Source organism: Amycolatopsis sp. NBC_00438, from assembly GCF_036026695.1.
Taxonomy (GTDB): domain Bacteria; phylum Actinomycetota; class Actinomycetes; order Mycobacteriales; family Pseudonocardiaceae; genus Amycolatopsis.
The window spans coordinates 3,748,174-3,805,844 of record NZ_CP107923.1; the positions used below are offsets into that span (position 1 = coordinate 3,748,174).

42 protein-coding genes and 1 pseudogene (2 of these 43 only partly in view) are annotated in these 57,671 nt (G+C 71.7%); 16 read left to right on the forward strand and 27 right to left on the reverse strand.

Features of this window, described 5'->3' with window-relative positions:
* Positions 1-792 carry the final stretch of a TIM-barrel domain-containing protein gene (locus OG494_RS16670; protein ID WP_328456666.1) on the forward strand. Its footprint begins 2,433 nt before the window's first position, so only the last 792 of its 3,225 coding nucleotides appear in the window; its start codon lies off the left edge, out of view; it ends in the stop codon at positions 790-792.
* Here the strand turns inward: OG494_RS16670 and OG494_RS16675 are convergent.
* From OG494_RS16675 to OG494_RS16720, 9 genes are all read right to left on the reverse strand, one after another.
* Positions 783-1,124, reverse strand: coding sequence for a nuclear transport factor 2 family protein (locus OG494_RS16675; RefSeq protein ID WP_328456668.1), 342 nt, complete (start codon positions 1,122-1,124; stop codon positions 783-785). The genes OG494_RS16670 and OG494_RS16675 overlap by 10 nt on opposite strands.
* Positions 1,125-1,138: 14 nt before the next feature.
* Positions 1,139-1,981, reverse strand: a complete 843-nt coding sequence (locus OG494_RS16680) for an SDR family NAD(P)-dependent oxidoreductase (RefSeq protein ID WP_328456670.1) — start codon at positions 1,979-1,981, stop codon at positions 1,139-1,141.
* A gap of 70 nt (positions 1,982-2,051) precedes the next feature.
* A complete protein-coding gene (locus tag OG494_RS16685; RefSeq protein ID WP_328456672.1) occupies positions 2,052-3,053 on the reverse strand; it encodes a proline racemase family protein in 1,002 nt (333 codons plus the stop codon).
* Positions 3,053-3,964 carry a dihydrodipicolinate synthase family protein gene (locus OG494_RS16690; protein WP_328456674.1) on the reverse strand — a complete coding sequence of 304 codons (912 nt, stop codon included), beginning with the start codon at positions 3,962-3,964 and terminating at the stop codon, positions 3,053-3,055. The genes OG494_RS16685 and OG494_RS16690 overlap by 1 nt, the downstream gene beginning before the upstream one ends.
* The gene (locus tag OG494_RS48370) at positions 3,951-6,077 is read right to left on the reverse strand and encodes an FAD-dependent oxidoreductase (protein ID WP_442874418.1); all 2,127 of its coding nucleotides are present in this window, start codon (positions 6,075-6,077) and stop codon (positions 3,951-3,953) included. Before OG494_RS48370 ends, OG494_RS16690 begins: the two co-directional genes overlap by 14 nt.
* Positions 6,074-6,376: a (2Fe-2S)-binding protein gene (locus OG494_RS16705; RefSeq protein ID WP_328456676.1), complete on the reverse strand. Its 303-nt coding sequence runs from the start codon at positions 6,374-6,376 to the stop codon at positions 6,074-6,076. The genes OG494_RS48370 and OG494_RS16705 overlap by 4 nt, the downstream gene beginning before the upstream one ends.
* Positions 6,373-7,539, reverse strand: coding sequence for an NAD(P)/FAD-dependent oxidoreductase (locus OG494_RS16710; protein ID WP_328456678.1), 1,167 nt, complete (start codon positions 7,537-7,539; stop codon positions 6,373-6,375). Before OG494_RS16710 ends, OG494_RS16705 begins: the two co-directional genes overlap by 4 nt.
* A 50-nt stretch (positions 7,540-7,589) precedes the next feature.
* The gene (locus tag OG494_RS16715) at positions 7,590-8,195 is read right to left on the reverse strand and encodes a helix-turn-helix domain-containing protein (RefSeq protein WP_328456680.1); all 606 of its coding nucleotides are present in this window, start codon (positions 8,193-8,195) and stop codon (positions 7,590-7,592) included.
* A 71-nt stretch (positions 8,196-8,266) separates the two neighbouring features.
* Entirely contained in the window at positions 8,267-9,676 is a 1,410-nt protein-coding gene (locus OG494_RS16720) for an aminopeptidase P family protein (protein ID WP_328456682.1), read from the reverse strand.
* A 95-nt stretch (positions 9,677-9,771) separates the two neighbouring features.
* On the opposite strand from OG494_RS16720, the gene OG494_RS16725 reads away from it, so the two are divergent.
* The gene (locus OG494_RS16725) at positions 9,772-10,755 is read left to right on the forward strand and encodes a LysR family transcriptional regulator (RefSeq protein ID WP_328456684.1); all 984 of its coding nucleotides are present in this window, start codon (positions 9,772-9,774) and stop codon (positions 10,753-10,755) included.
* Between the two features lie 3 nt (positions 10,756-10,758).
* On the opposite strand, the gene OG494_RS16730 is transcribed toward OG494_RS16725, so the two are convergent.
* Complete coding sequence (locus tag OG494_RS16730) at positions 10,759-11,271, reverse strand: bifunctional nuclease family protein (protein ID WP_328456686.1); 513 nt, start codon at positions 11,269-11,271, stop codon at positions 10,759-10,761.
* A gap of 194 nt (positions 11,272-11,465) precedes the next feature.
* Here OG494_RS16730 and OG494_RS16735 point away from each other — a divergent pair, with 194 nt between their 5' ends.
* Together OG494_RS16735 and OG494_RS16740 are read left to right on the forward strand one after the other, a co-directional pair.
* Positions 11,466-11,939 carry an SRPBCC family protein gene (locus OG494_RS16735; RefSeq protein WP_328456688.1) on the forward strand — a complete coding sequence of 158 codons (474 nt, stop codon included), beginning with the start codon at positions 11,466-11,468 and terminating at the stop codon, positions 11,937-11,939.
* Positions 11,940-12,019: 80 nt separating this feature from the next.
* On the forward strand, positions 12,020-13,435 hold the full coding sequence (locus tag OG494_RS16740) for an MFS transporter (protein WP_328456690.1): 1,416 nt from the start codon (positions 12,020-12,022) through the stop codon (positions 13,433-13,435).
* A gap of 15 nt (positions 13,436-13,450) precedes the next feature.
* Here the strand turns inward: OG494_RS16740 and pdxR are convergent, their stop codons facing one another.
* Positions 13,451-14,860: a MocR-like pyridoxine biosynthesis transcription factor PdxR gene (gene pdxR, locus OG494_RS16745; RefSeq protein ID WP_328456692.1), complete on the reverse strand. Its 1,410-nt coding sequence runs from the start codon at positions 14,858-14,860 to the stop codon at positions 13,451-13,453.
* An 81-nt stretch (positions 14,861-14,941) separates the two neighbouring features.
* On the opposite strand from pdxR, the gene OG494_RS16750 reads away from it, so the two are divergent.
* Complete coding sequence (locus tag OG494_RS16750; RefSeq protein ID WP_328456694.1) at positions 14,942-16,297, forward strand: MFS transporter; 1,356 nt, start codon at positions 14,942-14,944, stop codon at positions 16,295-16,297.
* Positions 16,298-16,306: 9 nt separating this feature from the next.
* Here the strand turns inward: OG494_RS16750 and OG494_RS16755 are convergent.
* Together OG494_RS16755 and OG494_RS16760 are read right to left on the reverse strand one after the other, a co-directional pair.
* Positions 16,307-17,053, reverse strand: a pseudogene (locus OG494_RS16755) (IS5 family transposase); the annotation flags it as partial.
* A gap of 136 nt (positions 17,054-17,189) precedes the next feature.
* Positions 17,190-18,659: a helix-turn-helix domain-containing protein gene (locus OG494_RS16760; protein WP_328456696.1), complete on the reverse strand. Its 1,470-nt coding sequence runs from the start codon at positions 18,657-18,659 to the stop codon at positions 17,190-17,192.
* Between the two features lie 174 nt (positions 18,660-18,833).
* On the opposite strand from OG494_RS16760, the gene OG494_RS16765 reads away from it, so the two are divergent.
* Genes OG494_RS16765 through OG494_RS16775 form a run of 3 tightly spaced genes read left to right on the forward strand, consistent with a single transcriptional unit; the run spans position 18,834 to position 21,542 of the window.
* On the forward strand, positions 18,834-19,847 hold the full coding sequence (locus OG494_RS16765; RefSeq protein ID WP_328456698.1) for an amidohydrolase family protein: 1,014 nt from the start codon (positions 18,834-18,836) through the stop codon (positions 19,845-19,847).
* A gap of 1 nt (position 19,848) precedes the next feature.
* Entirely contained in the window at positions 19,849-20,520 is a 672-nt protein-coding gene (locus tag OG494_RS16770; RefSeq protein ID WP_328456700.1) for an iron-sulfur cluster assembly protein, read from the forward strand.
* Positions 20,517-21,542, forward strand: a complete 1,026-nt coding sequence (locus OG494_RS16775; protein ID WP_328456702.1) for an NAD(P)-dependent alcohol dehydrogenase — start codon at positions 20,517-20,519, stop codon at positions 21,540-21,542. Before OG494_RS16770 ends, OG494_RS16775 begins: the two co-directional genes overlap by 4 nt.
* Positions 21,543-21,656: 114 nt before the next feature.
* On the opposite strand, the gene OG494_RS16780 is transcribed toward OG494_RS16775, so the two are convergent.
* The 3 genes from OG494_RS16780 to OG494_RS16790 form a co-directional block, all read right to left on the reverse strand.
* Positions 21,657-22,451: a hypothetical protein gene (locus OG494_RS16780; RefSeq protein WP_442874419.1), complete on the reverse strand. Its 795-nt coding sequence runs from the start codon at positions 22,449-22,451 to the stop codon at positions 21,657-21,659.
* 87 nt (positions 22,452-22,538) lie between these two features.
* Entirely contained in the window at positions 22,539-24,038 is a 1,500-nt protein-coding gene (locus tag OG494_RS16785) for a CehA/McbA family metallohydrolase (protein WP_328456704.1), read from the reverse strand.
* Between the two features lie 98 nt (positions 24,039-24,136).
* On the reverse strand, positions 24,137-24,448 hold the full coding sequence (locus tag OG494_RS16790) for a hypothetical protein (RefSeq protein WP_328456706.1): 312 nt from the start codon (positions 24,446-24,448) through the stop codon (positions 24,137-24,139).
* Between the two features lie 176 nt (positions 24,449-24,624).
* On the opposite strand from OG494_RS16790, the gene OG494_RS16795 reads away from it, so the two are divergent.
* The 3 genes from OG494_RS16795 to OG494_RS16805 all read left to right on the forward strand — a co-directional run bounded on the left by OG494_RS16795 (position 24,625) and on the right by OG494_RS16805 (position 32,109).
* Positions 24,625-24,864, forward strand: coding sequence for a hypothetical protein (locus OG494_RS16795; protein WP_328456708.1), 240 nt, complete (start codon positions 24,625-24,627; stop codon positions 24,862-24,864).
* 263 nt (positions 24,865-25,127) lie between these two features.
* Positions 25,128-30,611, forward strand: coding sequence for an ATP-binding protein (locus OG494_RS16800; RefSeq protein ID WP_328456710.1), 5,484 nt, complete (start codon positions 25,128-25,130; stop codon positions 30,609-30,611).
* Between the two features lie 178 nt (positions 30,612-30,789).
* Positions 30,790-32,109 (forward strand): M14 family zinc carboxypeptidase, encoded by a 1,320-nt coding sequence (locus OG494_RS16805; protein WP_328456712.1) that lies wholly within the window; start codon positions 30,790-30,792, stop codon positions 32,107-32,109.
* Position 32,110: 1 nt separating this feature from the next.
* Here the strand turns inward: OG494_RS16805 and OG494_RS16810 are convergent, their stop codons facing one another.
* From OG494_RS16810 to OG494_RS16820, 3 genes are all read right to left on the reverse strand, one after another.
* The gene (locus OG494_RS16810) at positions 32,111-33,148 is read right to left on the reverse strand and encodes a class I SAM-dependent methyltransferase (RefSeq protein ID WP_328456714.1); all 1,038 of its coding nucleotides are present in this window, start codon (positions 33,146-33,148) and stop codon (positions 32,111-32,113) included.
* A gap of 117 nt (positions 33,149-33,265) precedes the next feature.
* Positions 33,266-34,249, reverse strand: coding sequence for a PadR family transcriptional regulator (locus tag OG494_RS16815; RefSeq protein WP_328456716.1), 984 nt, complete (start codon positions 34,247-34,249; stop codon positions 33,266-33,268).
* Between the two features lie 81 nt (positions 34,250-34,330).
* Positions 34,331-35,209 carry an SDR family oxidoreductase gene (locus OG494_RS16820; protein ID WP_328456718.1) on the reverse strand — a complete coding sequence of 293 codons (879 nt, stop codon included), beginning with the start codon at positions 35,207-35,209 and terminating at the stop codon, positions 34,331-34,333.
* A 130-nt stretch (positions 35,210-35,339) separates the two neighbouring features.
* On the opposite strand from OG494_RS16820, the gene OG494_RS16825 reads away from it, so the two are divergent.
* Positions 35,340-36,215 carry a LysR family transcriptional regulator gene (locus tag OG494_RS16825; RefSeq protein ID WP_328456720.1) on the forward strand — a complete coding sequence of 292 codons (876 nt, stop codon included), beginning with the start codon at positions 35,340-35,342 and terminating at the stop codon, positions 36,213-36,215.
* On the opposite strand, the gene OG494_RS16830 is transcribed toward OG494_RS16825, so the two are convergent.
* Entirely contained in the window at positions 36,199-37,098 is a 900-nt protein-coding gene (locus tag OG494_RS16830) for a LysR family transcriptional regulator (protein WP_328456722.1), read from the reverse strand. The genes OG494_RS16825 and OG494_RS16830 overlap by 17 nt on opposite strands.
* A 70-nt stretch (positions 37,099-37,168) precedes the next feature.
* Between OG494_RS16830 and OG494_RS16835 the strand changes: the two genes are divergently transcribed.
* A complete protein-coding gene (locus OG494_RS16835) occupies positions 37,169-38,143 on the forward strand; it encodes a YeiH family protein (protein WP_328456724.1) in 975 nt (324 codons plus the stop codon).
* 119 nt (positions 38,144-38,262) lie between these two features.
* Positions 38,263-39,744 (forward strand): sialidase family protein, encoded by a 1,482-nt coding sequence (locus OG494_RS16840; protein ID WP_328456726.1) that lies wholly within the window; start codon positions 38,263-38,265, stop codon positions 39,742-39,744.
* 55 nt (positions 39,745-39,799) lie between these two features.
* Here OG494_RS16840 and OG494_RS16845 read toward each other — a convergent pair whose 3' ends face one another.
* The 7 genes from OG494_RS16845 to OG494_RS16875 form a co-directional block, all read right to left on the reverse strand.
* Positions 39,800-40,252: a hypothetical protein gene (locus tag OG494_RS16845; protein ID WP_328456728.1), complete on the reverse strand. Its 453-nt coding sequence runs from the start codon at positions 40,250-40,252 to the stop codon at positions 39,800-39,802.
* A gap of 420 nt (positions 40,253-40,672) precedes the next feature.
* Complete coding sequence (locus tag OG494_RS16850) at positions 40,673-41,419, reverse strand: hypothetical protein (RefSeq protein ID WP_328456730.1); 747 nt, start codon at positions 41,417-41,419, stop codon at positions 40,673-40,675.
* A gap of 26 nt (positions 41,420-41,445) precedes the next feature.
* On the reverse strand, positions 41,446-52,224 hold the full coding sequence (locus OG494_RS16855) for a LamG-like jellyroll fold domain-containing protein (protein WP_328456732.1): 10,779 nt from the start codon (positions 52,222-52,224) through the stop codon (positions 41,446-41,448).
* A gap of 199 nt (positions 52,225-52,423) precedes the next feature.
* Positions 52,424-52,930 (reverse strand): hypothetical protein, encoded by a 507-nt coding sequence (locus OG494_RS16860; RefSeq protein ID WP_328456734.1) that lies wholly within the window; start codon positions 52,928-52,930, stop codon positions 52,424-52,426.
* A 60-nt stretch (positions 52,931-52,990) separates the two neighbouring features.
* On the reverse strand, positions 52,991-54,289 hold the full coding sequence (locus OG494_RS16865) for an MFS transporter (RefSeq protein WP_442874420.1): 1,299 nt from the start codon (positions 54,287-54,289) through the stop codon (positions 52,991-52,993).
* A gap of 88 nt (positions 54,290-54,377) precedes the next feature.
* Complete coding sequence (locus OG494_RS16870) at positions 54,378-54,884, reverse strand: flavodoxin domain-containing protein (protein WP_328456736.1); 507 nt, start codon at positions 54,882-54,884, stop codon at positions 54,378-54,380.
* Between the two features lie 73 nt (positions 54,885-54,957).
* On the reverse strand, positions 54,958-56,058 hold the full coding sequence (locus OG494_RS16875; protein WP_328456738.1) for a nitric oxide synthase oxygenase: 1,101 nt from the start codon (positions 56,056-56,058) through the stop codon (positions 54,958-54,960).
* A gap of 493 nt (positions 56,059-56,551) precedes the next feature.
* Between OG494_RS16875 and OG494_RS16880 the strand changes: the two genes are divergently transcribed.
* Positions 56,552-57,562: a CobW family GTP-binding protein gene (locus OG494_RS16880; protein ID WP_328456740.1), complete on the forward strand. Its 1,011-nt coding sequence runs from the start codon at positions 56,552-56,554 to the stop codon at positions 57,560-57,562.
* A 65-nt stretch (positions 57,563-57,627) separates the two neighbouring features.
* On the forward strand, positions 57,628-57,671 hold the beginning of the coding sequence (locus tag OG494_RS16885) for a hypothetical protein (RefSeq protein WP_328456742.1). It continues 238 nt past the right edge of the window; 44 of the gene's 282 nt are visible here — the first part of the coding sequence; it begins with the start codon at positions 57,628-57,630; the stop codon falls past the right edge of the window.

Here is a 57,671-nt window from a genome sequence, read left to right on the forward strand (position 1 = left end):
ATCGATCGCCTGCACAGCAACCACAGCGACCGGCTGCCCTGGCAGTACGGACCCGAGGCGAAGGCGTCGGCGACGAAGTTCCTCAACCTCCGCGAGAACCTCGTGCCCTACACCTACACGCTCGCCCAGCAGGCGGCCACGACCGGCGTCCCGGTGACGCGGCCGCTCTACCTCGACTACCCCGAGGAGCCGGACGCGTACCGGCTGGCCGGCAGCGAATACCTGTACGGGCCGGACATGCTGGTCGCGCCGGTCACCACGCCGGGCACGACGGCGACCACGAACGTCTGGTTCCCGCCGGGTCAGTGGACGGACTACTTCACCGGCCGGACCTACGCCGGCGGCACGACCCAGGCGATCACCACCGACCTGAGCACGATGCCGGTGTTCGTCAAGGCCGGCGGCATGGTGCCCAGCCGGACCAAGAACGTCACCGACGACGTCCGCAACCCGCTCGACGCGCTGACGCTCACCGTCGCCGAGGGTGCGTCGAGCACCTTCACGCTCTACGACGACAACGGCAGCAGCGGCCGGAGCGCGTCCACGAAGGTCCGCTACACCGCGGGCAACCACACCGTGCGAATCGACCCGTCAGATGGCTCTTTCCCCGGCCAGGTACGAGATCGCCGGTGGACGGTCACGTTCCTCGGGGCCACCGCGCCCAAGGTGGTCACCGTCGGCGGTGACCGGCTGCCGGCCAACGCGTACCGGTGGGACGCCGCGACGCACGCCCTGACCGTCACGCTTCCCGCGCGGAGCGTCCACGCGCCGGTGACCCTCGCCTACCGCTGAGGTTCGATCACCAGCCGGGTGATGCGGCGGGTCTCGTCGAGGGTGAACCGGTACTCCAGGTCGACGAGCCCGCCGGGGAAGTTCCCTTCGACGCGGCAGGTGACCAGCGCCTCGGTGTCCGATGTGGACCGGGCCGACAGCGGCGTCGTGGTGAAGGTGTAGCCGCCGGCCGGGCGGTCCAGCCAGGCGCGGATGGCGGTGACGCCGTCGTGGCCGTGGCCGTCGTCGGTGACGTGGGCGTCATCGGCGAACGCGACGATGGCGGCGGTGCGGTCACCGGCGATCGTCAGGGCCAAGTAGGCGCGGACGGCGTCCGGGCTGTTCGCGAGCACGATGTTCTCCTTTTCTAGACGAGGCCGGGGAAGTCGGCACCCCGGGACGCGGTCTCGTCCGCGCGGACGGCGTCGAGGGTGCACTGGAGTTTCGCGGTGACCTTGTCGAAGGCCGGGCCGCCGAGGACGAGCCGGTGCGGCGGGTCCGGCCGTTCCATGGCCGCCAGCACCGCGCGCACGCCCCGTGCGGGATCGCCCGGCTGACGGCCGTCCTGCTCGACGAACGCGGCGCGCACGGCGACGAGCAGCGGCTCGTAGGCGTCGACGGTCTCGCGGACCGCTTCGCCGGAGAAGCCGGCGTAGGCGTGCGTCCGGAACGCCCCGGGCTCGACCAGGAGAACCTTGATCCCGAACGGCTCGACCTCCTGGCGCAGCGCGTCGGACAGGCCTTCGACCGCGGACTTCGCCGCGCTGTAGTAACCGAAGCCCGGGACGGCGTCGAGCCCTGCGGCCGACGACATCGTGACGACCCAGCCGGAGCCGCGGGCGCGCATGCCCGGCAGCACCGCGCGCAGCACGGTCACCACGGAGAAGAAGTTCAGCTCGAACGAGCTCCGCACGACGTCGTCGGTGGTGCCCTCGACCGAGCCGTACCAGCCGCGGCCGGCGTTGTTGACCAGCACGTCGATCTCGCCGAAGTGCGCTCGTGCCTCGGCGACGGCCCGCCGGACCTCGTCCGGTTCGGTGACGTCGAGCCGCACCGCGTGGGCGCGGTCGCCGTGCTCCGCCACCCATTCCTTCAGCTCCTCGGGACGCCGGGCCGTCAGGACGACCCGGTCGCCCGCCGCGAGTGCGGCTTCGGCGTATGCCATGCCGAACCCGCCCGGCGTGCCGCCGGTGATGAACCAGTTCCGCACGTACCCACCTCCACTACAGACGCTATAGGGCTGAATATAGCACCTGTAGCTTCACGGTCGGGACGTCAGCTCACAGGATGAATCCCGTCGGGAACGGGTCGGCCGGATCGAGCAGGTAGGTCGCGGTGCCGGTGATCCACGCGCGGCCCGAGAACTCCGGCACCACCGCGGGCACACCGCCGACCGTGGTCTCGGCGACCAGTTCGCCGGTGAACGTCGTGCCGATGAACGAGCTGTTCTCGAACGGCGTGTGCAGCGGCAGCTCGCCGCGGGCGTGCAGCTGCGCCATCCGCGCCGACGTACCGGTGCCACACGGCGACCGGTCGAACCAGCCTGGGTGGATGGCCATGGCGTTGCGCGAGGCCCGGGCGTCGGAGCCCGGGGCGAGGAACTGGACGTGCTTGCAGCCGCCGATCAGCGGGTCGGCCGGGTGCTTCGGCGGCCGCTGCTCGTTGATCGCGCCCATGATGGACAGCCCGGCGTTCAGGATCCGGTCCTTCTCCCGGCGTTCGAACGGGATGTCCAGTGTGGACAGTTCGAGGATGGCGTAGAAGTTCCCGCCGTAGGCCAGGTCGTAGCGCACCTCCCCCAGACCGGGCACGTCGACGACGGCGTCGCGCTCGGCCAGGAACGACGGCACGTTGCGGAGTTTGACACGCTCGGCGCGGCCGTCGCGCACGGTGACCTCGGCGTGCACCAGCCCGGCGGGGGTGTCGAGGCGCACGAGCGTCGTCGGCTCGGTGACCTCGACCATGCCCGTCTCGACCAGCACGGTGGCGACGCCGATCGTGCCGTGGCCGCACATCGGCAGGCAGCCGGACACCTCGATGTACACGACACCCCAGTCGGCGTCCGGGTGACACGGCGGCTGCAGGATCGCCCCGCTCATCGCGGAATGGCCACGCGGCTCGTTCATCAGGAACAGCCGCAAGTCGTCCAGGTGCGCCAGGAAGTACCGGCGGCGTTCGGCCATCGTGTCGCCCGGGATGACGGCGACCCCGCCGGTCACCACCCGCGTCGGCATGCCCTCGGTGTGCGAGTCGACGGCGGTGATCGCGCGTGAGGACCGCATCACGCCACGCCCAGCGCGGTCAGCGCGCGGTGCATGTCTTCCCGGACCTGCTCGCGGTTCCCGTCGGTGAGCGGGCCGCGCGGCGGCCGGCACGGGCCGCCGTACCGGCCGACCAGGTCCATGCCCAGCTTGATGGCCTGGACGAACTCGGTGCGCGAGTCCCAGCGGAACGCGGCGACCAGCGGCTCGTAAAGCGCTTTCGCCTCGGCGAGCTTGCCGGCGGTCGCGAGGTCGAACAGGCGCGCCGACTCGGCCGGGAAGACGTTCGGGAACCCGGCGAACCAGCCGGTGGCGCCCATCAGCAGGCTCTCCAGCACGACGTCGTCGGCGCCGCTGACCACAGCCAGCTCCGGGGCGCGTTCGCGGATCTCCAGCACGCGCCGGACGTCACCGGAGAACTCCTTGACCGCCACGACGTTGTCGATCTGCGCGATCTCGGCGAGCAGATCGGGCGTGAGGTCCACTTTGGTGTCGAAGGGGTTGTTGTAGACCATGACGGGCAGCCCGACCGACGCGACGGCCGCGAAGTGGGCGATGACTTCGCCGCGGTTGGCGCGGTAGAGCGTGGGCGGCAGGCACAACACACCGTCGGCCCCGTCCTCGGCGGCGGCTTCGGCCCACTGCTTGGCCTGGTGCGCGCCGGGTCCGTGCACGCCGACGACCACGACGCCGTCGTCGCCGACGGCCTCGATCGCGGTGCGGGCGACGCGGCGGCGTTCGACGTCGGTGAGCGAGGAGTACTCGCCGAGGGACCCGTTCGGCCCGACACCACGGCAGCCGTTGGCGACAAGCCAGCGGCAGTGCTCGGCATAGGCGTCGTAGTCGACGGCGAGGCCGGCGGGGGCCGCGTCGTCGGGGCGGTAGGGCAGCGCGGTGGCGACGATGACGCCACCGAGGTCACGGGTGCTCATGGGACTCCTCGGGTTCGGGTTCGGGCTCGGGTTCGGGCTCGGCGAGTTCGCCGAGCCGGATCGGCTGGGCGATCGGACGGTGGTGGCGTTCGGTCCCGCCGCAGAGTTCGGCGACGGCCGGGCCGCACATCCGGCCCTGACACGGTCCGAGCCCGGCGCGGGTGCCGAGTTTCAGGGCCCGCGAACCGGCCTGGACCGGATCGCTCGCTGCCCGCTGCAGGTCGGCGACGGTGGTTTCCTCACAACGGCAGACGATCGTGCCGGGCCGCAGCCACCCGGACCACGCGGCCCCGACGGGATGGGCTTCGGCCAGCCGCTCGGCGAACTCGCGGGTGCGGTCCCTGGCCCGTCGCAGGCCCCGATCCGGCTCGCCCCCGGCGGCCAGCCGTCCCGCGACGGCCCCTTCCGCCGCGGCGGCGATCGCCCCGCCGATCCCGGTGATCTCCCCGGCGGCGAAGACCCCCGCGGCGGTGGTGCGCTGCTGCTGGTCGACGCGCACGAAGCCGTCGTCGAGCAGACAACCCGCAGCCACGGCGAGTTCGAGCTGTGGGACGAAACCGTGCCCGACGCAGACGGCGTCGACCGGGTAGCTCCGTTCGGTACCGGGGATGACCGACCAGTCCGGGTTCAGCCGGGCGGTCACGACCTCACGGACGCGATCGTCCCCCCGGGCTTCGATGACGGCGCGGCCCGTGCAGTACGGCACGCGATGCCGGGCGAGGGCGGCGGCGTAACGGAGGAGTTCGGCGGCTTTGGTCAGGTGCCGAGCCAATCGCCACGGCCGCCTGGACCATCCGTTGCGGACAGTCGCCGGCGGATTGGCCTCGAGGATCGCGACCACCTCGGCCCCGACGCCCAGCAGGGACTCGGCGACGGGCAGCAGGAACGGCCCGCTCCCGGCGACGAGCACCCGGCGCCCGATCGCGACGCGCTCGCCTTTGGCCAGTGCTTGCGCCGCACCGGCGGTGAAGACGCCGGGGAGGTGCCAGCCGGGGAAGGGCAGGGTCCGGTCGTGCGCGCCGGTGGCCAGGACGAGCGCATCGGGGGTGAGGACGTGCCGCTCCCGCCCGGAACCATCGACGGGACCACGAAGCACATGAACCCGAGGCGCCCGATCAGCGGCGGCGAGGTCCGCCCCGGGACGGTCGGCGGCAACGCGGTCCGCAGCTGAGCGGTCCGCAGCCAGGCGATCCACGCCGGAGCGATCCGCAGCGAAGCGATCCGCGCCGGGGCGGCCTGCGGCGGGACGGCCTGCGGCGGGACGATCCGCAGCGGGGCGGCCTGCGCCGGGACGATCCCCAGCCAGGCGATCCCCAGCCAGGCGATCCACGCCGGAGCGATCCGCAGCGGAGCGATCCGCGGCAGAGCGGTCTGCGGCAGAGCGGTCTGCGGCAGAGCGGTCTGCGGCGGGGCGGCCTGCGCCGGGACGATCCCCAGCCAGGCGATCCACGCCGGAGCGATCCGCAGCGGAGCGATCCGCGGCGGGGCGATCCGCGGCGGGGCGGCCTGCGCCGGGACGATCCACAGCCAGGCGGTCCGCAGCTGAGCGGTCCGCAGCCAGGCAGTCCACGCTGGGCCGATCCGCGGCGAAGGTACCCGCGCCGGAGTGGTCCGTGCCGGAGCGATCCACAGCCAGGCCATCCGCAGCCAGGCAATCCGCGCTGGAGCCGTCTGCAGCTGGGCTGCCTGCAGCTGGGCGATCCGCAGCCACTCGATCCACGCCGGACCGATCGGCGACGACGGGGCCCACATCGACGTGGTCCGCGCCAGCGCTGTCCACACCAGGGCGACCCCCAGCCAGGCATTCCACACCAGGCCGCCCGGCAGCGAAAGTGCCCGCGTCGGAGTGGTCCAGGGCCCAGACCGTGCTGTTCGGCCACCACGTGCACCGCGGATGCTCCAAAACCCGCCGCAGGCGGGCGAAATCGGCCCAGCCGTGGTGGATCCGCTCCGGGTTCCGGGCTTCGTACGCCTCCGGCAGCATCCGGTGGTACTGCCCACCGGGCGCGTCGGCCTGGTCCAGGACCGTGACTTCCGCGCCGGCGCGCAGCGCGTGTTCGGCTGCGGCCAGGCCCGCGGGACCGGCGCCGATGACGACCACGTGGCGGGTCATGACTTCTCCTGCCGGGTCTGGGTGCGGATCTCGTCGCCGTCGGCCGCGCGGCGGCGGCACGCGCGGACGTCCGGGACTCCGTTCACCGTCAGCACGCAGTCGAAGCACGAACCGATGCCGCAGAACACCCCGCGTGGCGCGCCGAACCGCGTGGTGCGCCACGACAACCGGCCCGACGCCAGCAGGATTCCCGCCACGGTCTGGCCCGCGATGCCCGCCACGGGCTCGCCGTCCACCGTGACGCGGATCGGCGTGTCCGTGCGGCCCACCGGGTCCGCTCCGCGCGCGAACAAGCTCATGCCAGCACCGCCGGACGGTCCACAGTGAACTCTTCCACCGGACACGACGGAGAGACTCCGGTCAGCATCTCCCGCACCAGCAACGCCGTCCCCACGCTCAGGCCGATGCCCGCTCCTTCGTGACCCGTCGCGTGCCACAGGTTCGGCAGCCGCGGATCGGGGCCCAGCACCGGCAGGTGGTCGTCCACGTACGGCCGGAACCCGCCGTACGCGCGCATCACCGCCGCGTCCGCCAGCGCCGGGAACAGGCGCAGCGCCTTGGCCGCGATCGCGCCCAGGACGTCCGGCCGGAGCGCGTCGTCGAACCCGACCTGCCGCCGGGACGAGCCGATCAGCACCGTGCCGCCCCGCGTCGACTCGACGACGGCGGACGTCTGCAGCTCACCGCTGTCGGCCCCGACCGCGCCGACGTAGTCCGCGTCGTACACCTTGTGCCGCACCACTCCCGGCATCGGCGTGGTCACCAGCACCTCGCCCCGCCGGGGCCGGACCGCGATCGGGGCGCCGAGCCGCGCGGACACGATGCCCGCCCACGGGCCCGCCGCGTTCACCACGACGTCGGCGTCGAGCACCTCGCCCGGGACGCGGACGCCGGTGATCCGGCCACCGGTCACGACCGCGCCGATCACCTCGGTGTCCGGCCGCAGCCGCGCGCCGTGCGCGAGCGCCGAGCCCAGCAGCGCCAGCGCCGCGCCGGCCGGCTGCACCTGCGCGTCCTCCGGGTAGTGGACGGCCGCGACGACCGAGCGGGTCAGCGCGGGCTCGAGCGCCGCGACTTCGGCCGCGGACAACGACTTCGTGACGACGCCTGCCGCCGACTGCGCCTCGGCGAACGCCGTGAGCGCGGTTGCTCCGGCCGGCGTGGTGGCGACGACGATGCCGCCCTTGGCGTCGAACTCCGCCGCGGCCGCGGCCCGCGGGTCCTCGGCCGCGATCGCAGCGATGACGCGCGGCCACAGCCGGCCCGACAGCTGCGCGAGCGCGAGTTCGGCGCCCGGTGCCTTGTCGGAGACGAGCACGTTGCCTTCGCCGTGCGAAGTGGTCCCGCCGGCCGGGCGCCCGCGGTCCACGACCACGACGTCGAAGCCGGCCAGGCTCAGCTCCCGGGCGCACGCGGCACCGACGACCCCGGCCCCGAGTACGACCACCCGCGTTCCGTTCATCGATCCTCCGCGTTCGTCAAACCGAACGCTAGGTTCTCGAACGGACCGTGTCAACGCCCGGTCGGCAGCACCGGGTGCGGGCGGCCGTCGAGCCGTTCGTCCGCGCGGTACTGCAGCAGCAGCACCGAGTGCACCGGCGCCGCCAGCGCGGTGTAGCAGTGCGGCTCGCGGGCGTCGAACGCGACGTAGTCGCCGGGGCCGGCGTCCACCGTCCGGCCGGCCACCTCCACACGCAGGCTGCCGGTCTGCACGATGGTGTGCTCGATCCCGACGTGCCCCTGCGACCGCTGCGGCGCGTCCCCGCGCACGACCTGGTCGTAGACCTCGAAGACGCCGTCGCCGGCGTCGATCCGCCGCAGCGGGCGCAAGTCGACGCCCTCCCCGCGCAGCACCTCGACGTCCGCCCCGCGCACCACCGTGAGCGCCCCGCCCGCGCGCTGGTCGAGCAGATCGGAGATGGCCACCTCGAGCACCCGGGACAGGCTGAACACCGTCTCGATCGTCGGGTTCCCGCCGCCCGACTCCAGCTGCGAGAGCGTGGCCTTCCCGATTCCCGACCGGCGCGACAGCTCCGACAGCGAGAGCCCGCGGGCCGTCCGGGCGGCCCGCAGGTTGACCGCCAGCATGTCCCGGATCGACGGCGTCGCGTCCTCCACCGCAGCTCCCTTTCGTTCGGCAAACCGTACGATCGGCCCGGCGAATCGTTCGCTTTACCGATCGAACGTCATCATGCCACGCGGACCCAGGCCTCGACCTCCGCCGCCGTGGAGGGGAACGAAGAGGACAGCAGCTCGTACCCGGTCGCCGTGACCACGACGTCGTCCTCGATGCGCACGCCGAGCCCGCGCAGCTCCGGCGGCACGGTGAGGTCGCCCGCGTGGAAGTACAGGCCGGGCTCGACGGCCAGCGCCATCCCCTCGGCCAGCGGCCCCGCCCGGTAGGCACCCGGGCTCGCGGCGGCGCAGTCGTGGACGTCCAGCCCGAGGAAGTGGCCGGTGCCGCAGACGATGTACCGGCGGTGCTGCTGCCCGGCCGGCGACAGGGCCTCGTCCACCGACACCGGGAGCAGGCCCCAGTCGTGCAGCCCCCTCGCGAGCACCCCCAGCGCGGTCGTCTGGAACGCGGCGAAGTCGTTCCCCGCGCGGACTTCGGCGAGCGCGGCGAGGTGGGCCGCGTGCACCAGGCCGTAGACGTCGCGCTGGGCCGGCGTGAACTCGCCGGACACCGGGAAGGTGCGGGTGATGTCGGCCGTGTAGAGCGAATCCAGCTCCACACCCGCGTCCAGCAGCACGACGCTGTCCTCGGCCACCGGCCCGTCGCAGCGCGTCCAGTGCAGCACCGGCGCGTTCCGCCCGGCCGCGACGATCGACGTGTACCCGGGGCCGGTGCCCTCCGTGCGGGCGCGGCGGTCGAAGGTGCCCTGCAGCCAGCGTTCCCCGCCGCCGCGCACCGCCTCCGGGAGAGCGGCGAGCACGTCGGCGAACCCGCGCGCGGTGGCGTCGACCGCAGCGCGCAGCTGGCCCACCTCCCAGTCGTCCTTGAGCCGCCGCAGCTCCGCGAGGACCGTGCGCAGCCGCTCGCTGTGGCCCTGGCCGTACGCGTCGAGCACCGGGTCGACGCCGGCGGTGACCAGCACCTGCGGGTGCCGGCCGCGCAACCCGTGCGGCAGGTCCTCCAGCGGGCGGCACTCGAGGCCCAGCGCCTGGGCGTACGCGGCCGGGGTGGCCGCGGAGCCGACCCACAGCGGGCTGGTGTCGGCGTCGCCGATGAAGTCGGTCTCGTCCGGCTCGGCCGGGCGCGGGACGTAGAGCGTCGCGTGGTGACTGTCGCCGGCCGGGGTCAGCACCAGGATCGCGCCCTCCCGCTGGCAACCGGTGAGCCAGACGAAGTCGCTGTCGGCGCGGAAGCCGTGGAAGGTGTCGTTGGAGCGCACCACCGCGCGCCCGGCCGCGAGGGCGATCCGCTGCCCGGGCAGCTCCGCCGACAGCCGGGCCCGGTGCGCGGCGGCGGCCTCGGCGGTGCCGTCCGGCACTTCGACGACGTCCGCGGCGGGCTCCCAGCCGTCGCGGATCCAGTTCCGGAATCCCTTGGCACCCAGCAGTGCGCGCAGGTCGGGCCGGGTTCGGTCGCCGGTCATCGGTTCCCCTTCCACCTTGACGAAGACAGCGTCGGGAAGTCAGCCTCACACCGCGAACGCCCGGCGGTAATGGCCTGCGGCGATAGACTCCGGCTATGGCCATGGAGATCCGGCAGCTGCGGGCGATCTGCGCCATCGCCGAGGCGGGCAGCCTGTCGCGGGCGGCCGCCGCGCTGGGCGTGTCCCAGCCGTCCCTGACGTCCCTGCTGCAGCGGTTCGAGCGGCAGATCGGCACGCCGTTGTTCGTCCGCAGCCACACCGGCGTCACCCCGACGCCGGTCGGCGAGCAGACGCTGCGCCGGGCTGGGGTGCTGCTGCTGGACTTCGACCGGTTCGAGGCCGACCTGCTCGGCTCGACCGGCACCGGCCCGCTCCGGCTCGGATCGTCCCAAATGGACTGTCTGCCGACGTTCGTCGAGCGGCTGGACGACGCACTTCCCGGCGTCGAGGTGACCGTCCACTTGGAACCGTCGAGCGCGGTGCTGGCCCGGTCGCTGGCCCGCGCGACCCTCGACATCGCCGTCATCGCCATGTCGGACGATCAGGAGGTGCCGCTGGCCAAGCACCTCGGCCACCGCGTGCTGCTCCCCTGGATCCCGGTCTTCATCGGCCTGCCCGCGCGGCACCGGCTGGCGGCGGAGACCGAGATCGACCTGGCCGATCTCGCGGACGAGGCCTGGATCGGCCCGCCGGGCTCCGAAGACGGCTCGCTGACGTCGTTGCGCGCGGCGGCCCACCGCGCCGGGTTCACCCCGCGGATCCGCTTCGAGTGCCAGAACGGCGGCGGCCGTCAGCTGATCACGGCCGGCCACGCGGTGGAGCTGGTCGAGCCGACCGCGCCCGAGCTGCCCGGCATGGTCGTGCGCCCCCTGAAGAACGACCCGATGCGCATGCGGCTCGTGCTGGCCTGGCGCAAGGAACGTGTCACCTGGGACCAGGCCGAGCGGGTCTACCGCGCGGCGATGACGTCCTACACCCGGCACGCGATGGCGTCGGTCCCGTTCCGGTCGTGGTGGACGCGGCGCCGGGAGGAGCAGGCCGGGGACAGCCTGGTCGGCTACTTCGGCGAAGCCGGCTGAGCGTCAGAGGTCGAAGTCCTCGGGCCGCAGCCCGTCGAGCTCGGTGCGGAACCGCGCGACCTCGGCTTCGGTGTCGAGCACGTCGGCCGCCGGGCGCTCGGCCTCCTGCTCGACCTCGAGCTGCACCGACGCGACGTCGAGCACCTCCTCGGCGACCTGGATCGGCGCGCCCTGGCGCAGGCCGAGCGCGACCGCGTCGCTGGGCCGGGCCGACACGCGGGTGCCGTCCACGAGCACGAGGTCGGCGTAGAAGATGCCGTCGCGCACCTCGGTCAGCTCGACCGCCGCGACCCCCTGGCCGAACGCCGAGAGGACGTCGCCGAGCAGCTCGATCGTGCCGGGCCGCGGCTGCTCGATCTGCTCGCGCGCCCGGACCAGGGCCTCGGCCTCGCCGTACCCGATCATGATCGCGAGCCAGCGGCGAGCCCCGTCCGATTCCCGGAGCAGCATCAGCGGGGCCTCCCCCGGGACCGGAACGGCCATCCCCACGACCTCGATCGGGATCACGCTGACCACCGCACCCTCCGTATAAGGACTCCTCCGCGCGCGAGGTACCCAGAAAGTCCGCGTTTACACCCTGCTTTCGGCCGCAACTTTTTCACCAGCTCGGCCTACCGCGCCTGACCACCCGAAACGACCGGCTCTCCTGCGCTGCGGACCCGGCCGGATCCCCTTGCCGGGTGGCCCCGGCCACTGTCACCGTCACGGGTGTGGAACCGACGATTTCGCGCAGCATCGATGTGCCCGTGGACGCGAACACGGTGTGGTCGTGGGTCACCGACCTGCCGCGGATGGGTGAGCTGAGCCCGGAGAACATCGGCGGCCGCTGGCTCGACGGCACCGGCCCGGCGCTGGGCGCGCGGTTCCGCGGGCGCAACCGCAACGGCGAGCTGCAGTGGTGGACGCGAGTGCTGGTGGTCGCCTGCGAGCCGGACCGCCGGTTCGCCTTCGACGTCCGGACGCCGCTCGGCTCGCGCGTCTCCCGGTGGGAGTACGTGCTGACGCCGACCGCGACCGGCTGCGTCGTCACCGAGAACTGGTACCGGATCGGCAGCTGGGTCGTGCGGAAGTTCATGGGGCCGAAGGTCACCGGCCGCGTCGACCGGCCCGGGTACAACGTCGAGTCGATCGAGCACACCCTCGCGGCCCTCAAGGCGCGGGCGGAGTTGCGGGCGGCAGCGTGAGCTAGGTCGCTCCGAACTGGTCAGTCTCTTGTTGAAACCCACTGTCCCGACTAGGTTGCTTTTTCAAACCTAGGAGGGTCATGACGGACATCGCGCCGAAGCCGGGACTCGTGCTGCTGGTCGTCTCGACGGCGGCGTTCCTGGCCAGCCTCGACACGTTCATCGTCACCATCGCCTTCCCCGGCATCCGGGCCGCGTTCCCGGGCGACGACCTCGCGACGCTGTCCTGGGTGCTCAACGGCTACACGGTCTTGTTCGCCGCGTGCCTCGCGCCCGCCGGGCGGCTCGCGGACCGCTACGGGCGCAAGCGGCTGTTCCTGATCGGCGTCGCGGTCTTCACGCTCGCCTCGGCCGCGTGCGCGATCGCGCCGTCGATCCCTGTGCTGATCGGCTTCCGCGCGGTGCAGGCGATCGGCGCGGCCCTGGTCATGCCGACGTCGCTGGCGCTGCTGCTGACGGCGTTCCCGGCGCACCGGCGGCCGATGGCGGTCGGCGTCTGGGCGTCGGTGGGCGCGGCGGCCGCGGCGCTCGGCCCGCCGGTCGGCGGTCTGCTCGTCGAGGCGTCGTGGCGCTGGGTGTTCCTGGTGAACCTGCCGATCTGCGCGCTGACGCTGCTGGCCGGCCCGCGCGTGCTGCGCGAGTCCCGCGACACGGGCACCGGCGTCCCGGACCTGCTCGGCGCGGCCGGGCTCCTGATCGGCGTCGGGGCGCTGGCCTACGCGCTGGTGGAGGCGCCCGACCACGGCTGGGGCTCACCGGCCGTCGTGCTCGCGTTCGTGGTGGCCGCCGTCGCGCTGGCCTGGGTGCCGCTGCGCTCGGCGCGCCACGCCGTGCCGGTGCTGGACCTGCCCGCGCTGCGCGTCCCGACGCTTTGGCTCGCCTGCGTGACGACCGGGGTGTTCGCCGCCGGGTTCGCCGCGATGCTGTTCGGCAACGTCCTGTTCCTGACGTCGATCTGGCACGACTCGGTGCTGCTCGCCGGGCTGTCGCTGGCACCGGGCCCGCTGATGGTGGTGCCGGTGTCGATCCTCGGCGGCCGGTTCGTGCACCGCTTCGGCCCGGGCCCGATCGTCGCGCTCGGCGGCGTCTCGTTCGGGCTCGGCGTGCTGATCTGGTTGCTGCGCATGGATTCCACCCGCGATTACGCGAGCGCGATGCTGCCCGGGCAGCTGCTGACCGGCGTCGGCGTCGGCCTGATCCTGCCGTCGCTGTCCGGCGTGGTGGGCACGGTCCTGCCCGCGGCCCGCTGGGGCGCCGGCTCGTCGATGGTCAACACGACCCGCCAGATCGGCACCGTCCTGGGCTTGGCGGTACTGGTCGCCCTCTTCGCGGGCACCCCGGACCTGACGGACTTCCGCCACGGCTGGCTCCTGATCCTCGCCACCGCGGTGGCCACGTCAGCAGGCGGCCTGCTCATCGCCGCGCGGCGCCGGACCGACCACCACGTCGAACCACCCAGCCCTGCCGCACCGGTCGTGAGTGTTCAGGGCGGTTAGAACCGCCCTGAACACTCACGAGAGCCAGGCACGGTCCAACACCGCGAGCCCGTCGTCGATCCTTTCCAGGGGGATCGCACCGTAACCCAGCACCAGACCCTGCCCGGGATAGCCGCCGCACAGGTCGGAGAGCGTCTGGACTTCCGCTCCGGCAAGGGAAGCGCGGGCCGCGACGGGCTCGAGGTCGTCGTCGGCCAGCGCGCACAGGTGCAGGCCCGCCGCCGACGGGACCAGCCGCAAGCGCCCGGCGAACGCCCGTTCCAGCGTCGACGTGATGCGCTCGTGCCGCTCGGCGTAGACCTTCGTCGCGCGGCGGATGTGGCGGGCGAACAGGCCGTCGTCGATGAACCGGGCCAGCGCGGCCTGCGCGGGCAGGTCGCCGTGCCAGTCCGAGAGCTGACGCGCGTGGCGCAGCGCGTCCCGCAATGACGCCGGCGCGACCAGGAAACCCAGGCGCAGCATGGGAAGCAGCGTCTTCGAGAACGACCCGACGTAGGCGACCCGGCCGTCGCGGTCGAGGCTCTGCAACGGCTCCAGGGGCCGGTCGGAGAACCGGAACTCGCTGTCGTAGTCGTCCTCGACGATCACGGCGTCCGCGCGCTCGGCCCACGCGAGCAGCGCCGTCCGCCGCGACAGCGACATCGGCGTGCCGAGCGGGAACTGGTGCGACGGCGTGACGTACACCAGCTTCGTCCGCGGGGGCAGCGCGGCGACGTCGAGGCCTTCGCCGTCCACCGGCACTCCGACGACTTCGGCGCCGTGGGACGCGAAGAGCTGCTTCGCCAGCCGGTAGCCGGGTTCCTCGATCGCCACCCGGTCCCCCGGCTCGAGCAGCACCCGGCACAGCAGGTCGAGCGCCTGCTGGGCGCCTTGCGTCACGAGGACGTCGTCCGCGTCGGCCCGCACCGAACGCGCGACGCCGGCGTGCCGGGCGATCGCCGCGCGCAGGCCCTCGTAGCCGCCGGGGTCGACGTAGTGCGCGAAGCCGACGGCGTCCCGCAGCTCGCTCGCGAGCAGCCGGCGCCACGTCTCGAGCGGGAACAGCGCGGCGTCGGGGATGCCGACGCGGAAGTCGTACTCCGGCGCCCGCGCCACCGGGGCGACCGGCGGCGGCAGCGACCGCCACACGGCCTTGGGCTGCGGACCGGCTCCCGAAGGCGCCTTGCGCGACTTGGCCCGCGTGGGAAGTTCCGCGCAGACGTAGGTGCCGGCGCCGACGCGCCCGGCGAGGAAACCGTCGGCGGTCAGCCGGTCGTAGGCCACCGCGACGGTGTTGCGCGAGACGGCCAGCCGCCGCGCCAGCTCGCGCGTCGGCGGCAGTCGCTCGCCCTCGCGCAGCCGGCCGTCGAGGATGGCGTCGCGCAGCTGCCGGTAGATCCGGACGCTGAGGTCGCCACGCCCCGCCAGGCTGACGTGGAAGTCCATCCGGCGACCCTATATTGGCCCAGTGCACAAGGCCATAATTGGATCTGGGATCGGGCCAACCCGGGCCCTAACGTAGCTCTCATGACGGTGACTCTGGAACGCCCCGCGAAGGCCCCGAAGGCCGCACCCGGACGGCTGCTCGCGGCCGCCCAGCTGGCCGGCTCGCTCGGCGACGGCGCGTTCCTGACCTGCTCGGTCCTGTTCTTCACGCGGATCGTCGGCCTGAGCCCGGCCCAGGTCGGGCTCGGCCTCACGCTCGGCTGGGCCGTCGGCTCGGTCGCGGGCGTCCCGCTCGGCCACCTCGCCGACCGCCACGGCGCCCGCGGCTCCGCGGTGCTGCTGGCCCTGGCGACGAGCGTGTCGATCCTCGCCTTCCTGGTCGTCCGCTCGCCGCTGCTGTTCGTCCTGGCCGCCTGCCTCTACGGCAGCTGCCAGACCGGCCTCGCCGCCGCCCGCCAGGCACTGCTGGCCGCGCTCGCCGACCCGCAACACCGGACGCGCATCCGGGCGCAGCTGCAGTCCGCGGGCAACGCCGGTCTCGCCGTCGGCGCCGGGCTGGGCGGGCTCGCGCTGTCGGCCGACACGGCGTCGGCGTACCTGACAGTCTTCGCGCTCGACGCCGTGAGTTTCCTGGTCACCGCGGCACTGCTCTTCGCACTCCCGACCGTGGCGCCGTCAGCGCTCCCCGAAACCGGCGAGCCGAAACTGGCCGTGCTGCGCGACCGGCCCTACGCCGTCGTGACGCTGCTGAACGCGATCCTGTTGCTGCGCATGCCGTTGCTGAGCGTCGCGATCCCGCTGTGGATCGTGGAACGCACCGCCGCGCCGGGCTGGACGGTGTCCGCGCTGTTCGTGCTCAACACGGTCGTCGTGGTGGTGCTGCAGGTCCGCGTGGCCGGCCGGCTGGCGAGCATCGGCTCGGCGGCGCGGATGGTCCGCCGGTCCGGGGTGCTGCTGTTCGCCTCCTGCGTCGCCTTCGCGCTCTCGGCGCTGGGCACGTCGCCGTGGGTCGCGTTCGCGGTGCTGGTCGCCGGCGCGCTGGTACAGGTGCTCGGCGAGATGCTGCAGTCGGCGGGCTCCTGGGAGATCGGCTTCGCGCTCGCGCCGGCCGACAAGCAGGGCCAGTACCAGGGCTTCTTCGGCACCGGGACGTCGGTGGCGCGCGCGATCGGCCCGGTGCTGCTGAGCACGGTCGTCCTCGGCTGGGGCCTGCCCGGCTGGCTGCTGATGGGCGGCGTGTTCCTGGCCGCGGGCTTTGCGATGGGCCCGGCGGTGCGCTGGGCCCGGAAAAACACTAAGAGGCTGTTCCTAAACCAGTCGGGATGGGCTGGAGGGGTGGCGCCGTTGGTGGATGTTGGCGGGGTCGTGGCGGGTGAGTTTGCGGGTCATGGTGGTGATCATGGCCCACTTGATGATGGCTTCGTGGGTGCCGGGTAGACGTTCGTAGTCCCGGACGGTGCGCCGGTGGCGGGTGATCCAGGCCAGGGTCCGCTCGACCTTCCACCGGTGCGCCACCACCACAAACCCGGGTGTCTTATCGGTCCGTTTGACGATCCGGACAGTCAAAGCGAGAGTCTGGCGGGCCCAGGGCAGCAACGCCCCGGCGTAGCCGCCATCAGCCCAGACCAGGCTGATGTGGTCGAACAGGTTGCCCAATAGCCGCAGCAGCGGGCGGGCGGCGTCACGGTCCTGGACCGAGGCGTCGGTGACCACGACTGCGAGCAGCATCCCGAGGACGTCGACGGCGATGTGCCGTTTCCGGCCGTTGATCCTTTTTCCCGCGTCGTAGCCGCGGCTGGTCTGCCCGACGGTTTCGGCGGCCTTGACTGATTGCGAGTCGATGATCGCCGCGGTCGGCCAGGGTGGGCGGCCGTCGGTCATCCGGACCCGGTCGCGCAGCGCGTCGTGCAGGTCGTCGACCGCGAGCAGGTCTGCCCAGCGTTGGAAGTATTTGTAGACGGTGGACCAGGGTGGGAAATCGGCGGGCAGGGCTCGCCAGGTGATGCCTTCTTTGACCAGGTACCGGATGGCGTCGATGACGGTCCGGCGGCAGTGTTTCTCCGGCCGTCCTCCGACACCTTCCCGGCCGCCGCGCCAGTCTGCGCGGCGGGGCAGCAACGGGAGCAGCAGCGCCCATTCGGCTTCGGTGCAGTCGGAGGGGTAGCGGCGTCGGCGGGGCGAGACCGATGACATACACGCCTGATCGGCAAGGCACACTAGGGCTGGGCTCCTGGTAGCTGGGTTTGGCTTCGCAACCTCCCTCCTACCAGGAGCCCACCTGTTTCATGTGTCACGACACCCGCCACGACCACAGGTTCAGGAACAGCCTCTAAGACTTCAGCTGACGCGCGTTGAGCCCGTACTGCGCCATCTTGCGGTAGAGCGTCGCGCGGCCCATGCCGAGCCGCGCGGCGGCGTGCACCACCGTCGCCCCCGGCTCGGACAGGCACCGCACGATCTCGTCGCGTTCCAGGGCCTGCAGCCGGCTCAGCCGGTGCCCGACGCCGGTGAACACCTCGGCCGGCAGGTGCTGGGTGTCGATGACGTCCGATCGCGCGGCGGCTTCGCGCATCACACGGCGAAGCTGCTTCACGTTCTCCGGCCAGTCGTAGGCCATCAGCGCGCGCGACGCCGCGGACGTGAACGTGACGTCGCGGCCGCGGTCCCGGCGGGCGAAGTGGTGGGCCAGCGGGAGGACGTCGTCGGGGCGGAACCGCAGGGCCGGCACCTCGACGACCCGGTCGACCAGCGGGCTCAGCGCCGCGCACAGCGCGCCGTCCTTCGCGGTGAGCACGAACGGGACCGGCCCACCCCGTTGCCGCGCCTCGGTGAACAGCGGCGCCAGCTCCCACGCCGCCCACGCGGGCAGGGCGTCCACCCCCGACACGATGACGCACGTGTCGTCCTTGGTCAGTTCGGGCGTCCAGAGCGTCAGCCACGTATCGGCGTCGTCGGGTGCGGGCGGGCGCGCGTTGAGCACGCGGTCGCGGGGCCGCAGCTCCCGGTGCGCTAGCGAGGCCAGCGCAGTCTTGCCCGCTCCCGGTTCGCCGACTACCGCCACCACCCGGCCGGCCGCCAGCGCCGCCCGCGTCTCGGCGACCGCGGTGGTCCACGCGGAGGAGAGGCGCGGCAGGTCGCCGGGGTCGACGCGGTCGGCGTAGACGCGGAACACCTCGCCGCGCGGGGTCGGGTGGGCGGTCCGGCCGGACGCGCGGGCCAGCATCAGCGCCGCGGTGTTGCCGGCCGCGGCCTGGGCGAGGGCGAGCAGCAGTTCGGACGACTGCTCCGACCAGGTCGTCAGGTTGACGCTCCCGGCGAGCGTGCCGGTGATCGGGTCCAGCACCGGCACCGCCGCGCAGGTGTACCCGCGCAGGTCGGTGCAGTAGTGCTCGCCGGCGCGCACCAGCGACGGCGCCCGGTCGGCGAGCGCCAGGCCGAGGCCGTTCGTGCCCGCGTTGCTCTCGGCGAAGTAGAAGCCGGGCGCCAGGTGCACCTTGTCGAGCGAGCGGTTGATCGACGCGTCCGTGCACAGCCGGCTCAGCACCAGGCCTTCGCTGTCGGTGATCATCAGGCTGATCGGCTCGTTGGCCAGGGTCGCCTGCAGGCCCCGCAGCACCTCCGTGCCGCATTCGTAGAGCAGCGAACCGGTGTCGACCGCGCCGGAGAACACGGGCAGGACCTCGTCCTCGGGCACGCCGTAGCGCTCGCTGCGCTGCCAGGACGCCCGCAGCCGCGGCGCGATGGCGGCCGCCCCGCGCACGTCGAACGACCGCGTGACGTGCACCTGCGGGTTCTCCACCTCGACCTCCCGGGGCGCGCCGCTGCGCCGACTCCCCCAGGCTACGTCCGCGGACCGCACCGCGGCAGCGCTCGCCTGTCTCATATCGAGACACCGGGTGGGTCCCTGACCAGGCTCGACGTGCCTACCGTCGCCAGCACGTGCCAATGGCGGACACGAACGCGGAGGACGCACATGTACAGCAAGGACGGCGAGACGTATTTCATCGTGGACGCCCACGTGGCGCTCTGGGACGCGCGCCCGGAGAACCAGCGCAACATCCACGGCAAGCAGTTCATCGACTGCTTCTACGACTACCACCGCAACCTCAGCCCAGAGTCCGAGGTGTGGCCGTACGAGGAGTACCTCTACCAGGGCGGCGAGCGGCTGGTGAAGGACTTGTTCGAGGACGGCTACGTCGACCACGCGATCTTCCAGCCCGCCCACCTCGGCGCGTTCTACAACACCGGCTTCGGCCAGACCGAAGAAGCGTTCGCGCTGACGCGGAAGCACCCGGGCAAACTCACCTACAACCACAACTTCGACCCGCGGCTGGAACAAGCGGGCCTCGACCGGTTCCGGCGTGACGCCGAGCGCTTCGGTCTCAAGGGCGTCAAGCTCTACACCGCCGAGTGGCAGGGTGATTCGCGCGGTTACAAGCTGAACGATCCGTGGACGTACAAGTACCTGGAAGCCTGTCAGGAACTGGGCGTCAAGAACATCCACGTCCACAAGGGACCGACGATCCGGCCCCTGGATCGCGACGCCTTCGACGTCGCCGACGTCGACCACGCGGCCACCGACTTCACCGACCTGAACTTCGTCGTGGAACACTGCGGGCTGCCGCGGCTGGAGGACTTCTGCTGGATCGCCACGCAGGAACCGAACGTGCACGCGGGGCTCGCGGTGGCGATGCCGTTCATCCACACCCGGCCCAAGTACTTCGCGCAGATCATCGGTGAGCTGCTGTACTGGCTGGACGAAGACCGCATCCAGTTCTCCAGCGACTACGCGATCTGGACGCCTCGCTGGCTGGTCGAGCGGTTCGTCGACTTCCAGATCCCGGAGGACCTGCCCGAGTACGCGCCGCTGACGGTGGCGCAGAAGAAGAAGATCCTCGGGCTCAACGCGGCCGCGATGTACGACATCCCGGTGCCTGCGGAGCTGCAGCTCGCGCCCGTCGAGACCCAGGCCGTTTCGGTGGCGTGAGGTGGACGCCCACACCGCGCTGGACGCGGTTCTCGACCCGGAGCTCGACGAGCCCATCACGGACCTCGGCTTCGTGAAATCACTCGACGTCGACGGCGGCCGGGTGACCGTCCACTTGCGACTCCCGACGTCGTTCTGCGCGCCGAACTTCGCCTACCTCATGGCGTCGGACGCGAAGGACGTGCTGACGGCGTTGCCGTGGACGGACGAAGTCGTGGTCATGCTCGACGACCACCACGACTCGGACCTGATCAACCGCGGTCTCGCGGCGGACGCGGGCTACCGCGGCACGTTCGGCCACGAGGCCGAAGAAGATCTCGAAGAGCTGCGGCAGACGTTCCGGCGCAAGGCGCACCAGGCGGCGATGGAGCGTGCGCTGACGGTGCTCGTGCGTGCGGACGAGCACGTCGACCTGCACGCGGTGACGCTCGCGGACCTGCCTTCGGCGCCGTCTTCCGAGGCCCTCTTGCGTCGTCGCGAGGCGCTCGGGCTTTCCCTCGACCCGTCGGCGCCGGTCCTGGTCGACGAGCACGGGACGCCGTTCCCGCGCGAGGAGATCCCGCTGCGGCTGCGGTTCGCGCGATCGGTCCGCATTTCCATCGAGGGCAACGCGCACTTCTGCCGCGGCCTGCTCCGTACCCGGTACCCGGAATCCACAGTGGAGGCTTCATGAAAGCGGTCCAGGTCGTCGGCTATCACGCGCCGTTGCGGCTCACCGACGTTCCCGAACCCGAGGCCACCGGCCCGTACGACGTCGTCGTGCGGATCGGCGGCGCCGGCGTCTGCCGCACGGACCTGCACATCCTGGAAGGGCAGTGGCAGGAGAAGTCCGGCGTCACCCTGCCCTACACGATCGGCCACGAGAACGCGGGCTGGGTGCACGCCGTCGGCAGTGCGGTGACGAACGTCGCCGAGGGTGACAAGGTGATCGTGCACCCGCTGATCACGTGCGGGCTGTGCCGGGCGTGCCGCTTCGGCGACGACGTCCACTGTGCACAGTCGTTGTTCCCGGGCATCGACACCGCGGGCGGCTACGCGGAGTACCTCAAGACGTCGGCGCGCAGCGTGGTGAAGATCGACGACGCGCTGGAGCCGGCGGACGTCGCGGCCCTGGCGGACGCCGGCCTGACGGCGTACCACGCGGCGGCCAAGGCGGCGCGGCGCCTGCGTCCGGGCGACAAGTGCGTCGTCATCGGCGCGGGCGGGCTCGGGCACATCGGCATCCAGGTGCTCAAGGCGATCTCGGCGGCGGAGCTGATCGTGGTGGACCGCAACCCGGACGCGGTCAAGCTGGCGGTCTCGATCGGCGCCGACCACGGTGTGGTCGCAAGCGGCGCCCAGGTGAGCGAAGTCCTCGACCTCACGGGCGGCCACGGCGCGGAGACGGTGATCGACTTCGTCGGCGAAGGCGGCGCGACGACGGAGGGCATCGCGATGCTGCGCCGGGCGGGCGACTACCACGTGGTGGGTTACGGCGAGAACATCGACGTCCCGACGATCGACGTCATCTCGACGGAGATCAACCTGATCGGCAACCTGGTGGGTTCGTACAACGACCTGTGCGAACTGATGGTGCTGGCGGCACAGGGCCGGGTGAAGCTCCACACGGCGCGCTACGCCCTGGACGACTTCCAGAGCGCGCTGGACGACCTGGACGCGGGCCGCATCCGCGGCCGCGCGATCCTGGTCCCCTAACCCAGGCCCACTTTCACCCGAAGGTGCCCTCCGGAGCGGGAACTCCGGATCACTTTCATAGCGAAAGTGACGACTACAGCCGTTCCTACGTCACTTTCATGGCGAAAGTGAGGGTTACTGACTGGGCTGGGCCGCCGGGGCCTGGTGCAGGGAGAGGTCCGGGCCGGCGGCGGTGTCCTGGGCCCAGGCTCCGGACTCCGCCGTCCACGTCTGGCCGGCGAAGCTCACCTTGTCGACGCCCAGCGCCTCCGCGCGGCCGACCAGCCAGTTCGCGTACGTCCAGCCCTGGGCCGGCGGGTGCGCTCCGCTCAACCGGGACGTGCCCAGCTCCGCCGTCGCCGATGCCGCGATGTCCGCGGGCGGCGCCAGGGTCAGGTTGCGGCAGGTCAGGGCGGCCGGCCACTGGCCGTTGAAGGCCGCCGCCATGCCTCGGGCCTGCGTCTCCCACTGCGCGTACGCGTCCGGGGCGCCCGAGCGCTGGATGGCCTGGGCCGCCTCGGTGATCGGCATCGTCTCCCAGCCCGGCAGCTTCTCGAGCTTCTCGTAGAACGCCGTCGACGCGTAGACCGGGTCACGCAGCTGGGCGACCGTGCCCCAGCCCTGGCTGGGCCGCTGCTGGAACAGCCCGACCGAGTCGCGGTCACCGCCCTCGAGGTTCTGCAGCTTCGACTCCTGCAACGCCGTGGCCAGCGCGACCGTCGCCGCGTGGGCGGGCAGGCCCAGCTTCGTCCCGACGGCCGAGATCGTCGCGGCGCTGTTCATCTGCTCCGGGGTGAATGTGAAGGCCCCGCCGCCGTCCCCGGGCGGCGTCACGGTGCACCCGGGCGACCGGACCGGGCTGCGCACGAGCACCGCCACGACCACGATCCCCGCCGTCAGCACGACGACCGCCCCCAGGAAGATGGCCACCTTCAGGCCACATCCACGCACACTGCCTCCCCATCACCCGTTCGCACCAGTCTGCCCTCTCGGAAGACGCGGGGCGCGGGCCGGGGTTCAGTGGCCGGTACCGAGGAAGATCGGGTTCGACATCGCGACCATCGCGTTGGGCGAGGTCGTGTTCGGGCCGCCCGAGGGCCGCCGGACCTCGACGCGCACCCAGCGGCTGTAGCGCGGGTAGGTGGTCCACGTGACGGTCGCCACCCCGGCGTCGCCGACGGACTCGACATGCTCCGGGCCCAGCTGGTCGAGGAACGTCACCGTGGTCCCCGGCACCCCGCCGACGACCGCGCGCACCGTCACCGGCGTCCCGGTCCCGGCGGGGAGCCGCTCGCCGATGCCGGCCGTGCGCCCGCCACCGGAGACCGTGAAGTCGAGCCGGACCGCCGCCGACTCGGCCAGCCACGACCGGCCGGCCTTCAGCCCGGCCAGGAGTTCCTTGCGGCGCAAGCGATCGGCGTGGACGACGGTGTGCGGCAGCGCGACCGTCTGGTCCGGGTTGTGCGCGTCCGAGTCGCCGATCGCCGGGATGAACCGGCCGCCGCGCAGCAGGCCGTCCCAGTGGATGACGCTCGCTTCGTCGTCCTGGGTCCACGGCCCGTTCCACACCTCGACGAGGTCGGCGATCTCGTAGGCGAACTCGTACGTGCAGCCGAAGCAGTTGGCGAACGGGTGCGCGGCGGTGACCAGGCCGCCCGCGCGGTGCACCTGGTCGGTGAACCGGCGGAAATCCGCCGCGTCGGCCGCGCGGTAGCGCCAGTCGATCCAGGTGCCGGCAGGCAGGCCGATCGCCGGCCAGTGCCCCGACCGCGTCGTCACCTCTTCGCCGTTGAGGATCAGCAGGTCGTCGGTGGCGTGCTCGCCCCACTGCAGCTGCGAGCTGGACGTGTTGTGGTCGGTCGAGACGATGAAGTCCAGGCCCGCGGCGCGCGCGTCGGCGACCAGCTGCTCCGGCGTGCGGCGGCCGTCGGAGTGCACGGTGTGGAGGTGGCCGTCACCGCGGTACCAGGCGCGGCCCCTCTCGCGGGCGGGCGCGGTCTCCGGCGCCGGGTTCGGCTTGAACGGCGCGCCGTCCGGGCCGAAGGTGAGCGTGATTTCGACGCGGTAGTCCAGGCCCTGCGGCGCGACGGTGTACGGGCCGAGGACGACGTGCCACCGGCCGGGCTCGACCGGCCCGGCGAGGTAGCCCGGCGTCGCCTCGGACGCGCTGATCGAGAACCGGTCGCGGAAGCCGCCGGACCAGCCCCGGAAGCCCCGGGTGTTGCCCAGCTCGTGCCCCTCGGGGCCGAACATGCCGATGTCACAGGCGTTCCCGCGGGTGCCGGCGGGCACCTGGGGTTTGTCGTAGGAGTAGGCGACGTCGATCTGCCGGACGCCGCGCGGGACGTCGACGGGCAGGTAGTACCAGTCCGGGATGTCGGGCGCGAAGGTGCCGGTGACGGTCCGGGTCTGGGTGCCGGTGCTGCCCGGCTGCTCCGCGAACGCGACGCCGGGGAGCAGCCCCGCGGCCGCGGCCAGCCCGCTCGCGCGGAGCACCGTTCGCCTGCTGACATCCATGCCGACCTCCGCATCAGTGACGGCCCGACGCTAGGTCAGCAACGCGAACCCGGACAAGAACCGCCGGTGAACTTTCGGCGAGCGGTGCCGGTTGCGCGTCAGCGCTTGGCGAGGATCTTCGCGAGCGCGACGGCGGTGACGGCCGCGGCGAGCCCGAGCCGCGTGACGTCGAGGGCCGGCACCCACTTCACACTGCCGTCGCGCAGGACGAACGCCCCGACGGGCCGCGCGAGGACTCCGAACCCGGCGCCCTCCCGCAGCGGCAGCGTGTCCGCGTCCCCGCCGCCCCCGCCCCCGAACACCGCGGCGGCCGGGACGACGACGGTCCCGTCCCGCTCGACCGGTTCGCCGTAGACGAGCTTCGCGGCGAAAACGTCCCGCGCGGCGGCGGCCAGCTGCCCGAGTTTCATCCGGCCATCATGACCGTGGCGGCCGGAGCACCACACCTCATCCATGGCGGACCCGGCGGCTCTTTTCGGCCCGGCACGAGAAATTCCGGCCGGCCGGGGTGTGAACCCGGTGTATCCGGGGCATTGACCCCCGACACCTGTGCTCGGGGAGAACGCCCGCACCGAGGGAGGACGCCATGACCTTCGACTTCGTCAGCCGCTGGCTGGGCCGGCAGCACGACCGGCCGGGGGTCTCCGTGGACCTCGCGTGCGGCGGCCGCGTCACCCTGCGGGAGGTCGACGGGAAGCCCGTTCTCGCGATCACCACCGCGCCCGGGCCGGACGGGCGGTGCAGCGTCGCCGCTGTGCCGTTGTCGGAGGCCGAACGCCGCGAGCTCGGCCAGGTGCTGGAGTCGGACGTCCTGCTGGCGTCCTGACCGCGCGGGCAACCAGATGTTTTCCTAGTCACGCCCGGCGTAGGGTTCCCCTGTGCTTTGTGGCAGACCTCGCGAGAATCCGGCGCCGTGCAGTGTGGCGCGGGTCGCTTTTTGTCGGGTTCCCACAAAGCATCGCCTCCGGCATGCGCCATGCCGGACATTGGCCCACCCGGTCGTGATCGACCAGGGTGTAGGCAGGTGCAGGCGACGCTCCGGGACCCGGACGTCGCCTTCTGCGCGTGGGTAATTGGGAGGCTCAGCCGGTGTTCAGTCGTGTCGCCATCGTCAACCGTGGAGAGGCCGCGATGCGGCTGATCCACGCCGTCCGGGATCTCTCCGCGGAAACCGGGGAGCGGATCGAGACGGTCGCCCTCTACACCGACGCGGACCGGACCGCGACGTTCGTGCGCGAAGCCGACATCGCCTACAACCTCGGCCCGGCCTCGGCCCGGCCGTACCTCGACCTCGGGGTGCTGGAGAAGGCACTGGTCGACACGAAGGCCGACGCCGCGTGGGTCGGCTGGGGCTTCGTCGCCGAAGACCCCGCCTTCGCGGAGCTCTGCGAGAAGGTCGGCGTCACCTTCGTCGGGCCGAGCGCGGACGCGATGCGCAAGCTCGGCGACAAGATCGGCGCGAAGCTGATCGCCGAAGAGGTCGGCGTCCCGGTCGCGCCGTGGAGCCGCGGCGAGGTCGCCACCCTCGAAGACGCGCTGCGCGCCGGCGACGAGATCGGCTACCCGCTGATGCTCAAGGCCACCGCGGGCGGCGGCGGGCGCGGCATCCGGATGGTCGCCTCCGGCGCGGACCTCGCCGACGCCTACGAGCGCACCAGCCAGGAAGCGCTGCGCGCGTTCGGTTCCGGCGTCGTGTTCCTGGAGCGCCTGGTCACCGGCGCCCGCCACGTCGAGGTCCAGGTGATCTCCGACGGCGAGACGGCGTGGGCGCTCGGCGTCCGCGACTGCTCGGTGCAGCGCCGCAACCAGAAGATCATCGAAGAGTCCGCCTCCCCGGTGCTGGGCCCCGAGCAGACCGCCGAGCTGAAGGCGTCGGCCGAGCGGCTCGCCGTCGCCGTCGGCTACCGCGGCGCCTGCACCGTCGAGTTCCTCTACCACCCGGGCGAGAAGCTCTTCGCCTTCCTCGAGGTCAACACCCGGCTGCAGGTCGAGCACCCGATCACCGAGATCACCACCGGCACCGACCTGGTCAAGCTGCAGCTGCACGTCGCCGAGGGCGGCAAGCTCGACGGCCCCCAGCCGGCCGAGAGCGGCCACGCCGTCGAGGCGCGGCTCAACGCCGAGGATCCCGACCGCGACTTCGCGCCCTCCCCCGGCCGCATCGCGCGGCTGGCCCTGCCCGCCGGCCCCGGCATCCGCGTCGACACCGGCGTCAGCGAGGGCGACACCATCCCGGCGGACTTCGACTCGATGATCGCGAAGATCATCGCCTACGGCCGCAACCGCGACGAGGCGCTCGGCCGGCTGCGCCGCGCGATGGCCGAGACCACCGTCATCATCGAGGGCGGCGCGACCAACAAGAGCTTCGTGCTCGACCTGCTCGACCAGCCCGAGGTGATCGACGCCAGCGCCGACACCGGCTGGATCGACCGCGTCCGCGCCGAAGGCCGCCTGGTCACCCACCGGCACTCCGCGATCGCGCTGGCCGCGGCCGCCATCGAGGCCTACCAGGACGAGGAAGAAGTCACCGTCCAGCAGCTGCTGAACACCGCGCACGGCGGCCGCCCGCAGGTGCAGCACGAGTCCGGCCGCCCGCTGGACCTCAAGCTCCGCGGCGTCGGCTACCGCGTCAGCGTGGCCCGGGTCGGCCGGCAGCGCTTCCGCGTCGGGATCTCGGCCGGCGGCTCGGACGTCCACCCCGCCGACGTCGAGATCGAGCGGTTCGACGCGCACAGCGGCCAGATCGTCGTCAACGGGCAGCGTTTCCGGGTCACCGCCGCCACGCACGGCCCGACGCACCTCGTCGAGGTCGACGGCGTCACCCACCGGATCAGCCGCGACGAGGGCGGCGTCGTCCGCTCCCCCGCGCCCGCGCTGGTCGTCGCGACCCCGTTGTCGGTCGGTGACGAGGTCGAGGCGAACGCGCCGATCCTGGTGCTGGAAAGCATGAAGATGGAGACGGTGCTGCGCGCGCCGTTCCGCGCCCGTGTCCGCGAGTGCCCGGTGTCGGTCGGCAGCCAGGTCGAGACCGGCGCGCCCCTGATGCGGCTGGAGCCGCTCGCCGAAGGCGCCGAGGAAGAGGCCGCCACCGAGACCGAAACGGTCGAGATCGAGCTGCCCGCCGAGCCGTCGGGTGTCTCCGCCGAGGCTCGTGTCGAGCGGGGCCTGCAGGACCTGCGCAGCCTGCTGCTCGGCTTCGACGTCGACCCGGCCGAGCGCAAGCGGGTGCTGTCGGCCTACCTGGCCGCGCGCGCCGAGCTGAGCGGCCGCCCGGTCGAGGGCGAGCTGGAACTGCTGACCGTGTTCGCCGACCTGTCCGAGCTGAGCCGCAACAAGCCGGGCGGCGAGCTGGACACCGAGCCGGACAGCCCGGTGCACAGCCCGCGCGAGTTCTTCCACAGCTACCTGCAGAGCCTCGACGTCGAACGGGCGGCGGTCTCGCCCGGTTTCCAGGCCAAGCTGACGAAGGTGCTCGGCCACTACGGCGTCACCGACCTCGACCGCACGCCGGAGCTGGAAGGCGCGGTCTTCCGGATCTTCCTGGCGCAGCAACGGATGTCGTCCGACGTCGCCGTCGTCTCCGAGCTGCTGCGGCAGTGGCTCGCGGGCGCGCCGCCGCTGGAGTCCGACAGCGAACGCGCCGGGCTAACCCTCGAGCACCTCATCGAGGCGACGCAGGTGCGCTTCCCCGTGGTGTCCGACCTGGCCCGCGGCGTGGTCTTCCGCTGGTTCGCCCAGCCGCTGCTGCGCCGCGGCCGCGCCCGCACCTACGCCTCGGTGCGCGATCAGCTGCGCCACCTCGACCAGCACCCCGACGCCCCGGACCGCGCCGAGCGGATCCAGACGATGGTGGCCTGCGCCGAACCCCTGGTGCGGCTCATCGGCCAGCGGATCGGGCGGCCCGGCCGCGATCACGCGCCGCTGCTGGAAGTCCTGACCCGCCGCTACTACGGCAACCGCGGGCTCTCGGACGTCACCGCGCACGACGTCGCGGGCTGCCGGTTCGTCACCGCCGAGCACAGCGGCCGCAACGGCGTCACGCGCGTGGTCACCACGGCCGTCGACATCGCGGCGCTGCCGGACGCGATCGGCGCCGTCGGCACGTTCGCCATCGACGTCCCGGACCACGGCCTGGTCGCAGACCTCTACGTCACGTGGGAGGACCAGCCCGACGCCGACGCGATGGCCGTGCGGCTCGGCGAAGTGCTCGCCGGGCTGGCACCGCCCGCCGGCGTCCGCCGGATCACCACCACGGTGGCCGGCACCAGCGGCGCGGTGATGCACCACCACTTCACGTTCCGCCCCGACGGCACGGGATTCGCCGAGGACCGGCTGATCCGCGGCCTGCACCCGATGATCGCCCAGCGCCTGCAGCTGCAGCGGCTGCGCGAGTTCGACCTCACCCGGCTGCCGTCGTCGGACGAGGAGATCTACCTGTTCAAGGCCACCGCCCAGAGCAACCCGGCCGACGAGCGGCTCATCGCGATGGGCCAGGTCCGCGACCTGACGCCGCTGCGCGAAGCCGACGGCCGGCTGGTCTCGCTGCCCGCGGTGGAGGACGCGATCACCGCGTGCCTCGACGCGATCCGCAACATCCAGGCGCAGCGGCCGCAGAACAAGCGGTTCGACACCAACCGGATCATGATGTACGTCTGGCCGTCGACCGAGATCACCCCCGAAGAGCTGAATACGCTGGTCCAGCGCATCCTGCCGACCACGGCGGGCGCCGGGCTGGAAGAGGTCCAGTTCCTGGCCCGCCAGCGCACCCACGCCGGCGAGCTGACCGAGATCGCCGTCCGGATCACCCTCGACCCGGGCAACGGCGCGCGCCTGCACGTCGGCGCGCCGACCGACGAGCCGCTGCAGCCGCTCGACGACTACCGCCAGAAGGTGCTGCGCGCGGCGCGGCGCGGCAACGTCTACCCGTACGAGCTGACCGGCCTGCTCGCCGGCCCGGACGGCAGCTTCGTCGAGCACGACTTCGACGGCTCCGGCGCGCTGGTTCCGGTCGACCGCCCGAAGGGCAAGAACTCCGCGGCGATCATCGCGGGCGTCGTCACGACGCCGACCGAGCGCCACCCCGAAGGCGTCACCCGCGTCGTGCTGCTCGGCGACCCGACGAAGGCGCTCGGCGCGCTGTCGGAGCCGGAGTGCTCGCGCGTCATCGCGGCGCTGGACCTGGCCGAGCGGATGCAGGTGCCGCTGGAGTGGTTCGCGGTGTCCGCGGGCGCCCGGATCTCGATGACCTCGGGCACCGAGAACATGGACTGGGTAGCCGCGGCGCTGAAGCGGATCGTGACGTTCACCCAGGACGGCGGCGAGATCAACGTCGTGGTCGTCGGCATCAACGTCGGCGCGCAGCCGTACTGGAACGCCGAAGCGACGATGCTCATGCACACCAAGGGCGTCCTGATCATGACGCCGGACTCGGCGATGGTGCTGACCGGCAAGCAGGCGCTGGACTTCTCCGGCGGCGTGTCGGCCGAGGACAACTTCGGCATCGGCGGTTACGACCGCGTGATGGGCCCGAACGGCCAGGCGCAGTACTGGGCGCCGAACCTGCCGGCCGCCCGCGACGTGCTGATGTCGCACTACGACCACACCTACGTCGTGCCGGGTGAGACCGGTCCGCGCCGGGCCACCTCGAACGACCCGGTGGACCGCGACGTCTCGCCGTTCCCGCACGCGATCGTCGGCAGCGACTTCAAGACGGTCGGGGAGATCTTCTCGGCCGAGCACAACCCGGACCGCAAGAAGGCGTTCGACATCCGCACGGTGATGCGCGCGCTGTCGGACCAGGACCACCCGGTGCTGGAGCGCTGGGCGGGCATGGCCGACGCCGACACCTCGGCGGTGCAGGACGTGCACATCGGCGGCTGGCCGGTCTGCCTGGTCGGCATCGAGTCGCGTTCGGTGCCGCGCCGCGGCTTCCCGCCCACCGACGGCCCGGACGCCTACACCGCCGGCACGCTGTTCCCGCGGTCGTCGAAGAAGACCGCGCGGGCGATCAACTCGGCGTCGGGCAACCGGCCGCTCGTGGTGCTGGCGAACCTGTCGGGCTTCGACGGCTCGCCGGAGTCGCTGCGCAAGCTGCAGCTGGAGTACGGCGCGGAGATCGGCCGGGCGATCGTCAACTTCGACGGCCCGATCGTGTTCTGCGTGATCTCCCGCTACCACGGCGGCGCGTTCGTGGTGTTCTCCAAGGCGCTCAACCCGAACATGACGGTCCTCGCGCTGGAAGGTTCGTTCGCCTCGGTGCTGGGCGGCGCCCCGGCGGCGGCGGTGGTCTTCTCCGGCGAGGTCAACAACCGCACGGCGACCGACCCCCGGGTGACCGAGCTGCAGGCCCGCGTCTCGGAGACGAGCGGCGCCGAGCGGGCGGCGTTGAACGCCCAGCTGGCCGAGGTCCAGTCCTCGGTCCGCGCGGAGAAGGTCGGCGAGGTGGCCGCGGAGTTCGACCGCGTCCACAACATCCAGCGCGCGGTCGAGGTCGGCTCCGTGGACGCGATCATCAGCGCGGCGGAACTGCGGCCGCGCATCATCGAGTCGATCGAGCACGGCCTGAAGAAGTAGCGACGGCTCGGCGAGGGCGGCACTTTCACGTGAAAGTGCCGCCCTTGCCGTTGACCGGTTTCGCGACTTTCGGGGGTATGGCGGGTTTGTCCCGCACCGACACACTGTGCGTGCCGGTTCGGTGACCGTGGGCTGCCGGGCCGGGCGCCCATCCGTGCGGCCGTGAGGAGATCCCCCGATGGCGTCAAGGTCCCTGTCCCGGCTCGCCCTGGTGGCGGCCGGCACCCTGCTCGCGTCCCTGCTCGGGAGCAGCGCCACCGCGCAACCCGCCGACACGCCCGTGTTCTGGCGCGTCCCGGCGACCGCCGCGCAGGCCGCCGCCCTGACGAACGCCGGCTTCGACGTCGAAGAAGGTGACGCCGGTTCGGTGTACGTCGTCGGTGGCAAAGCCGTCGCCGCACAGTTGCAGGGCCTCGGCTACCGGCCGAGCTTCTACGACACCGTCTACAAGGAACTGCCCGCGCAGGCGAATTCCCTCGCCGCGGACACGTTCTACGGCGGCTACCGCACGGTCACCGCGCACGAAGCGCACCTCACGAGTGTCGCCGCCGCGCACCCCGATCTGGCCACGAAGTACACGATCGGCCAGTCGTGGAAGAAGCAGCAGGGCCAGGGCGGGCACGACATCCAGGCGATCTGCCTGACCAAGAAGCAGACCGGCGACTGCACGCTCTCGACGGCGTCGAAGAAGCCGAAGTTCTTCCTGATGGCCCAGATCCACGCACGCGAGCTGTCGACCGGCGAGCTGGCCTGGCGCTGGATCGACTACCTCGCCGACGGTTACGCCACCGACGCCACCGCGAAGTCCATTTTGGACACCACCGAGGTGTGGGTGGTGCCGATCTCGAACCCGGACGGCGTCGACATCGTCGCCTCCGGCGGCAACTCGCCGAAGCTGCAGCGCAAGAACGCGAACAACACCCGCGGCGGCTGCTCCGGCACCAACATCGGCATCGACCTCAACCGCAACTCGACGTTCAAGTGGGGCGGCGACTCCAACTCCCCCTGCGCCGAGACCTACCAGGGGACCAGCGCCGGCTCCGAGCCCGAGGTGAAGGCGCTCGAAACCCTGGCCCGCTCGATCTACCCGGACCAGCGCGGCACCGGCAACAACGACCCGGCGCCGACGTCGGCCAAGGGCACGATGATCACGTTGCACAGCTACGGCAACGACATCATCATCCCGTGGGGCTTCACGCAGTCCACCTCGCCGAACGACGCGCAGTACCGCAAGCTCGGCGCGAAGTACGCCGCGTCGAACGGCTACCTCGTCGGCACCAACGAGGAGACCGTCGGCTACGACACCAGCGGCACCACCGACGACTTCACCTACGGCGAGCTCGGCGTCGCCAGCGTGACGTTCGAGGTCGGCGGGTCCAGCGGTACCTGCGGCGGGTTCCTGCCGCGCTACACCTGCGTCGACAGCACGTTCTGGCCGAAGAACAAGGGCGCGCTGATCACCGCCGCGAAGGCCGCGGCGGCGCCGTACCAGCAGTGAGTCACGCGCGGCAGACGTAGATGCAGTTCTGCGGACGCGGGGAACCGAGCACGTCGACGTGCCGGAACCCCGCGTCCGCGAGCATGTCCCGCGCGGTTTCGGTGCCCCACATGGCACCCAGCGCGGCCCCGCCCTCCGCGAGCGACGTCGTGGTGCAGTACATCAGGCTGATCGAGTAGCAGAGCGCGGCGAGCGGGTTGCCGACGTTCTTCGCCACATCGCTGGAGAAGAACGTGTCCACCATGAAGAACAGGCCGTCCGGCGCGAGCGCGTCCCGGATCCGCCGCAGCACGACGTCCGGGCGGTCCTGGTCGTGGATCGCGTCGAAGGCGGTGATCACGTCGTACGGCGGTTCGGCCGTCAGCTCGGCCGCGTCCCCCACCACGAACCCGGCGTTGGGCAGGCCGGCGTTGGTCTCGTTGGCCTGCGCGACGACGCCGGGGTTGATGTCGAGACCGGTGAACCGCGAGGCGGGGAAAGCCCGGGCGGCGACCGAGATCGCGTTCCCGGTGCCACAGCCGAGGTCGAGCACCCGCGCGCCGTTGCGCAGCTTCTCGGTCAGGCCCGGGACGGCGCCGAAGAAGCCGTCGACCAGGTGCTCGCGGTAGATGTGCTTCCAGCTGTCGCCGGTCTTCGCGCCGAGCGTCTCGAGGTAGGGCCCGTACGCCGAGCGCGGCACCCCGCCTCCCTCGGCGAAGCTGCGTTCCAGGTCGGGCAGGATCCCGGTGAACGCGGTGAGCGTCAGCAGTGACGGCATGAGGTTGGACGCCGTCTCGCCGAGCAGGAACTTCGCGTGCCCGGGCGGGAAGGTGTACTCCCCCGCGTCGAAGGTGAAGATCCCGCCGGTGACCATGGCGCCCAGCCACTCCCGGACGTACCGCTCCCGCAACCCGGCCCGCTCGGCGAGCCCGGCGCTGGTCGCGGGGCCGTGAGCGGCGGCTTCGAAGAGCCCGGTCCGGTGCCCGACGCCGATGAGCATGGTGAGCGCGCTGCCGGTCATGGTCGCGGTCAGGTGCGCCGCGAAGTCCTGTTCCTCCATGCGGTCCGACCTTACCCGCCCGGCGGACAGTCCGATGTGGACACTCGCCCGGTCGTGAGGGGCACCCTCAGGGCTTGCACGTCCCTGAAGGTGCCCCTCACGGCTTCCGGAGGCCGCTCAGTCTTCCTCGTCCTCCAGGCCGGCGTCGGCGAGCACCGCGTAGACCCGGCGGCGCGCGTCGGCGAGGATCTTCTTCACCTCGGCCACCTGGGCTTCGTTGCCGCTGTAGCCGACCTGGGCGGCCGCACCGGACAGCTCGCCCAGGGCGCTCCACAACGCCGCGAAACGGTCGGCGCCCGGCTCGTCCTCCGGCGCGCCGTCGGCCCACAGCGCGGCGAACTCCTCTTCACGGCCGGCGACGTGCTCCCGGCCCGCGTCGGTCAGCTCGGCGACCCGGCGGCCGCCCGATTCGGCCGTGCGGACCAGGCCCTCGTCCTCCAGCTGCTGCAGGATCGGGTACACCGAGCCGGGGCTGGGCCGCCACCGGTCGTGCGTGCGACGCCGGATCTCCTGCATCAGCTGGTAGCCGTGCATCGGCTCCTCGGCCAGCAACGCGAGCACGGCCGGACGCACCGGCCGCGCCGCCGGCCGCCCGCCACCGCGGAAGTCCCGTACCCGCTGGAAGGCGCCGCCATCCCAGCCACCCGGGCCGCCGAACGACCCCGGCCCGCCCGGGAACCCGGGAAACCCGGGGAAACCGCCGGGCACCCCCGGTGGCTGCGGCGGGTGGGGTGGGTGCGGCGGAAACCCTCCCGGCGGCCCGCCGCGCGCCAGGTCGGGGCCGCCGTCCCAGTCCTCGTGACCCGGCAGCCCGGCACCGTCCCACCCGTCGCGCGCCAGGCCGCGGCCATGGTCCGGCAGCCCGGCACCGTCCCGCCCGTCGCGCCCCAGGCCATGGTCCGGCAGCCCCGGCAGCCCGTTGCCGGGATCGGGGTGCCCGCGGTGCCCCGGGTGCCCGTGCCCCGGCACGCCGCGGCCGTGGTCCGGGTGGCCGCGGTGCCCGGGCAGCCCGTGCCCCGGAAGTCCGTGCCCGTGGCTGCCGAAGGGCTCGCCGCCCCCGAAACCGCCGAACATCCGCCCTGCTCCGGCGTTCATCACCATGGTTGCCTCCTCAGACTCATCGTATCGCCGACATTCGCACGATATATCGCCGTTGGATCGGCGGCAACCCACCAGGTCAGCTCACGCGAAGTAGTGCCCGGCTTCCAGGTCCGCGACCAGGCCCTGGTGCTCCGGGACCCAGCCGAGCCGCTTCTGCGTCAGTACGCTCGACGCCGGCGCGTCCGGCCCGGCGAACTTCGCGAGCCAGCCGAAATGCGACGCGGCCGCCGACGTCACCGGCAGGTCAAGCCCACGCCCGATCAGCTCGGCGACAACCCGCAGCGGCACCCCCTCGTCACCGACGGCGTGCAGCCGGACGCCCGACGGCGCCGCCTCGACGGCCAGCCGGTACGCCCGCGCCGCGTCGAGCCGGTGCACCGCCGCCCACCGCCCGGAACCGTCACCCGGGTAGGCCGAGACGCCCTTCTCCCGTGCCAGCCGGATCAACGCCGGCACGAACCCGTGGCGGTCGCCTTCGCCGTGCACCGACTGCGGCAGCCGCAGCACCGACGCGCGCACCCCGCGCTTCGCGAACTCGAGCGCCGCGGCCTCCGACCCCGCACGCGGGAACGCCGGGTCGGCGACGTCGTCCTCCGTCGCGAGCCGGCCGGGCGCCACCGGGCCGGTCGCCGCGGTGACGACCAGCGCCTTCCCGGCCCCTTCGAGCGCCCCGCCGAGAGCGGCGATGGCGGCCGCGTCCGTCGCGGCGGCGGCCGTGAGGTCGGCGAAGTTGTCGTGGACGTAGGCGGTGTGGATGACGGCGTCCGACGCGGCGGCCGCCTCACGGAGACCGTCGAGGTCTTCCAGGACGCCGTGGCGAACCGAAGCCCCGGCGGCCGCGAGCGCCGCGGCCTTCTCGGTCGAGCGGGCGAGGCCTGCGACCTCGTGCCCCGCGTCGAGCAGATCGCGGACGACCGCGCTCCCGACGTACCCCGTCGCGCCGGTGACGAACACACGCATTTCAAGCTCCTCGTACTGGACTGACTGTGCTTCCATGGTTCGGCCGGGCCGGCGGGAACGTCCAACGCCTGATCTTCATCGAGCCATACGCTTGGGGCATCACCACAGCTCAGCCGCCTACACTGGCGGCATGACCGACCTCGACCTGCGGCTGGTGCGGTACTTCACCGCCGTCGCCGAACACCGGCACTTCGGCCGGGCCGCGGCCGCGCTGCACACGACGCAGCCGTCACTGAGCCGGCAGATCCGCCGCCTCGAAGGGCAGCTCGGCGCGCGCCTGCTGGACCGCACGCCGCAGGGCAGCCGGCTCACCGAAGCCGGCGAGGTCTTCCTGCCCCGCGCCCAGGCCTTGCTCCAGTCCGCCGCGCAGGCGGCGGCGAGCACGCGTGCCGCGGCGACGCCCGGCCGGGTCACCGTCGGCTACCTGACCAACCTCTTCGTCACCCCGGCCGTGCGCGACCTGCGCCGCCGCCATCCGGACGCCGAGGTGCTGACCCGGCACCTGGGCTGGAACGAAACGGCCGCCGCGCTGCTGGCGCACCGCATCGACGTCGCGGTCACCCGGCTGCCGCTGCCGGCCGAGGGACTCGACGTGACGCCGCTCTACGACGAGGAACGCGTGCTGGTGGTCGCCGCCGACCACCGCCTCGCCGGCCGCGCGTCGGTCACCCTCGACGACATCGCCGGCGAACCGCTCCCCCGGCTCGCCGACCCGGCCTGGAACGCGTTCTGGCGCGTCGACCCGCGCCCCGACGGCAGCCGCGCGCCCGACGGGCCGCTCCTCGAGAGCTACGAGGAGAAGTACGAGCTGATCGCCGCCGGGCAGCTGGTGGCGATCGCCCCGGCGGTCGTCCGGCGCAGCCGGCTGCGCCCCGACGTCACCACCGTGCCGATCGAGGGGGTCGAGCCGTGCCACGTCGTGCTCGCGACCCGCGCCGGCGACCGCACCCGGCTGCTCGCCGAGGCCTGCGAAACCCTCGAAGCCCACCTCACGCCCCGGACTTGACCGCCAGCGCCAGCAGGTCCGCGGCCGGTCCGGCCAGCCGGCGCCCCGCCGGCCACACCGCGCGCAGCACCCGCCCGAGGTCGACACCGTCGACCGCCACCGGCACCAGCCGGCGCCCGGCCACCTCGCGGACGACGTCGAGGTCGCTGATCACCGCGGGTCCCGCTCCGGAGATCACGGCGTTGCGCACCGCCGACGCCGATCCCAGTTCCAGCAACGGTTTCACCGGCCCGGCGCCCGCGCGCCGCAGTGCCGCCTCGACGGTCTCGCGGGTGCCGGACCCGGGTTCGCGCACCACCAGCGGCGTCGCGGCGAGCTCCGCGGCGGCGAGCGGACGACGTCGTCGCGCCCAGCGGTGCCCGGGCGGGACGACGACCACGAGCCGGTCCGTCGCGACCCGGCGCGTGGTCAGCCCGGGCCACGGCCCCGGCGACTCGACGAAGCCGAGGTCCACCCGCCCGTGCGTGACGAGATCCGCGACGTGCTCGGAGTTGACCACCTCGAGCCCGACGTCGGTGTCCGGCTCGGTCCGCTTCACCTCGCCGATCCACGCGGGCACGAAGTGCTCGGCCAGCGTCATGCTCGCCGCGACACGCAGTTTCGCGCCACGCTGGGTGCGCAGCGCCTCCGCGCCGGTCCGCAGCCCGTCCACTTCGGTCAGCACGCGGTGCGCCCAGCCCGCGATGACCCGGCCGTCCGGGGTCAGGGCCGAGCCACGCCGGGTGCGGTCCACGAGGGACAGTCCCAGTTGACGCTCCAAAGTGGACAACCGTTTGCTGGCCGAGGGTTGGGCGATGCCCAGCGCCGCGGCCGCTTGGCCGATGCTGCCGAGGTCGTCGACGAGCACCAGCAGGCGCAGCGAGTCCAGATCCGGTCCGGTCATAGCCCCAGTCTATGACCTACGTCGTCACGGACGGCTACCGCGACGACCACGACCGCGCGACGCTGGGTACATGGCACTGACGACGGCGAAACCGCTCCTGCCCGGCCTCGTGATCACCGGGCTGGGCGTCGCGGCGGCGTACGCGCTGAGCTCGGCGTGGCCGGTGGCCGGCGCGCTCACCGTCGCCGTCGTGCTCGGCATCGCCGTCGGGAGCACGCCGCTGCTGGCCGACGAGCACCGCAAGGCCGTCGCGCGCGTCACGAAACGCCTGCTGCGCGCGGGCGTCGTCCTGCTCGGGCTGCAGCTCGCCCTGCCGACGGTGCTCAGCCTCGGCCCCGGCACCCTCGCGGCCGTCGTGGTGACGGTCGCGGTCACCTTCCTCGGCACCCTCGGCCTCGGCAAGCTGGTACGGGTGCCACGCGGGCTCGCCCTGCTCGTCGCCACGGGCTTCTCGATCTGCGGCGCGTCGGCGATCGCCGCCATGGAGGGTGTCGTCGACCGCGAGGACTCCGACGTCGCGACGGCGGTCGCGCTCGTCACCTGCTACGGCAGCCTCGCCCTCGGCGTGCTCCCGCTGCTCGCCCACGGGCTCGGGCTGGACGCGGTCCGCACCGGCAGCTGGGCCGGGATCTCGGTGCACGAGGTCGCCCAGGTCGTCGCCGCGGCCGGCCCGGCGGGCGCCGGCGCGGTGACGATCGCGATCGTGGTCAAGCTGAGCCGGGTCGTGCTGCTCGCCCCGATGGTCGCGATCGTCGGCGCCACCGAACGCACCCGCCGCGGCGGCCACGCGCCACTCGTGCCCCTGTTCGTCCTCGGTTTCCTCGCGATGGTCGCCGTCCGCAGCACCGGGCTGGTCCCGGCGTTCGCGCTCGACGTCGCGAAGACGGCGTCGACGCTCCTGCTCGCGGGCGCGCTGTTCGGCCTGGGCTGCGCCGTCCGGCTCGGCCCGCTCCTGCGCGGCGGCGGCCGCGCGCTGCTGCTGGGTCTCCTGTCCACTCTGCTCGTGTTCGCGACGGGGTTCGGGACGCTGGCCGCGTTCACCTGATGTCTTTCTCCCGGCAAGGTATAGGTCGTTATACGCCGGGTTGTACGGGTCTTGTACGGGCCGGGTCGAGGCTACCGCCGAGACGTAGGACGTAGAACGAACCCGTAGGGAGTCCCACCGTGAAGTTCACCCGTATCGCCAGAGGCCTGCTGGCCGGGCTGCTGGGGTGCGCTGCCGTCGTCGCCGTCCCGGCGGCCATCGGCACCGCCCAGGCCGACGTGGCCAGCACGCTGGTCTTCACCAAGAACACCGAAGGGCACGACTGTTACCGCATCCCCACCGTCGTGAAGGCCAACGACGGCGCGCTGCTCGCGTTCGCCGAGGGCCGCAACGACGGCGCCAGCGTCTGCAACGACCTCGGCGCGATCGACCTCGTCATGAAGCGCTCGACCGACGGCGGCAAGACGTGGAGCGCGCTGCAGACCGTGATCAAGGCCAACGGCGACACGAAGGGCAATCCGGCGCCGATCGTCATCCCGGGCAGCAACCGCGTCGTGCTGCTGTCCACGATGCAGTGTTACACCAACGCCGCCTGCGGCCGGATCCCGCGCGTGTCCCTCAGTGAGGACAACGGGAAGACGTGGGGCGCGCCGAAGGTGCTGACCACGGAGCTGGGCTTCTCGAGCGCGCCGAGCTGGCTGGCTACCGGGCCGTCGCACGGGATCGTGCTGACCCGCGGCGCGCACAAGGGCCGCCTCGTCGCCGGCATGAGCTACTCGACCATCGGCGCGCTGATCTACAGCGATGACAACGGTTCCACCTGGCACCTCGGTGCCACCGACAAGCCGGCCGCGAGCACGATGAACCCGCAGGAGATCAGCGTCACGGAGCTGGCCGACGGCCGGGTCTACGCCGCCGCGCGCAACCAGGCCAACGACGGCGACAAGTGCCTGCTGGACGGCACGCACAACCGGGCCTATGCGATCAGCTCGGACGGCGGCGCGACGTTCAGCACGAAGTTCACCTTCGCCACCGACCTCGTCGCCCCGACAGTCGAGGGCTCGACGGCCCGGATGAGCGCCACGGACACCGGCGGCAAGTACGACCGGATCGTGTTCGCCGCACCGTCCACGTGCGACCGCCGCAAGCAGCTGCGGGTGCACTCGTCCTTCGACGAGGGCGGCAACTGGACGGGCACCGACGCGAGCCTGCTCGTGTGGGGCCAGGACGCGGCGTACTCCGACATGGTGCAGCTGTCGCAGTCGTCGGTCGGCGTGCTGTTCGAGGCGGGCCCGGAGCTGCACGCGAACGACACGATCCGCTTCGCCACGGTGACCGACGACGCGCTGGGCGCCCCGGCCTGCGGCGGCGGTTACGGCGTCATCGATTCACAGCCGCTCGGCACGGCGGGCATGGTGTACCTGTCGTACAACGCGGCCAACGGCCAGAACTGCGTCAGCACGATGAAGAGCGCGTCCGCCGGAACGGCCACGGCGACCTCGGCGTTCCTGGAGGTCCAGGGCTCCGCGCGGCAGACGGACTCGGGCGCGTTCTCCTACTTCGCGGGCCCGGTAAAGGCAGCGGCGGCGAACAAGTGCGTCAAGTGGGGCGGCACAGCGGGCGGCGTGTCGTACACCAGCGAGTTCGAACACTGCGGCTGACACGCCTGAGCCGGCGCCGGTCATGACCTGACCGGCGCCGGCGCGTCGTCAGCGGTCAGACTGAAACCGGCACGATCCGCGGCAGCAGCCCGGCCAAGGCGACACCACGCTTGCGCAAGCTCGGCGGCAGCGGCGGCACGGTCAAGGCGAGGGCCTGGTTCCAGCCCTGGACGTACAACTGGAACTTGAACAGAAAACCCGACTTCGGCTCGGTGATCGCCACCAGGTGCCGCGGCGCGCCGAAGATGTGCTTGCCCGGCGACCCGTTGTAGGACCGGAAGAACAGGATCTGCTGGTCCGTGAGCACGACGTACGCCTCAGCCTGAACCGGCAGCGCCATCATGGTGCCGCCACTGAGCACCCCGACGGCCACCCCGAAGGCAACGGCCTTCCCGACCGACTTCGCCACCGAGCCGACTTTGGCCATGGCGACCAGTTCCACCTGCTCGCCGGCCCGCATGAACGGAGCGGCGTTCTCGAGCAGACGTCTTTCTTGACGAGCACCCACGGAATTCCTCCAGAACGGAAACGCGCCACGACCCCGGACGCATCGCACACGCTACTGGAAGCGGGACCAGCTCTTTCCGTTGCCCTGCACCAAAATTCGACGAAATCCGCCAAGTCCGACATATCAGGCGCCAGGTCATTTTCTAACGCAACTCTCCTTATTTCAGTAAAAGAAAACCTCCGAGTGCCGCAGCAATGGAATCACGAGGAGCGACAGCCCACCGCCGCACGACTCAGCTCCCGCCGCCGGGCCCGGCGGCAATAGTCACGGCGGCCATGCGCTCGCAATCAATTGCAGTGATTTTCATTGCCCGATTCTTACAAACTCCTTACGATTCAGATGTCGTACATTCGACTCTGACACCGCACACAGATGACTTCTCGAGCGCCATGGCGGCGTACTGATCCAGGCAATTTCCGATCAAGCTTCCGATTCCAAACATTCTGCCTCCTCGATGACCTGCCGTACCTGATCACCATCAAGACGCCGAACATCCCAAATCAGCTCAGGAACACCAACCGACGGAGCCGATTCGACCACCGAATCCGGCAGTTCAACAGCAAGCACAACGGCCAAGATACTTGTCCGAATACCCAGAACGGAGGCAAAAGGCGACAACAAATCGGGAGTCAACTCCTTGCGGCCGTACCCGAGCGCTCCGATCGATGACGCGGCAAGATGGACACCTCCCAGCCGGGAAAGCACCTTCGCCGAAGACGTCCAATCCAGGCTTCGGTTGGCAAGCATGCGCATCAGTACCGCACCAGGGCCCGGCATATACTGTTCGTCGACACGAAGTGCTTCGCGTGACTGTGGGCGATCCAACTGCGGAAGGGACCGGACATAGTGCCGCAACCGCTCTCTCAACTCCGGCGTCAAGAGTAGCGCACACTCCACCAGCCGAGGAATAAGCTGCCCGACCGACATATTCAAAGGAGCCAGTTCAGCCGGCAACGCCACCTGCGCGATCGCGAAAAGATCAGCGGCATGCAGATCAAGTGCAGGCGCGAGCCGCTTCAGAAACAACGGACCCGGCGCAGCCCCACGAAGAACCGATTCGAAATCCGTCCCCGATGCCGCCACCTTTTCGGACAAATCATGCAAACGGATTCCCTGCTGGTCTGCCACGCGCGCCAGCAGCACATCAAAGGAGGGGTATTTACTCATCTCGCACACCTGACTCCGAATACTCACTACCTATTTCCGAATACGTAGGGGGACCAGGCATCAGCTCGCGGAGCCGGTAGTCCGTGTCCTGCGAATGCATCTCGCGCGATGTCTTCCAACCCACGGTACCCGGGCATCTCACCAGGCTGATAGTGGCCTGAATAGTTGTCGAAGCTGGTGATGTTGCCAGACGCGTCAACGTCGAAGGTGCCAGCCATGTGCACAGGATCACCCTCGGACAGACTGGTATGTCCAGCGCTGTTGTCAAGTGCCCACATTGCGTCGTCGTGCATCGCTCGAAGCGACCCGTCCGTCTTGACCACGTAGTGATGTCCACCCTCGGCCAGCGGCTCTCCAGGCTTGATCCCTGCTTGCGAGGGAAGCCGCCCCTGAGGGGTGTTGTCGACACCTGGCCGGCCTGCCTTCCAAACGTAAGGATCGCAGTTGTGGACGAGGACCGGGGTCTCGCCGGCTTCCACATAGTACGTGTGCAGCTCGTCGATCGTCAGGTCGTAGGTGACCTCCGTCGAGTGGTACGGCGTAACCTCCTCGACCGTCGCCTCGCCGCCGTCGGCGGTCTGCAGGTGGTCGCCCGCCCGCAGGTCCACCGCCTCGACGAACGCGCTCCGCGTCACGTCGTAGAACGGGTGGTGGAACGTTGTCGTCAACGTCGCCGGCGCCGCCGAAGCCGGGGCCGCCGCACTTGTCGCCACCACCGCGGCGACAGCCAGACCCGCTGCCGCACGGCCCAACACCCGGCGCAACGGCTTCACCTTCACGTTCACGAAGTCGTGGTCGGTCTCCGTCACGATCACCCGGTCCACCGGGTGCGCCTCCAGCCCCGCCTTGCCCGGCTGCGAGTTCGCAACCCGATCCCCCACCTTCAGCGAGGAAATCGGCTTCGCAGAACCATCGGACAACAGGACCTTCGTGGAAGCCAGGAAACTGTGGCACCCCACCGGCTCCTCCGCCGAACTCCGGCCCCGCGCCCGCAACCCACCCAGCGCCCCGAACGCCGCGCCGCCGACACCGCCGGCCAGCGCACCCGTCCCCGCCGCCGACAACGCGCCGCCCACCGAGCAGTCGCGGCCGCAGTTCATGCCGTAACCCGCCAAGGCCGTCACGCCGCCGCTGACCGCTCCGGCACCCGCGCCGATCAAGCCCTGCGTCGCAGCCTGGGGCAGCACGCCGTCCAGGGCCTCCGCCACCAGCTTGCCGCCCAGCGGGCCAGCCAGGCCCGCGCCCAGCGCACCGCCCAGCGCGCCCAGGCCGACCGCCTCCACCGCGCCGCCGACCGAGCAGTTGTGCGCCTTCGAGCAGTCCATCCCGTAGGACACCGCACCACCGACCGCGCCACCGATCGCCGCACAGCCGACCGCTCCGATGCCCAGCGTCGCCGCCGTGCACGCCGCGCCGACCAGCACGCCCGCCGCGATGCCCGCGATCGTCGACGCGTGGTCCTTCACGAACGTCGCCACGTGCGACGCCGCCGAAGCTGCCGCGTGGCCCACGGCCGTCGCCGCTGTCGACACCGCGTGGCCCACCGTCTTCGCCGCCGACACCGCCGCGTGCACCACCGCCGTCGCCGCGTGGGCCACCGCGTGTGCTGCTGTCTTCACGGCTTTCGTGACCGCGTGGTACGCGGTTTTCACCACGTGCACCGCCGCGTGGTAGACCTTCTTCGCGTACCGGACCACCGCGTGGTAGGCGTTGCGGACCACCCGCCCCGCCGCGTGGTAGGCGTCCCGCACGACGTGGTAGCTCGCCACCGCCACGTGCACGATCGGCTGCACCACATACGTGTTGACGAAGTGCGCAGCCGGCTGGATCACCTGGTGGTAGACGAACGACGCCGCCGGCGCCACCACGTGATTGCTCACGAACGACCACGCGTCGCTGAACCAGCCGTGCCCCGACGGGTCGGTGCCCGTCATCGGGTTGTCGTCGACGTAGGCGAACTTGTTCGCCTCCATCGGGTTCGGCACCGGGCTGTTCGCCACCGAGTCCCGGTTCATGAACTGCCCCACTGCCGGGTTGTACCAGCGCGCCGCCATGTTCACGTTGCCCGTCGACCGGTCCGTCCAGCCCGACTGGTACCCCAGCTGCCCCTTGGCATTCGCCGACGCCAGCACGTTGCCGAACGGGTCGTAGGTGCTCGACCCGCTCAGCGCGCTGCCGGTGGCGGTGAACGTCCCGACGACGTCGGTGTGCTGGTCCACGAAGGCGTACGCCCCCGCACCGCCGGTGGCGACGCCGACGAGGCCGCCCCCCGGATCGCGGCTGTAGGTCGACGTGCCGTCCGAGGCGATCGAGTTGCCCTGGCCGGAGAAGGCGAACGTCGTCGCCGCGCCGGACGCGATCGTCGTGTCGGTCAGGTTCCGGCCCAGCCCGTCGTACCCGAAGGCCTGCGTGCCCTGCACGGCCATCTGCCCGAAGGCGTCCGACGCGGACACCAGGGTGCCGGTCGAGGACGCCCGCTCCCGCAGCGTCCCGCGCGCGCTGTAGCTGTAGGTGTTCGCGCCGTCCGACGTCAGCTCGTCGCGGGCGTCGTAGGTGTAGGTCGACGAGCCCACCTGGGTCCGGTTGCCCGCCGCGTCGTAGCCGTAGGCCACCGTGCTGACGCCGTTGTTCCAGGACGCGAGCCGGCCGGCCAGGTCGTAGGTGTAGGTGTTGGCCGCCGACCCGGCGAACCCGGTGGTCGTCTTCGACGTGAGGTCGTCGTTCGCGTCGTAGCCGTAGCCGACCGACGCGATCGCCGCTCCCCCGGCGGTCTTCAGCGTGTCGCCGGTCAGCCGGTGCAGGCCGTCGTAGCCGAACGTCCGCGCGTTGCCTGTCCCGTACTTCACGCCGCTGACCTGGTTCAGCGCGTTGTAGCTCAGCGTCTGCGTGCCACCGGTGACCGCGTCGGTGACGGTCGAGAGCCGGTCGGCGCCGTCGTAGCCGTACGACGTCGTGCCCGCCGCGTCGGTGCGCGAGGTCATCAGGCCGTCGGGGTTGTAGGCGAACGACGACGACCCGGCCGAACCGCTCGCTGTGAGCAGCGCGCCACGGTCGTTGTAGCCGAAGGTTTCGCTGCTCGCCGCCTGGTGGTCCGAGTGCCCGGCGACGCCGGCTTCGGTCGTGGCCACCGAGGTCATCCGGCCGCCGGGGTCGTAGCCGAACGTCCGGGTGGCCGTCGCGGCTTCGGCGCCGCTGCCGCTCTGGCTGACCAGGTTCCCGTCGTCGTCGTAGCCGGCCGTGACGGTCACCCCGCCCGGCTGGGTCTGCGTGACCGGCCGGGCCGCCGCGTCGTAGACCGAGGTGAAGGTCCGGTCCGCGGCGGAGGTGTAGGCGGCGGTGACCGGCTCGACGACCGCCTCGGGCTGGTTCCACGCGTTGTAGCGGGTGATCGTCGCGTTGCCCCGGCCGTCGGTGGACCGCGTCCGGTTGCCCGCCGCGTCGTAGCCGAACGACGTCGTGACGGACGCCGTCGCCGACACCGGCTGGATCTCCCCGGTGAGGCGGTTCCCGCTGTCGTAGGTGAAGGTCCGCGCGGTCCCCCGGCCGTCCACAGTGGACGTGAGACGGCCGCCGGCGTCGTAGGCCGCCGACGTCTGCCGCAGTACCGCGCCGGTCGCGTCCTTGCTGGTGACGCGCACCGGGCGGCTCGACTGGTCGAAGTCCGTCAGCGTCGCGGTGTTGTCGGCGGCGGTGACCGACGTCTTCTCCCCGAGGTAGCTGTACCCGTACCGGGTGGTGTTCCCGGCCGCGTCGGTGACCGCCGTGGTCTGCCCGAGGCCGTCGTACCCGTAGGAGGTGACGGCGCCGGCGGGCGTCGTGGTCGAGGCCAGGCGCGCGCCGCCGGGGTTGGCGCCCGACGCGGCGTAGGAGTTCGTCGTGGTCGCGGTGAGCGTGCTCGGGTACCGCTCGAACACCGTCGAGGTCAGCGGCCGCGAAAGGAAATCGTAGGTCGCCTCGGTGCGGGCGCCGTTCGCGTCGGTCACCGAAAGCCGGTCGCCGTTGGTGTCGTAGGTGGACGTCGCCTTCGCGCCGGAAGGCCGGGTCACCTGGGCGACGTCGCCGAGCTGGTCGTAGCTCATGGTGGTGACGTGGCTCAGCGGATCCTTCTCGGTGAGGACCTGCCCGATCTTGTCGTAGGTGCGCACGGTGGTCGCGGTGATCGGGGCGCCGCCGCCGGGCGGGGTGTACGCCGGGTCGGTGACCGACACCGGCTGGCCGGCCGCGTCGTAGACGGTGGTCACCTGGTTGCCGTCGGGGTCGACGGCCTCGACCGGCTCACCGAAGGTGTTGTACCCGGTCGTGGTGACCGGGTGCACGGCGGTGGCCGGGCCGCCGTTCGTCTCGGTGGTGACGGTCGGCGCGGTGGCCACCGCCGGGTTCCCGGCCTCGTCGCTGGCGTAGGTGGTGACGTTGCCGTTCGCGTCGGTCGTCGACGTCGGCAGGCCGCGCTGGTCGACGGTCCAGGTCGTCGTCTCGGCCCCCGAAGACGCCGTCGTGCCCCCGCTGCGGCCGCCGGCGAAGATCGTCGTGACCTCCGCCGCGGACAGCGCGCGGGAGTACGCCTGGACGCCGGCCAGCTGACCCGTGGCGTAGTTTCCGTCGGCGCCGAGGTACCAGCCGTGCCCGAGCACCAGCGGGCCGGTGCTCGCCATCGGCGCCGGGTCGGTGGTGGTCCCGGCCTGCGCGCCGTTGACGTACAGCGTCATCGCGCCGGTGCCCGCGTTGTACACGCCCGCCAGGTGGGTCCACGTCCCGGCCTGCGCGTCGGCCGCGGACTCCGCACGGTAGGTGGTGGCGTTGGCGGCGTCGGTGCCGAACCGGGAGAAGGACCACTTGTGGCTGCTGCCGTCGTACTCGAGGTAGAGGCCGCTCATCACGGTCCCCTTCTGCACGGCGAAGGTCTGGAACGCCGAGCCGAGCGTCGCCGGCTTGACCCAGGCCGACACCGTGTAGGCCCCCGTGGTGTCGAGCACCGGGCCGTTGGTGGCGATCTGCGAGCTGGTGCCGTTGAGGCTCGCGGCACCGTCGGACCAGGTGACGGCCGAGGCCGCCGCCGTGTTCCCGGTGCCGGAGGAGTCGGTGACCGTGGTGCCCGACGTCTGGTTCAGCTTCCACCAGCCCACCGGGTGCCCGGCACCGTCCGCGGCGACCGAGCGGGAGGTGAGCACGCCCATCGGATCGTAGGTCGTGCTGACCGTGCGGCTGCGGCCCGACGGATCGGCCTGCGTGGTGGTCGCGACCTGGTCGTCCGGGGTGTAGGACACCGACGTCGCGCGGGCCGCGCCCGCCGGGTCGTCGACGGTCTGCGAGACCCGCCCGGCGGCGTCCACTGTGGACGCCGAGGTGTTCGCGCCGTTGCCGGTGACCGTGCCGATCTGATTGCCGGCCGCGTCGTAGGTGTTCGACTCGGCGACGAACGCCTGCTGCCCGGTGGGGTCCTTGCGGGTGACGGTCGCGGTCAGCCCGTTGTCGGTGTAGGTGTAGTACGTGGTGTCGCCCATCGAGTCCGTTTCGGACGCGAGGCGCCCGGCCGGGTCGTAGGCGTTGGACTTCTGGGTCAGGAACGTCGCCGGCCGCGGGTCGGCGGGATTGCCGGTGTACCAGACGCCCTGGGTGAGCAGCCGGCCTTCGCCGTCGTAGGTCCAGTCGGTCTCGGTGCCGTTGGCGTCGGTCTCGCTCTTCTTGTTGCCGTAGACGTCGTAGGTGTAGCTGGTGACGTTGCCGTTCGCGTCCGTGCTGGAGGCGACCTGGTCCTTGTCGTTGTAGGTCGAGCCCGACGTCCGGGCGGCGTCGCCGCCGGTGCCGTCGGCGACGGTCTGCGAGGTGAGGCTGCCGTCGGCGTTGTAGACGCTGGTGGTGACCGCGTTGTGGATCGCGCCGGTCACCCGGTCGGTGACCGCCGGGTCGGTCTGCGAGACGACCTGGTCGCTCCCGTCGTAGGCGTAGGTGGTGACCAGTCCCGCCGGATAGCTGTCGGACACGGCCGTCTTCGACAGGAGGCGGCCGAGCGGGTCGTAGGCGAAGCGGGTGACCAGACCGTCGGCGTTGGTCGTGCTCGCGACGTCACCGTTGTGCAGGTAGGCCACCTGGTTGACGGCGCCGCCCGGCGAGGTCGTCTTCACCGGCAGCCCGGCGGGCACATTCCCCGAGTCGGCCGCGAGGAACGCCGAAGTGCCGTCGCTGTAGGTGATCGCGGTGGTCCGGCCGCCCGCGAAGCCCGGCACCGGCGGAGTCGTGACCGAGGTGCGGTTGCCGGCGGTGTCGTAGCCGAACGACGTCAGGTACGCGGGGTCCGTCGCACTCGAGGAGCGCGGGTCCCGTGAGGTGAGCATCAGGTCGTTGCGCGCGTCGGCCGTCGTCAGCTGCGCCGTGGTGTCGTCCGGGAAGTACGTCGAGTACGACGTCGAGCACTTCTCGGCGGCCTGGTCCTGGCAGGTGGTCTGCGAGACGGTGTTGCCGCGCACGTCGTGGCCGACGGTCACCACGTTGCCGTTGGGGTCGGTGCTGGTGTGCAGGAAGCCGGCCGTGTCGTAGCCGTAGGTGGTGCGGTGCCCGGCCGTGTCCGTCTCGGCGATCTTGTGGTTCCCGGCGGCCGGGGCGTACTGCTGCGTCGACGTCTTGCCCGCGGGGTCGGTGATCGTCGCGGTCGTCAACGGGGCAAGCCCCTGCGAGTTGCCCGCGGCGAGGAAGTGCTGAGCGACCTCGGCGGCGGACAGCGACGAGCGGTAGAACCCGACCTCACCGATCGAGCCGCCGAAATAGTTCCAGGTGTTCCCCGAAGGCGCCGCCGGCCACCCGTTGGAGTTGTAGACACCGGCGCCGACGAAGTTCAGCGGGTCGTAGTTGCCGATCTGGCCGGACAGCGTGGCGACCTGCTGGCCGTCGAGGTACAGCACCTGGCTGGTGTTCGCGCCGGACAGCACCACGTGATGCCACTTGCCGTCGTTGACCTTGCCCGGCGAGGCCATGCCCGACACCGTCGTGTCCCAGAAGTGGCCGTGCAGCTTGCCGTCGGTGCCGACGTACAGGACCGGCATCGCGCCACCCGATGGGTTCGCGGCGCCGAGCGCCGAGGTCCCGGTCGAGAAGAGCGTGCCCGCGGCCGCCGACGTCGTCGAGAACCACAGCTCCACCGAAGCCGTGGTGGACGCGCTGACGAGGTGATCGGGCAGCGTCGCCCCGGCGACGGTGCCCGGGAACTTCGCCGCGGTCGAGTCGGTGAACGGGCCGGGCACACCGAGCGTCGCGTTCGTGTAGGCCGACGGCCGGTAGTTGACCTCGCCCGCCGGGACGGCCGTGCCCGGCGCGTCCGCGAACCGCTGGTACAGCTCGGGGTGCGAGCCGAGGACGGCGCCGCGGTAGACCTGGCTGGAGCCGGCCGCGGTCAGCGGCGCGTACTTCCAGGTGCCGCCGTTCTCGTCGCCGATCTGCGTGACGGCGTCGGAAACCGGGTCGTAGGAAACCGTCGTGTGCACCGCGCCGGAGGGCCGGGTGATCGACGTCAGCAGGCTCGACTGCTGCTTGCCGCTCTGGTAAAGGGCCAGTTCGCGCTGGCCGGGCACGGGCTTGTCCCACACGGCGACGTCGGCGATCTGGCCGTTGAAGAAGGTCGCGGTGCCGGGCTTGCCGGCGTTGGCCTGATCGGGCCACTGGTTGCCGAGGAACCCCGCGCCGATGTAGCGGTTCTGCGGGCCCATCGGCACGATCGCGCCGATCGTGGACCCGACGAACTGGCCGTCGAGGTACATGCCCTGGCTGGTCGAGGAGTGGGTGAACACCACGTGGTGCCAGGCGTTGTCGTTGACCGGGGCCGGGGTCGTGACGGTCTTGTCCGTCGCGCCGGTCCAGTACTCGCCGATCAGCTTCCCGTCGTTGCCGACGTAGAGCGCGGGCGTGTACTGCGACGCCGGGCTCGTCGCCTCGGTCAGCGGCATGGTGCTGTAGGAGAACAGGACTCCGTTGGTGGCCGCGGTCTTGAACCACATCGACACCGACATCGTGTTCGGCGCCGCGGCGTCGGCCCGCGGGAGCTGCACGTACGACGAGGTGCCGTTGAACCCGGCCGACGTCGCCGCCGAGCCCGCCAGCGCGCCGGGCCGGCCGAGCGTGACGTCGTGGTAGGTCGCGGCGTCGGCGCCTTCGTTGGTCAGCACCGCGCTCGCGGCGGTCGTCCCGGACGCTTCGGCCAGCGGCCAGAACGAGTGCGGGCCGAGGTCGAGCGCGCTGGTCCGGTAGGGCGACGCGGCCTGGTAGCCGTACCGCGTGCAGGCGGTCGTCGTGCCCGGCGGGCAGACGCTGGTGAGCTGGTCGCCGGTGTAGCCGTAGGTCCAGGTCAGCGGCACGCCCGGGGTGAGGTCGTCGGTCGAGACCGTGGCGACGTGCGGGTTGGTGGCGCCGGCCGGAGTCGTCCAGCTCAGGTGCAGGGCGCGGCCGGAGATCGCCGACGTCAGGGCGGTGGCGCGGCCGGCGGAGGTGGTCACGGTCGTCGCGCGGCCGTTGGCGTCCGTGATCGAGGAAAGCTGGTAGACGCCCGATCCTAGTGACTGCGTGAAGGTGTAGACCGTGTCGTTCTTGTCGGTGAGGCTGTAGCCGCCGGTGATCGCCTTGAAGGTGGCGAACCGCCCCGACGGCGGGGAAAACGTGCCGTCGGCGTTCTTGCCGTAGCCCACTTCGGAGCCGTCCGGGTAGGTCACCAGCACGCTGACGACCGTGCCGGTGCCGTCGAAGTCGTACTGCTCGGCGGCACGCGCGTCGACCACGCTCGACCAGCCGGCGCCGAAGGCCCCGCTCGTGCGGGGATCACGGGAGTTGTAGTCGCGCACCACCGACAGGGCGGGCCCGACGCTGCGCACCTCCGCGTCGGTGGCCGACGTCGTGTAGTTGCCGATGCTCGGCTCGACGCCGTGCACGCCGGTGTTCTGTGACAGCGACGACGTCACCAGCGGCTGGTCCACGCCCACGGTGAGCGGGTTCCACGGCGGGTCGGCCGAATAGGACGAGCCGTCGTAGGCCTGCACGGCCCAGTAGTAGGTCTGGTTGTACTTGAGCTTCCCGGCCGGGACCCGCCAGGTGCCCTCGGCGACCAGGCCGGAGTCGGCGATGGTCGTGCCCGCCTGGTCGGCGACCTGGTAGCGGTACTTCAGCGCGCCCGGGCCGGCGTCGATGTCGTGGGCCGTGGCGAACAGGAACGGGACGAGGCTGGTGGTGACGCCGCCCGCGCCCGGGTACGCGGAGTCGACGACCGGCGGCACGTTCCCGCTCGTGGTCAGCGACAGGACCGGCTGGAAGCCGGCGTTCATCTGCCACGAGTCGAACTGCTTCCAGTGCAGCGAATCGTTCGTGGCCGCGTAGACGGCGAGGCCGTTGTCCGCCACCGACCCGTTCGCCCAGCCGGTGAACGTCGCCGCCGACAACGGCACGCTCACCCAGTCGCCCACCGTCCGGTCGGCCGCGCGGTTGGCGCACGCGGTGGGCACCGACGGGGTGGCGTTGCCGATGCTCGCACCGTAGGACGGCCCCGGGTAGGCGGACACGCCGGACGGCGTCCACGTCTGCGTCACCGGGGCGACGTCGAAGCGCTCGGCGACGCACGTCGAGGCCCAGGTGTCGAACAGCTTCAGCGTCGCGGAGCTCACCGTGACCTGGGAACCGTCGAGATCGGCGGGGAACTTCAGGAAGGTGTTCGCCGAATCGGGGCCCGAGTTGAACGACCCGATCTTGACGACCTTCTCCATCGAGTGGTCCCCGGGCGCGCCGGCCTCGGCGTAGGTCGAGGCCGGCGTGTCGGTGAAGGTCGGGTCGACGGTCACCGGGAACACCCGGGCCGGGTCGGCCAGCCACCGCGGGTCCAGGATGACCTTCAGCGCCGGCGCCCCGGCGGCCGTCGTCAGCTCGTAACCGACCGCGTAGGTCGTGGCCGGGACACCGGAAACCGGGTCGACCCGGGAATCGAAGGCGTAACCGCGCGGGATCCGTTCGCGGACCGCCCCGGCGCCGTCGACCAGGCTCACCGAGCCGTCGGCTTCGGCGCGCGGCGTCAAACCGTTGAGGGACAACGGGAAAACCCAGGTGCTCGGGGCCGCCGCCGAGCGCAGCACGACCGACTCCTTGAGGCCGGTCGCCGTCGGTTCGAGGGCGAGATCGGTGTCGCGGAGCACGCCGGGGTAGGTCGCCGACCGGCCGTCGACGCGGGGCGCGACCGGAGCGGCTCCCTGCAGGCCGTAGGCGAGATTGTGCTCGCCGTCGACGACGAGGGCGGCCAGCGCCGGGTCGGCCGCGTTGCCCGCGAAGTCGACGGCCCGGGAGTTGGCTGCTTCGTGCCAGCGGCCGTCCTGTCCACTGTGGACCGAGGTGTCGATCGGCCGCCAGCCCCACGGGCCGTCGGCGAAGTTGACCGGCTCACGGGTGTAGTCACGGGTGACCGAGCCGTCGGCGTTGGTGAAGAAGTTCATCGTCGCCGAGGACTTCGTCGCGTCGCGGTGGCTCGTCACGGCGTCGAAGCCAAGCGTCGCCGGGCCACTCGGCCCCGGCGTCACCTTCCGGTCGTGCGCGGCTTCCGGGGCCAGCTCACCGGGCGCGCGGCCCGGCGCATTCCCGGCGCCGCCGTCCGCGCTGGTCTCCGCGGTGGTCGCGTCGTGGCGTTTGCCGTCGGCCGATCCGCCTGCCTGCCGTGGTGTCACGCCCCAGTGCGGCGAGCCGGAGAACAGTGAACCGAGCCACGACGTGAACTCCCGCACGGGCAAGTGGCCCGGCGCGAGCTGAGCGGCGTCCGCCTGCCCGGAACCGAGCGAAAACGCCAGCGCCAAAAGTATCCAGACAGCACAAACTCTGACGGCACGACGACCCACGAGTCTCCCCCTCGATGACCATCCCCGACGAACGGCGAGAAAGTTCACCACAGCGGAGGGGGTTCGTACCAGCCCGCAAAACGACCAATCACGGAGATCAAGAGCACATGACAAACCGGACTTAACCTACGCAAAATGCACTTATCGCAACAATTTCTCAGTGACCGGCGGCGTGCGCGGCTTCACGAACCGCGTCGGCGACGTCCGCCCGGAGGTGCTCGGTCACCCCCACGGGGGACACGTTGGCCGCCGCGCCGCCCGCAGCGCCGATGGCCACGAAGCGGATGGCGGGGTGCGTGCCCGCCTGGGCGAGCGCCACGGCCGTGCCCGGCTCGCCCACCGTCAGGACGACGTCGCAGCGCCGCTGCGCCAGGGAGTTCAGGTACGGCAGGTAGTTCGCGTCGGTCGCCGGGCCCGCCGCGGCAAGGTAGGACACCTTGGTGCCGGTGTCGCCCGACGCGTCCTGCAGGCCCGCCCACACCGGCGCGACCCCGGGCGCCGCGAGCCCCTCGGGACCGGTCAGGAGGCACGCCGAGTAGTCGGCGTAGACGCGTGCCCGCGCCGGTGGCAGCCCCCGGTCGTCACCCCTGGGCCACCACAGCAGCACCGCCACTCCCGCGACCAGGATGACGCCGGCCACCACCGCCCACCAGAACCGCCGCACGGCTTCCCCCTCACTCCCGCGTGTCCCCACGGTAATGCACGGGCGGCGCCGTCCGGTGGCTCAGCCCGTCGTCCCCGCCGGGGCTGTCGCCACCGCCGCGTCGCCGAACTTGATGCCCTTGGCCTCCTTGCCGAGCGCCGTCAGGACCGCCACCGCGATCAGGCCCGGGACCACTGTCCACAAGAGAGCCGACGAGTACCCGTGGGACTCCGCGATCGCTTGCTGGATCGGGAGGTTCAGCGCCGCCAGGAGGTTGCCCAGCTGGTAGGTCACGCCCGGGTAGAAGCCGCGGATCGCGTCCGGGGACATTTCCGTCAGGTGTGCGGGGATCACGCCCCACGCCCCCTGGACCATCACCTGCATCAGGAACGATCCCAGCGCCAGCATGCCCGCGCCGTGGTCGAACGCGAAGATCGGGATCACCGGCAAACCGAGCACCGCCGCGGTGACGATCGTGCGGCGGCGGCCCAGTCTCTCGGACAGCGTGCCGAACGTCAGGCCGCCGATGATCGCGCCGACGTTGTAGAGCACCGCGATCCACGTGCTCGTCGTCGCGGTCAGGCCGGCGCCGCCGTTGTCGTGCGCCTTCAGGAAACTCGGGTAGACGTCCTGGGTGCCGTGGCTCATCCAGTTGAACGCCGTCATCAGCAGGATCAGGTACCCGAAGCGGCGGATCACCTTCGGGTTGAGCAGCACGTCCTTGACCGACGTCCGCGTCACGCGCAGCTTCTCCCGCGTCGCCTCCCAGACCTCGGACTCCCGCACCCGGGCGCGGATCAGCAGGCTGATCAATGCCGGGAAGATGCTCAGCACGAAGATCCAGCGCCACTCGAGGTTCAGTGCCGAGTGGAACAGCAGGTATGCGAGCGCGGCCAGCAGGTACCCGATCGAATAGCCCACCTGCAGCAGTCCCGAGAAGAACCCGCGGCGCGCCACCGGGATCTTCTCCATCGCCAAGGCCGCGCCCAGGCCCCACTCGCCGCCCATGCCGACGCCGTAGACGAACCGCAGGATCAGCAGCACCGTGAAGTTCGGCGCGAACGCGCACAGCAGACCGGCCACCGAGTACACCAGGACGTCCACGATCAACGGCACCCGCCGCCCGACGCGGTCCGCCCACAGACCGAACAGCAGCGCGCCGACCGGTCGCATCACCAGCGTGGCCGTGGTGATGAACGCCAGCTGGGTCGCGGTCGCGCCGAACGACTTGTCCTTGGCGATGTCCGCCAGGACGAACACCACCAGGAAGTAGTCGAACGAGTCCATGCTCCAGCCCAGCAGGGCCGCCAGGAACGAGTTGCGCTGGTCGGATGTAAGCGCTTTCTTGGCTGGAGCCGGTTCCGCCTGCCGATCCGTCACGTTTGCCCCGTCCGTCGGTTCTTCACCGGAAGACTTCAGGCTTGGTCTAGCACCGACGGCCCCGTGCGGGCAAGAGTGGACGCCGTGATCAGTGCGGGACGCCGATGCGCACCCGGCGGCCGACGTCGCGGGCCCAGGCCTTGATCCGGTCCCAGTCGCGGAAGTCGCCGGCGCGCTGGCCCGACGCCATCAGCCGCGGGATCAGCCCGCGTACGGTCGCCGGGTCGAGGCGGCCACCGAAGGTCGCTGTGCGCTCGGCGTCGATGCGGGCCGCGAGCAGCGCGACGTTCGCCGGCAGGCCGACCTGGTGGGTGGCCGCGCCCGGCCCGCACGGCCCGCTGTGGAACAGCCACACCGGGCGGTCGGCCAGGTCCCGGGCGTGGTGCTCCAGCAGCCGGACGGCGTCCGGCCGCCAGCGGTGGTAGTACAGCGCGCTGCCGACGACCACCGCGGCGTAGCCGTCGACGGTGGCGACGTCGGCCGCGTCGCGGACGTCCACGGTCAGGCCGGACTCGCGGAGCTCCGCGGCGATGACCTCGGCGATCTGCCGGGTACCGCCGTGCCGTCCGGAATGGGCGACGAGGACTGCGGTCATGGGTCCATTGTCAGCCTTGGCGCTCGAATCGGCGCCGTGGGCCCGGCACGATCCGCCGAACGGGCGCTTCCCCTCAGCTGGGCGCCAGGAACGCCGGTCGCGTCACGGGGTCGGGATCGTCGTAGTAGCGCCGGAAGACCGCCGTCTGACCACCGGAAACAGGCGGCACGATCCAGCTCCAGTCGGCCGGGCACCGGCGCCCGGCGCGTTCCTCCTTCTCCAGGTGCGTCAGGAACCGCCGCGACTCGGTGTGGTGGTCGGCCATCGTCACCCCCGCCGCGTCGAACGAGTGCTGCACGGCCAGCGTCAGCTCGACGAGCGCCCGGTCGCGCCACAGCGTGCGCTCGGAGCCGGTGTCGAGGCCCATCAGCTCCGCGATGGCGGGCAGCAGGTCGTAGCGGTCCTCGTCGGCCAGGTTCCGGGCGCCGATCTCGGTGCCGAGGTACCAGCCGTTGAACGGCGCGGCCGGGTACGTGACGCCGCCGATCTCCAGCGGCATGTTGCTGATCGCCGGCACGGCGTGCCAGCGCAGCCCCAGCCCGGCGAACCAGCGGTGGTCGGGGTGGGTCAGCGGCACCTCCAGCACGGCGTCCGCGGGCAGCGTGTACAGCCGCGGGTCGCCGGGGACCGACTCGACCAGCAGCGGGAGGACGTCGAACGAGCCTCTCCGCTCCGGCGGCCGCCAGCCGAGCCGCCGCACCTGGTCGGTGAATTCGACGTACCGCGGGTCGCCGAGCACGGAGCCGTCGTCCAGCCGGTAGCCGGCGTAGCGGATGAGCTGCTCGTTGTGGATGCGCGGCCCCGGCTCTTCCGGGGTGTCCGGGGCGAAGACGGTGATGGTCGGGCGGATCCGGCCAGAGCGGGTGGCCTGGCACAGGTGGGCGACGCACTCGCCGGCGATGTCGCCGGGGTCGGTGACCCGGCGCCGGTCCCGGACGCGGAGGCTGTTCCAGTAGAGCCGGCCGATGCAGCGGGCCGAGTTGCGCCAGGCGACGCGGGCGCCGAACGCCAGCTCGGCGGGTGTGTGCCGGTAGGTGCCGGTTTCGGCGATTTCGGCGCGCACCTCGGCGAGCCGCGTCTCGAGCCACGTGCCCTGCTCGGCGGCGCCTTCTTCGAACATGAGGTTGAGGAATTCCTCGGCCTCCGCGGAATTGACGCTCTGTTCCCCCGACACCCGTTGGTGGTAAAGTGCCGGCGCGGTTGTCACCCGCTCGGACGTAGCAGTCACCGCGCTACCCCACTCTCCGAAATCGTGATCTGCATCCCGACGGGAAGGTTCACCGTTCCTCCGATGGTCGCCGACAACACTGTCGGCCGGAAACGGCTGCAGCACGCGCGCTTCCGACCAGGCGGGGGAGAATACCTCACGTTTTACGGAACACGATCCCCCGACCGCCCAGTACATCTCACCTGTCCCGAAATACCGCCACAACCTGCGAAAACGTCGAAAATTAGTGGCTACCAAGCGTTATCCGGACATGTCGCAGCGCATTTCCCGTCAATTGATCACTTTTGCCCGTGAAACACAGGTGATTCTTTCCCGCGCGCCGATCTTCGGCTTTTCGTGCGCAATCGGCGAACGGCCTTTCCCGCCGCGGGTCCCCCGTGTACGCGCGCGTGCGGGCGCGTCGTTTAGAGTCGGCTGATCGGCAGAGGAAGGACGTTTCGTGCACCGGATCCCCGTGGTCCTCGTCGCCGGGTTCCTCGGCGCGGGCAAGACGACGCTGCTCAACCACCTGCTCGCCAACCGCGAGGGCGCCCGGGTCGGCGTCGTGGTCAACGACTTCGGCAGCGTGAACGTCGACGCGCTCGCCGTGGCCGGGCAGGTCGACACGATGGTCTCCCTCGGCAACGGCTGCCTGTGCTGCGCGGTCGACGCGAGCGGGCTGGACGCGATGCTGGGCCGGCTGTCCTCGGCCGAGGCGGGGATGGACGTCATCGTCGTCGAGGCCAGCGGCATCGCCGAGCCGCGCGACCTGATCCGGCTGATGATCGCCAGCGAGAACCCGGACATCCGCTACGGCGGGCTGGCCGAGGTGGTGGACGCCGCCGAGTTCGAAGTCGCTCGCGGACGCCACCCCGAGCTGGCCGACCACCTGCGGCTGGCCGACCTGGTCGTGCTGAACAAGGCCGACCGGGTCGACGCCGACGCGCTGGCGAAGGTCACCGCGACGGTCGAGGAGCTCGCGCCGGGCCGCCCGGTGCTGGTCACGGCGCACGGCCGGGTCGACCCGCGGCTGTTCTTCGACCCGGAACCCCGCGGCGAGCGGGTGGGCCAGCTGTCCTTCGACGACCTGCGCGAGGACGACCACCACGACCACTCGCAGCACCTGCACGCCGTGTACGAGACGGTCACCTTCACCGCCGGTGCCCCGCTGGCGCCGAAGGCGTTCGTCGAGTTCCTCGAGCGGCGCCCGGCCGGCCTCTACCGGATGAAGGGCCAGGCCGACTTCGGTTCGGGGTCGCGTTTCCGGCTGCACACGGTGGGCGGATTCGTGCAGCTGGACCGCACGCCCTGGCCGGCAGGCGAGCGCCGGACCGAGCTGGTCCTGATCGGCGCAGGCCTCGACACCGACGCCGTCCTGGCCGACCTGCGCGGCTGCCTCGCCGAGCACCCGGGCGTACCCGACGAGCGCGGCATGCTGCACATCCTCCGGTACCTGCCCGACCAAGCCTGAGTCCCGCCACGCCGAAGATCGGCAAAACCGCGGATTCCCGCCGGCCCCGGCAGAGACTGTCGGCCATGACGACCACCGAGGTGAGCGCACCACGCTGGTACCTGGTCGG

Excerpts from the sequence above, each read along its gene's own strand:
- OG494_RS16870 (WP_328456736.1), bottom strand. The coding sequence starts at position 54,884 with ATGACCGCAGTCCTCGTCGCCCATTCCGGACGGCACGGCGGTACCCGG.
- OG494_RS16805 (WP_328456712.1), top strand. The coding sequence starts at position 30,790 with ATGGCGTCAAGGTCCCTGTCCCGGCTCGCCCTGGTGGCGGCCGGCACC.
- pdxR (WP_328456692.1), bottom strand. The coding sequence starts at position 14,860 with ATGGACTTCCACGTCAGCCTGGCGGGGCGTGGCGACCTCAGCGTCCGG.
- OG494_RS16690 (WP_328456674.1), bottom strand. The coding sequence starts at position 3,964 with ATGAGCACCCGTGACCTCGGTGGCGTCATCGTCGCCACCGCGCTGCCC.
- OG494_RS16830 (WP_328456722.1), bottom strand. The coding sequence starts at position 37,098 with ATGACCGGACCGGATCTGGACTCGCTGCGCCTGCTGGTGCTCGTCGAC.
- OG494_RS16765 (WP_328456698.1), top strand. The coding sequence starts at position 18,834 with ATGTACAGCAAGGACGGCGAGACGTATTTCATCGTGGACGCCCACGTG.
- OG494_RS16850 (WP_328456730.1), bottom strand. The coding sequence starts at position 41,419 with ATGAGTAAATACCCCTCCTTTGATGTGCTGCTGGCGCGCGTGGCAGAC.
- OG494_RS16775 (WP_328456702.1), top strand. The coding sequence starts at position 20,517 with ATGAAAGCGGTCCAGGTCGTCGGCTATCACGCGCCGTTGCGGCTCACC.
- OG494_RS16785 (WP_328456704.1), bottom strand. The coding sequence starts at position 24,038 with ATGGATGTCAGCAGGCGAACGGTGCTCCGCGCGAGCGGGCTGGCCGCG.
- OG494_RS16820 (WP_328456718.1), bottom strand. The coding sequence starts at position 35,209 with ATGCGTGTGTTCGTCACCGGCGCGACGGGGTACGTCGGGAGCGCGGTC.
- OG494_RS16825 (WP_328456720.1), top strand. The coding sequence starts at position 35,340 with ATGACCGACCTCGACCTGCGGCTGGTGCGGTACTTCACCGCCGTCGCC.
- OG494_RS16685 (WP_328456672.1), bottom strand. The coding sequence starts at position 3,053 with ATGCGGTCCTCACGCGCGATCACCGCCGTCGACTCGCACACCGAGGGC.
- OG494_RS16740 (WP_328456690.1), top strand. The coding sequence starts at position 12,020 with ATGACGGACATCGCGCCGAAGCCGGGACTCGTGCTGCTGGTCGTCTCG.
- OG494_RS16815 (WP_328456716.1), bottom strand. The coding sequence starts at position 34,249 with ATGGTGATGAACGCCGGAGCAGGGCGGATGTTCGGCGGTTTCGGGGGC.
- OG494_RS48370 (WP_442874418.1), bottom strand. The coding sequence starts at position 6,077 with ATGACCCGCCACGTGGTCGTCATCGGCGCCGGTCCCGCGGGCCTGGCC.
- OG494_RS16720 (WP_328456682.1), bottom strand. The coding sequence starts at position 9,676 with ATGACCGGCGACCGAACCCGGCCCGACCTGCGCGCACTGCTGGGTGCC.
- OG494_RS16705 (WP_328456676.1), bottom strand. The coding sequence starts at position 6,376 with ATGAGCTTGTTCGCGCGCGGAGCGGACCCGGTGGGCCGCACGGACACG.
- OG494_RS16835 (WP_328456724.1), top strand. The coding sequence starts at position 37,169 with ATGGCACTGACGACGGCGAAACCGCTCCTGCCCGGCCTCGTGATCACC.
- OG494_RS16810 (WP_328456714.1), bottom strand. The coding sequence starts at position 33,148 with ATGGAGGAACAGGACTTCGCGGCGCACCTGACCGCGACCATGACCGGC.
- OG494_RS16725 (WP_328456684.1), top strand. The coding sequence starts at position 9,772 with ATGGCCATGGAGATCCGGCAGCTGCGGGCGATCTGCGCCATCGCCGAG.
- OG494_RS16795 (WP_328456708.1), top strand. The coding sequence starts at position 24,625 with ATGACCTTCGACTTCGTCAGCCGCTGGCTGGGCCGGCAGCACGACCGG.
- OG494_RS16710 (WP_328456678.1), bottom strand. The coding sequence starts at position 7,539 with ATGAACGGAACGCGGGTGGTCGTACTCGGGGCCGGGGTCGTCGGTGCC.
- OG494_RS16790 (WP_328456706.1), bottom strand. The coding sequence starts at position 24,448 with ATGAAACTCGGGCAGCTGGCCGCCGCCGCGCGGGACGTTTTCGCCGCG.
- OG494_RS16750 (WP_328456694.1), top strand. The coding sequence starts at position 14,942 with ATGACGGTGACTCTGGAACGCCCCGCGAAGGCCCCGAAGGCCGCACCC.